The sequence below is a fragment of the Micromonospora kangleipakensis genome (assembly GCF_004217615.1).
GTDB classification, from domain to species: Bacteria; Actinomycetota; Actinomycetes; order Mycobacteriales; family Micromonosporaceae; genus Micromonospora; species Micromonospora kangleipakensis.
The window spans coordinates 4,015,024-4,072,114 of sequence record NZ_SHLD01000001.1 but is presented as its reverse complement, the minus strand read 5'-3'; the positions used below and the strand labels follow the sequence as shown (position 1 = coordinate 4,072,114).

General features: G+C 71.0%; 53 protein-coding genes and 3 pseudogenes (2 of these 56 running past the window's edge). 24 read left to right on the top strand and 32 right to left on the bottom strand.

Going from position 1 to position 57,091, the window contains the following annotated elements; genetic code table 11:
• Positions 1-18 carry the 5' portion of a pyridoxal kinase PdxY gene (gene pdxY / locus EV384_RS19555; protein ID WP_130335366.1) on the bottom strand. 837 nt of this gene lie to the left of the window's left edge, so the window shows 18 of its 855 coding nt (coding positions 1-18); the start codon lies at positions 16-18; its stop codon lies beyond the left edge, outside the window.
• Positions 19-213: 195 nt separating this feature from the next.
• Complete coding sequence (locus tag EV384_RS19550) at positions 214-618, bottom strand: DUF2267 domain-containing protein (RefSeq protein ID WP_130335364.1); 405 nt, start codon at positions 616-618, stop codon at positions 214-216.
• A gap of 263 nt (positions 619-881) precedes the next feature.
• Between EV384_RS19550 and EV384_RS19545 the strand changes: the two genes are divergently transcribed.
• The gene (locus EV384_RS19545; protein ID WP_130335363.1) at positions 882-1,472 is read left to right on the top strand and encodes an NADPH-dependent FMN reductase; all 591 of its coding nucleotides are present in this window, start codon (positions 882-884) and stop codon (positions 1,470-1,472) included.
• Between the two features lie 479 nt (positions 1,473-1,951).
• Here the strand turns inward: EV384_RS19545 and EV384_RS34920 are convergent, their stop codons facing one another.
• Entirely contained in the window at positions 1,952-2,095 is a 144-nt protein-coding gene (locus tag EV384_RS34920) for a hypothetical protein (RefSeq protein ID WP_165439989.1), read from the bottom strand.
• A 16-nt stretch (positions 2,096-2,111) separates the two neighbouring features.
• Here EV384_RS34920 and EV384_RS19535 point away from each other — a divergent pair, with 16 nt between their 5' ends.
• Together EV384_RS19535 and sthA are read left to right on the top strand one after the other, a co-directional pair.
• A complete protein-coding gene (locus EV384_RS19535) occupies positions 2,112-3,293 on the top strand; it encodes an MFS transporter (RefSeq protein WP_130335361.1) in 1,182 nt (393 codons plus the stop codon).
• A gap of 452 nt (positions 3,294-3,745) precedes the next feature.
• On the top strand, positions 3,746-5,149 hold the full coding sequence (gene sthA, locus EV384_RS19530; protein ID WP_130335359.1) for a Si-specific NAD(P)(+) transhydrogenase: 1,404 nt from the start codon (positions 3,746-3,748) through the stop codon (positions 5,147-5,149).
• A gap of 50 nt (positions 5,150-5,199) precedes the next feature.
• Here the strand turns inward: sthA and EV384_RS19525 are convergent, their stop codons facing one another.
• Entirely contained in the window at positions 5,200-6,150 is a 951-nt protein-coding gene (locus tag EV384_RS19525) for an alpha/beta fold hydrolase (RefSeq protein WP_130335357.1), read from the bottom strand.
• A gap of 1,013 nt (positions 6,151-7,163) precedes the next feature.
• On the opposite strand from EV384_RS19525, the gene EV384_RS35475 reads away from it, so the two are divergent.
• On the top strand, positions 7,164-9,473 hold the full coding sequence (locus tag EV384_RS35475; RefSeq protein ID WP_207232372.1) for a low temperature requirement protein A: 2,310 nt from the start codon (positions 7,164-7,166) through the stop codon (positions 9,471-9,473).
• Between the two features lie 412 nt (positions 9,474-9,885).
• Complete coding sequence (locus tag EV384_RS19510; protein ID WP_130335353.1) at positions 9,886-10,749, top strand: MBL fold metallo-hydrolase; 864 nt, start codon at positions 9,886-9,888, stop codon at positions 10,747-10,749.
• A 203-nt stretch (positions 10,750-10,952) separates the two neighbouring features.
• On the opposite strand, the gene EV384_RS19505 is transcribed toward EV384_RS19510, so the two are convergent.
• Entirely contained in the window at positions 10,953-11,429 is a 477-nt protein-coding gene (locus EV384_RS19505; protein WP_242624165.1) for a MarR family winged helix-turn-helix transcriptional regulator, read from the bottom strand.
• A gap of 98 nt (positions 11,430-11,527) precedes the next feature.
• Between EV384_RS19505 and EV384_RS19500 the strand changes: the two genes are divergently transcribed.
• The 6 genes from EV384_RS19500 to EV384_RS19480 all read left to right on the top strand — a co-directional run bounded on the left by EV384_RS19500 (position 11,528) and on the right by EV384_RS19480 (position 15,969).
• On the top strand, positions 11,528-12,088 hold the full coding sequence (locus EV384_RS19500) for an NADPH-dependent FMN reductase (protein ID WP_130335351.1): 561 nt from the start codon (positions 11,528-11,530) through the stop codon (positions 12,086-12,088).
• A gap of 52 nt (positions 12,089-12,140) precedes the next feature.
• The gene (locus EV384_RS36145; RefSeq protein WP_278045681.1) at positions 12,141-12,926 is read left to right on the top strand and encodes an oxidoreductase; all 786 of its coding nucleotides are present in this window, start codon (positions 12,141-12,143) and stop codon (positions 12,924-12,926) included.
• 35 nt (positions 12,927-12,961) lie between these two features.
• On the top strand, positions 12,962-13,186 hold the full coding sequence (locus EV384_RS36140; protein WP_242624164.1) for a hypothetical protein: 225 nt from the start codon (positions 12,962-12,964) through the stop codon (positions 13,184-13,186).
• A 26-nt stretch (positions 13,187-13,212) separates the two neighbouring features.
• Complete coding sequence (locus EV384_RS19490) at positions 13,213-13,983, top strand: SDR family NAD(P)-dependent oxidoreductase (RefSeq protein WP_130335349.1); 771 nt, start codon at positions 13,213-13,215, stop codon at positions 13,981-13,983.
• 127 nt (positions 13,984-14,110) lie between these two features.
• Positions 14,111-14,611 carry a nuclear transport factor 2 family protein gene (locus tag EV384_RS19485; RefSeq protein WP_341273637.1) on the top strand — a complete coding sequence of 167 codons (501 nt, stop codon included), beginning with the start codon at positions 14,111-14,113 and terminating at the stop codon, positions 14,609-14,611.
• A gap of 173 nt (positions 14,612-14,784) precedes the next feature.
• On the top strand, positions 14,785-15,969 hold the full coding sequence (locus EV384_RS19480; RefSeq protein WP_130335345.1) for a low temperature requirement protein A: 1,185 nt from the start codon (positions 14,785-14,787) through the stop codon (positions 15,967-15,969).
• Between the two features lie 3 nt (positions 15,970-15,972).
• Here the strand turns inward: EV384_RS19480 and EV384_RS19475 are convergent, their stop codons facing one another.
• Positions 15,973-17,160, bottom strand: coding sequence for a low temperature requirement protein A (locus tag EV384_RS19475; protein ID WP_130335343.1), 1,188 nt, complete (start codon positions 17,158-17,160; stop codon positions 15,973-15,975).
• 302 nt (positions 17,161-17,462) lie between these two features.
• On the opposite strand from EV384_RS19475, the gene EV384_RS19470 reads away from it, so the two are divergent.
• A complete protein-coding gene (locus EV384_RS19470; RefSeq protein WP_130335341.1) occupies positions 17,463-17,804 on the top strand; it encodes an MmcQ/YjbR family DNA-binding protein in 342 nt (113 codons plus the stop codon).
• Between the two features lie 134 nt (positions 17,805-17,938).
• Here EV384_RS19470 and EV384_RS19465 read toward each other — a convergent pair whose 3' ends face one another.
• From EV384_RS19465 to msrB, 4 genes are all read right to left on the bottom strand, one after another.
• Positions 17,939-19,015: an NYN domain-containing protein gene (locus EV384_RS19465; RefSeq protein WP_130335339.1), complete on the bottom strand. Its 1,077-nt coding sequence runs from the start codon at positions 19,013-19,015 to the stop codon at positions 17,939-17,941.
• 327 nt (positions 19,016-19,342) lie between these two features.
• Entirely contained in the window at positions 19,343-20,521 is a 1,179-nt protein-coding gene (locus EV384_RS19460) for a low temperature requirement protein A (RefSeq protein WP_165439986.1), read from the bottom strand.
• Positions 20,522-20,713: 192 nt separating this feature from the next.
• Entirely contained in the window at positions 20,714-21,232 is a 519-nt protein-coding gene (msrA, locus tag EV384_RS19455; protein ID WP_130335335.1) for a peptide-methionine (S)-S-oxide reductase MsrA, read from the bottom strand.
• The gene (msrB, locus tag EV384_RS19450) at positions 21,216-21,695 is read right to left on the bottom strand and encodes a peptide-methionine (R)-S-oxide reductase MsrB (protein ID WP_130335333.1); all 480 of its coding nucleotides are present in this window, start codon (positions 21,693-21,695) and stop codon (positions 21,216-21,218) included. Before msrB ends, msrA begins: the two co-directional genes overlap by 17 nt.
• 421 nt (positions 21,696-22,116) lie before the next feature.
• On the opposite strand from msrB, the gene EV384_RS19445 reads away from it, so the two are divergent.
• On the top strand, positions 22,117-23,343 hold the full coding sequence (locus tag EV384_RS19445) for an epoxide hydrolase family protein (protein WP_130335331.1): 1,227 nt from the start codon (positions 22,117-22,119) through the stop codon (positions 23,341-23,343).
• Positions 23,344-23,349: 6 nt separating this feature from the next.
• Positions 23,350-24,297 (top strand): redoxin domain-containing protein, encoded by a 948-nt coding sequence (locus EV384_RS19440; RefSeq protein WP_242624163.1) that lies wholly within the window; start codon positions 23,350-23,352, stop codon positions 24,295-24,297.
• A 150-nt stretch (positions 24,298-24,447) separates the two neighbouring features.
• On the opposite strand, the gene EV384_RS19435 is transcribed toward EV384_RS19440, so the two are convergent.
• From EV384_RS19435 to EV384_RS19410, 6 genes are all read right to left on the bottom strand, one after another.
• The gene (locus tag EV384_RS19435; protein ID WP_130335329.1) at positions 24,448-24,624 is read right to left on the bottom strand and encodes a 50S ribosomal protein L36; all 177 of its coding nucleotides are present in this window, start codon (positions 24,622-24,624) and stop codon (positions 24,448-24,450) included.
• A 123-nt stretch (positions 24,625-24,747) separates the two neighbouring features.
• Positions 24,748-25,839, bottom strand: coding sequence for an SRPBCC family protein (locus tag EV384_RS36770; protein WP_130335327.1), 1,092 nt, complete (start codon positions 25,837-25,839; stop codon positions 24,748-24,750).
• 209 nt (positions 25,840-26,048) lie between these two features.
• Positions 26,049-26,429, bottom strand: a complete 381-nt coding sequence (locus EV384_RS19425) for a carboxymuconolactone decarboxylase family protein (RefSeq protein ID WP_130335325.1) — start codon at positions 26,427-26,429, stop codon at positions 26,049-26,051.
• Positions 26,430-26,602: 173 nt separating this feature from the next.
• Positions 26,603-27,118, bottom strand: a complete 516-nt coding sequence (locus EV384_RS19420) for an ATP-binding protein (RefSeq protein WP_165439985.1) — start codon at positions 27,116-27,118, stop codon at positions 26,603-26,605.
• A 63-nt stretch (positions 27,119-27,181) separates the two neighbouring features.
• Entirely contained in the window at positions 27,182-27,688 is a 507-nt protein-coding gene (locus tag EV384_RS19415) for a molybdenum cofactor biosysynthesis protein (RefSeq protein ID WP_130335321.1), read from the bottom strand.
• Positions 27,689-27,733: 45 nt separating this feature from the next.
• Positions 27,734-28,114, bottom strand: a complete 381-nt coding sequence (locus tag EV384_RS19410; protein WP_130335319.1) for a DoxX family protein — start codon at positions 28,112-28,114, stop codon at positions 27,734-27,736.
• Between the two features lie 117 nt (positions 28,115-28,231).
• Here EV384_RS19410 and EV384_RS19405 point away from each other — a divergent pair, with 117 nt between their 5' ends.
• The gene (locus EV384_RS19405; RefSeq protein ID WP_130335317.1) at positions 28,232-28,726 is read left to right on the top strand and encodes a MarR family winged helix-turn-helix transcriptional regulator; all 495 of its coding nucleotides are present in this window, start codon (positions 28,232-28,234) and stop codon (positions 28,724-28,726) included.
• Between the two features lie 78 nt (positions 28,727-28,804).
• Here EV384_RS19405 and EV384_RS37085 read toward each other — a convergent pair.
• Positions 28,805-28,903: pseudogene (locus tag EV384_RS37085) on the bottom strand (DedA family protein); the annotation flags it as partial.
• Positions 28,904-29,264: 361 nt separating this feature from the next.
• Between EV384_RS37085 and EV384_RS19395 the strand changes: the two are divergent.
• On the top strand, positions 29,265-30,083 hold the full coding sequence (locus tag EV384_RS19395) for an SAM-dependent methyltransferase (RefSeq protein WP_242624504.1): 819 nt from the start codon (positions 29,265-29,267) through the stop codon (positions 30,081-30,083).
• Positions 30,084-30,141: 58 nt separating this feature from the next.
• On the opposite strand, the gene EV384_RS19390 is transcribed toward EV384_RS19395, so the two are convergent.
• The gene (locus tag EV384_RS19390) at positions 30,142-30,906 is read right to left on the bottom strand and encodes an SDR family NAD(P)-dependent oxidoreductase (protein WP_130335315.1); all 765 of its coding nucleotides are present in this window, start codon (positions 30,904-30,906) and stop codon (positions 30,142-30,144) included.
• A 93-nt stretch (positions 30,907-30,999) separates the two neighbouring features.
• On the opposite strand from EV384_RS19390, the gene EV384_RS19385 reads away from it, so the two are divergent.
• Complete coding sequence (locus EV384_RS19385) at positions 31,000-31,623, top strand: TetR/AcrR family transcriptional regulator (protein ID WP_130335313.1); 624 nt, start codon at positions 31,000-31,002, stop codon at positions 31,621-31,623.
• A gap of 29 nt (positions 31,624-31,652) precedes the next feature.
• Here EV384_RS19385 and EV384_RS19380 read toward each other — a convergent pair whose 3' ends face one another.
• The 4 genes from EV384_RS19380 to EV384_RS19365 form a co-directional block, all read right to left on the bottom strand.
• The gene (locus EV384_RS19380) at positions 31,653-36,161 is read right to left on the bottom strand and encodes a HAMP domain-containing protein (protein ID WP_479724757.1); all 4,509 of its coding nucleotides are present in this window, start codon (positions 36,159-36,161) and stop codon (positions 31,653-31,655) included.
• Between the two features lie 210 nt (positions 36,162-36,371).
• Entirely contained in the window at positions 36,372-37,133 is a 762-nt protein-coding gene (locus tag EV384_RS19375; RefSeq protein WP_423202908.1) for a class I SAM-dependent methyltransferase, read from the bottom strand.
• Positions 37,130-37,810 (bottom strand): TIGR04282 family arsenosugar biosynthesis glycosyltransferase, encoded by a 681-nt coding sequence (locus EV384_RS19370; protein WP_130335309.1) that lies wholly within the window; start codon positions 37,808-37,810, stop codon positions 37,130-37,132. Before EV384_RS19370 ends, EV384_RS19375 begins: the two co-directional genes overlap by 4 nt.
• On the bottom strand, positions 37,807-38,472 hold the full coding sequence (locus tag EV384_RS19365) for a glycosyltransferase family 2 protein (RefSeq protein WP_130335307.1): 666 nt from the start codon (positions 38,470-38,472) through the stop codon (positions 37,807-37,809). The genes EV384_RS19370 and EV384_RS19365 overlap by 4 nt, the downstream gene beginning before the upstream one ends.
• Before the next feature lie 135 nt (positions 38,473-38,607).
• Between EV384_RS19365 and EV384_RS19360 the strand changes: the two genes are divergently transcribed.
• Entirely contained in the window at positions 38,608-40,005 is a 1,398-nt protein-coding gene (locus EV384_RS19360) for a hypothetical protein (protein ID WP_130335305.1), read from the top strand.
• Between the two features lie 28 nt (positions 40,006-40,033).
• Here the strand turns inward: EV384_RS19360 and EV384_RS19355 are convergent, their stop codons facing one another.
• Positions 40,034-41,095, bottom strand: a complete 1,062-nt coding sequence (locus tag EV384_RS19355; RefSeq protein WP_130335303.1) for an NAD-dependent epimerase/dehydratase family protein — start codon at positions 41,093-41,095, stop codon at positions 40,034-40,036.
• Between the two features lie 336 nt (positions 41,096-41,431).
• Between EV384_RS19355 and EV384_RS19350 the strand changes: the two genes are divergently transcribed.
• Both EV384_RS19350 and EV384_RS19345 read left to right on the top strand, forming a co-directional pair.
• Positions 41,432-42,712: a molybdopterin-dependent oxidoreductase gene (locus tag EV384_RS19350; RefSeq protein WP_242624502.1), complete on the top strand. Its 1,281-nt coding sequence runs from the start codon at positions 41,432-41,434 to the stop codon at positions 42,710-42,712.
• Positions 42,705-43,175: a hypothetical protein gene (locus tag EV384_RS19345; RefSeq protein ID WP_130335299.1), complete on the top strand. Its 471-nt coding sequence runs from the start codon at positions 42,705-42,707 to the stop codon at positions 43,173-43,175. Before EV384_RS19350 ends, EV384_RS19345 begins: the two co-directional genes overlap by 8 nt.
• Before the next feature lie 142 nt (positions 43,176-43,317).
• Here EV384_RS19345 and EV384_RS19340 read toward each other — a convergent pair whose 3' ends face one another.
• The 5 genes from EV384_RS19340 to EV384_RS19320 form a co-directional block, all read right to left on the bottom strand.
• A complete protein-coding gene (locus tag EV384_RS19340; RefSeq protein WP_242624162.1) occupies positions 43,318-44,931 on the bottom strand; it encodes a glycoside hydrolase family 13 protein in 1,614 nt (537 codons plus the stop codon).
• Between the two features lie 132 nt (positions 44,932-45,063).
• Entirely contained in the window at positions 45,064-45,951 is an 888-nt protein-coding gene (locus tag EV384_RS19335) for a carbohydrate ABC transporter permease (RefSeq protein WP_130335295.1), read from the bottom strand.
• Positions 45,952-45,964: 13 nt separating this feature from the next.
• Positions 45,965-46,921, bottom strand: a complete 957-nt coding sequence (locus EV384_RS19330; protein ID WP_130335293.1) for a carbohydrate ABC transporter permease — start codon at positions 46,919-46,921, stop codon at positions 45,965-45,967.
• An 86-nt stretch (positions 46,922-47,007) separates the two neighbouring features.
• Positions 47,008-48,387, bottom strand: coding sequence for an ABC transporter substrate-binding protein (locus tag EV384_RS19325; RefSeq protein ID WP_130335291.1), 1,380 nt, complete (start codon positions 48,385-48,387; stop codon positions 47,008-47,010).
• A 305-nt stretch (positions 48,388-48,692) separates the two neighbouring features.
• Positions 48,693-49,721, bottom strand: a complete 1,029-nt coding sequence (locus tag EV384_RS19320; protein ID WP_130335289.1) for a substrate-binding domain-containing protein — start codon at positions 49,719-49,721, stop codon at positions 48,693-48,695.
• Positions 49,722-49,751: 30 nt separating this feature from the next.
• Here EV384_RS19320 and EV384_RS19315 point away from each other — a divergent pair, with 30 nt between their 5' ends.
• Positions 49,752-50,123, top strand: coding sequence for a phosphotransferase (locus EV384_RS19315; protein ID WP_165439984.1), 372 nt, complete (start codon positions 49,752-49,754; stop codon positions 50,121-50,123).
• A gap of 150 nt (positions 50,124-50,273) precedes the next feature.
• Complete coding sequence (locus EV384_RS19310; RefSeq protein ID WP_130335285.1) at positions 50,274-52,310, top strand: glycosyl hydrolase family 28-related protein; 2,037 nt, start codon at positions 50,274-50,276, stop codon at positions 52,308-52,310.
• A gap of 87 nt (positions 52,311-52,397) precedes the next feature.
• On the opposite strand, the gene EV384_RS19305 is transcribed toward EV384_RS19310, so the two are convergent.
• Complete coding sequence (locus EV384_RS19305; RefSeq protein ID WP_130335283.1) at positions 52,398-52,862, bottom strand: DUF5709 domain-containing protein; 465 nt, start codon at positions 52,860-52,862, stop codon at positions 52,398-52,400.
• A gap of 172 nt (positions 52,863-53,034) precedes the next feature.
• Here EV384_RS19305 and EV384_RS19300 point away from each other — a divergent pair, with 172 nt between their 5' ends.
• Together EV384_RS19300 and EV384_RS36765 are read left to right on the top strand one after the other, a co-directional pair.
• Positions 53,035-54,693 carry an NAD(P)/FAD-dependent oxidoreductase gene (locus EV384_RS19300; protein ID WP_130340682.1) on the top strand — a complete coding sequence of 553 codons (1,659 nt, stop codon included), beginning with the start codon at positions 53,035-53,037 and terminating at the stop codon, positions 54,691-54,693.
• Positions 54,690-56,141 (top strand): ATP-binding protein, encoded by a 1,452-nt coding sequence (locus tag EV384_RS36765; RefSeq protein ID WP_130335281.1) that lies wholly within the window; start codon positions 54,690-54,692, stop codon positions 56,139-56,141. The genes EV384_RS19300 and EV384_RS36765 overlap by 4 nt, the downstream gene beginning before the upstream one ends.
• Positions 56,142-56,157: 16 nt before the next feature.
• Here EV384_RS36765 and EV384_RS35470 read toward each other — a convergent pair whose 3' ends face one another.
• From EV384_RS35470 to EV384_RS19285, 3 genes and pseudogenes are all read right to left on the bottom strand, one after another.
• On the bottom strand, positions 56,158-56,535 hold the full coding sequence (locus EV384_RS35470) for a siderophore-interacting protein (RefSeq protein WP_207232371.1): 378 nt from the start codon (positions 56,533-56,535) through the stop codon (positions 56,158-56,160).
• Between the two features lie 109 nt (positions 56,536-56,644).
• A pseudogene (locus EV384_RS37320) lies at positions 56,645-56,989 on the bottom strand (siderophore-interacting protein); the annotation flags it as partial.
• 4 nt (positions 56,990-56,993) lie between these two features.
• A pseudogene (locus EV384_RS19285) lies at positions 56,994-57,091 on the bottom strand (ABC transporter substrate-binding protein); its annotated part runs 376 nt beyond the window's last position; the annotation flags it as partial.

Below are 57,091 nucleotides of genomic sequence, written 5' to 3'. Positions count from 1 at the left end.
GATGGACAAGATCTTCACCGGCTCATGGTGGCACCTCCCGCGCCCCGGTCTCCGCGAGCACCTGCCGGAACACCGCGGCAGACATCCGCACACGACGTCGGTCGCGTGCCAACCAAGATCAGGTACGTTCACCTGCCGCTGTCCGCGCGTCCCTGGCGCGCCCTGTCCATCGTGCGGTAGCAGGCGGCGGGTTTGTCACGCGTGTGACGACCACTAGCGGGCCCGTCGTTCACCGGGACGGAGGCCCACCGGTTCGACCACCCGCCAGAAGTCCTTCGAGAGTTGAGCCACCATGTCCTGGAACTCCTCAGCCGGGACAGCCTCACGCAGTGTGGTGAGCACCGCGCGGACGCCGGCACTGGCGAGCACACCGTCGACGCCGGCGCGTGCCGTCACCCGCTGAACGAACTCCCCGAGCCCGAACGACTCGGGGTGTTCCCGAGTCTTGCGCAGGGGATCGTCAAGCCCTTCGGGAAGCTGATCGGCGAGATCATTCGCCTCGCCTCCGCTGATCCGATCTGCCAACGTCTCCAACGTCGCCCGGGCTATCGTCTCCGCCTGCTCGGCCGACACCCCTGTCCGCCTGGCCACTGCCTCAACAAAATCCTCGTAGACCACCTGGATCCTCCTCTCGACCAGACCGCCGTCTACCCGTTGCCGACGCCTCGAACCGCTCCTCTACCGGTGGGACCGCCGCCCCACCCGCCGCCGATGATCACCAACCATTCCGCGCGACCTCCAACTGCCCTCGGGAGCACCTACGCCTCCACAGCACATGGCCCGGAACCGGAACACCGTATGCCCGTTCGAAACCACGCAGGTGGGGTAACCGCCGACGACTCCCGCTCCCACGCGTGGGGTCCCGGAAGAAAAGGGCGGCAATGACCAGAATCGGCATCATCATCGGCAGCACCCGTCCCGGCCGGAACGGGGAGACGGTGGCCCGCTGGGTGCACGACATCGCCAGCAAGCGCGGCGACGCCGAGTACGAACTAGTCGACCTCAAGGACTTCAACCTGCCGCATCTCGACGAGATGGCGCCACCGTCGCTCGGGCAGTACACCCAGCCACACACCCTGCGATGGGCCGAAAAGATCGCCTCGTACGACGGGTACGTCTTCGTGACGCCGGAGTACAACCACTCCACGTCCGGGGCGCTGAAGAACGCGATCGACTTCCTCTACGCCGAGTGGAACAACAAAGCGGCCGGGTTCGTCAGCTACGGCAGCGTCGGCGGCACCCGCGCCGTGGAGCACCTGCGCCTGGTGGTGGCCGAGTTGCAGATGGCGGACGTACGGGCGCAGGTGGCACTCTCGCTCTTCACCGACTTCGAGAACTTCAGCGTCTTCAAGCCCGGTGCTCACCAGGTGGATGCGGTGAACACGATGCTCGACCAGTTGGGGGCCTGGAGCGGCGCGTTGGCAACCCTGCGAGCTGGCACGACGATGGCGACTCCCCAGTCCGGTACGTAGCCGGGGGGCGGGGGGCGGGTGGGTCTGTCAAAACTGGTCGGGAACACGATGAAGCTCGCCGCAGACGATGTGCAGAGCGTGGTCATACCCGGCTGCGGCCACCACCCGCCGAGGAGACTCCCGAGGAGATGCTGGCGGGCGCTGACGCGTTCCTGGCCACGTGCCGCAACTGACCGGACCCGGCGCACAACCCCAGGCCGCATGCTGCCCCGGCGTTCCGATCGTTTCGGTAGATCTCCGTGTTCGAACGTCTGCACCTGCCGTCGCTCGGCGGGGCGGCCGAGTGGCTCAGTTCCGAGCCATTCGGCCCCGGCGAGCTGCGCGGCCACGTCGTCCTCGTGGACGCTGACCTTCGGTGCAGTGCGATTGGGCGCAGTCGCGGTCCGTTGAGCGCATGCCACTGCTCCCATTCCGCTCCCCCGACCTCCCTAGTGCTCTGACGACGAACGTTCGCGCCGGCAAAAGGGACGGGGCCGTGATCAGCGCGGATTACCGGACAAATCCTTCAGCCGGACGCCGGGCCGTCCATTTTGCGTGTCCTGGAGCACCTCGGGTACTCCGCTGCGGCTCAGCAGCAGGACGGCGTCCAGGTCGACCGCGCTGGGCAGCCGCCCGCAGCTCACCCGAGGAGCACCTGACATGAATAACGCCGAGAAGAGGCGCCTCTCGCCGAAAGTCTCCCTGTTTCTGCTCGCCTCGATCCTCGTGTCCTTCGTGGCCGCGTCGACAGCCCCGACCCCCCTCTACGGGATCTACCAGGCGCGCTGGCACTTCTCGCCGATCACCACCACGGTGGTGTTCGCCATCTACGCCGTCGCGGTGCTGGCGACCCTGCTCACTCTCGGCAAGCTGTCCGACCATGTCGGTCGGCGGCCGGTCCTGCTGGTCGCGATCGCGGTCCAGATGATCTCGCTGGTCATCTTCATCTTCGCCACCGGCGTACCCACGCTGCTGGCCGCCCGCGTCGTGCAGGGACTCGCGGCCGGCGCCGCCACCGGCGCCGTCGGCGCCGCCATGCTCGACATCAACCGCGCCCGCGGCACGCTCGCCAACTCGATCGCCCCCGGCATCGGAACCGGTACCGGCGTCCTGCTCTCGGCGCTGCTCATCCAGTTCCTGCCCGCGCCGACGCGACTGGTGTACATCGTCCTGCTCGTCATCCTGCTGATCCAAGGCGTCGGAATCGTGCTGATGCCGGAGACGGTCACGCCGATGAAGGGAGCGCTGCAAAGTCTGCGGCCGGAGATCAAGCTGCCCCGCGCCGTGCGCGGGCCGGTACTGATCGTCGCTCCGGTGCTCTTCGCCGTCTGGGCGCTGGCCGGCTTCTTCAGCGCGCTCGGCCCGGCGCTCGTGCGCGCCCTCATGTACACCTCGATCGTGGCCGGCGGTCTGGCCGTCTTCGTCTTCGCCCTCTTCGGGTCGATCACCATTCTCCTGCTGCGCAACGCCGCCGCGCGGACCGTGATGCTCACCGGAGTCGCCGCTCTCATCCTGGGCATGATCATCACGCTGGTCTCGGTCACCACCGACTCCATCGCCGGCTTCTTCGTCGGCCTGGCGTTCGGCGGCGTCGGCTTCGGTGGCGGTTTCCAGGGCAGCCTCAAGACGGTCATGCCGCTGGTCGAGGCGCACGAACGCGCCGGCGTGCTGTCCCTGCTCTACATCGTCTGCTACGTCGGCTTCGGCCTGCCCACCGTCATTGCCGGCTTCCTCGTGGTCCACGCCGGCGGCCTGCCCCGGACCGCCAACGAATACTCCGTCGCCGTCATCCTCCTCGCCCTGGTCGCCCTGCTCGGGCTGCGCAGGGCCAGCAAGACGTGACCCGGCTGACCCACCGCGGCGCGGAACTCGGCGGCAACCTGGTGGCCGGCCGAACCGGCGCCTACCGCCGTTCGGATACGCCAGGCCCGGCAGTTCGCCGACAACCCCGACTGACTGACCACTCGACGGGTTCGTAAGGGGCGAGCACCCGCTGCAGCAGGCGGCCGACAAGCTCGCCCAGATCGCGCGCCTGTGGGCGCCGGGCGAGGTCGGACCGTACCCGCCGGGGCCCCGCCGCCCGCCACGCTGGCGGAGGCATCCGGCCGGGGTCGCAGGTGGACCGGCGGCGGCCCGGTTCGCTGGGAGCGGAGTGGGGGGGCGCGGGAAGCATCTCGATGCCTCAGCAGCGGGCCGCCGAGCCGGGACGACTCCTGCGGGGCGCGGCGGACGAGGGTGCGCCGCACGAAAATGCGCCCTAGCGCGGGCCGGCACATCTTGCGACGCTGACAGTTGTGTATGACTACGACCTGTTGGTGCTGGGCTCCGGACCCAGTGGCCAGAAGGCCGCGATCGCCGCCGCCAAGCTGGGCAAGCGGGTCGGCATCGTGGACCGCCGCGACATGATCGGTGGGGTGTGCATCAACACCGGCACCGTCCCCTCCAAGACGCTACGCGAGGCCGTGCTCTACCTGACCGGCCTCACCCAGCGGGACCTGTACGGCAGCAGCTACCGGGTCAAGGAGGAGATCACGGTCAGCGACCTGGCCGCCCGGACCCAGCATGTGATCAGCCGGCAGACCGACGTCATCCGAAATCAGCTGGCGCGCAACCGCGTCGCGATGATCACCGGCACCGGACGGTTCGCGGACCCGCACGCGATCTGGGTGGATGGCGGCTCCGGGTACGAGTCCAAGGTCACCTTTGACAAGATCGTCATTGCCGCGGGTACGCGCCCGGCCCGCCCGGACAGCGTCGACTTCGACGACCGGACGATCGTGGACTCGGACGGCGTCATCAACCTCCAGGCCGTACCCCGCAGCATGGTCGTGGTCGGCGCCGGCGTGATCGGCATGGAGTACGCGTCGATGTTCGCCGCGCTCGGCACCAAGGTGACCGTGGTGGAACGCCGCGATCGGATGCTCGAGTTCTGCGACGAAGAGGTCGTCGAGTCGCTCAAGTACCACCTGCGGGACCTGTCCGTGACGTTCCGCTTCGGCGAGGAGGTCGCCGCGGTGGAGAAGCACCAGACCGCGGCGCTGTGCATCCTGAAGAGCGGCAAGAAGATCGTCGCGGACACGGTCATGTACTCGGCTGGCCGCCAGGGCCAGACCGACGACCTGGCGCTGGAAGCGGCCGGGCTGGAGGCGGACAAGCGCGGCCGGATCGACGTCGATGCGAACTACCGCACCGCGGTGGAGAACATCTACGCGGTCGGTGACGTGATCGGCTTCCCGGCGCTGGCGTCCACGTCAATGGAGCAGGGCCGGCTGGCCGCGCAGCACGCCTGCGGCGAGCCGGTCCGCGAGCTGCACGGGTTGCAGCCGATCGGCATCTACACGATTCCGGAGATCAGCTTCGTCGGGAAGACCGAGGAGGAGCTGACGGACGGGTCGACGCCGTTCGAGGTGGGCATCGCGCGCTACCGCGAGCTGGCCCGCGGCCAGATCGTGGGTGACTCGTACGGCATGCTGAAGCTGCTCGTCTCACCGGAGGACGGCCGACTGCTCGGCGTGCACGTGTTCGGCACCGGCGCTACCGAGATCGTCCATATCGGGCAGGCGGTCATGGGCTGCGGCGGCACCGTCGACTACCTGGTCGACACGGTGTTCAACTACCCGACGCTGGCTGAGGCGTACAAGGTGGCAGCCCTGGACGCGTCCAACAAGATGCGCAACATCATCCGGATCGACGGTTAGTGGACTGCCCTTGGCCGGTCAGCAGGTAGCAGAGATGTGACGGTGCAGTACTAGGGCCTGGAAGCGCCCACCGCCGCCACTTGGCGGTACGGGGCAAGGAACCCGGTCAGCGCCGCCAGCATCGCATCGGGAGCCTCCTCGGCGACGAAGTGGCCACTGTTGGGGATGACCGCGGTCTGCACGTCGTCCGCCAGGAGCTTCATCGCCTCCCCGACTTTGTCGCCGCTGCTTGCCGCTCCGCCGATCGCCAGGACGGGCATGGCGAGCCGCGTGTTCTTGCGCTTCTCGTTCTGCGTCATCATCGCGTCCCACGCCCGGTAGAACCCGAAGCTGCCGCGCAGGGAGTCGGGGTTGGAGAGCAAACCGACGTAGTAGTTGATCAGGTCGTCGGGCAGCTTCCCGCCCTGGATGGTGAACTCCCAGCTGAAGAAGAGCTTTTCCCGTCCCTGGACGAGCTGTTCGTTCAGCTTGTTGATCCGGTTGAAGGGGATGTGCCAGAACCGGTCGTTGAGCGGCCCGGGAGCGAACATGGGCGGTGAGGGAACCGCCCCCGGAGGCCCGGGAACCTCGGCGAGGGCCACGCGGTCGATCCGTTCCGGGTGGTCCGCGGCCAGCGCGTAGCCGATCGGGAGTCCGGTGTCGGTGCCGACCACGGCGAAGCGCTGGTGGCCGAGCGCGTCCATCAGCGCGATCATGTCGTTGGCCTGGGTGCCGGGGTCGTACCCGTCCTCGGGCTTGTCGGACAGCCCCATGCCACGCTGGTCGACCGCGATGACCTTGAAGTCCCGGGCCAGGCTGGGCATCAGCATGCGCCACGCGTACCAGTTCTGCGGCCAGCCGTGCACCAGCAGCAGCGGCGGTCCGTCACCGCCGACGACCGCATGCAGGCGCAGCTCACCGATGTCGACGTACCGGCTGGTGAACGTGTCGGTGAACCCTGCCGGAAGCCCCGGCGCCTGCGAGACGGAGCCAGGGCCCTCCGGGACGGAAGTCGAGCTCATGACGATCTCCTTTCACCACACCTTGGGGAGTCGGCACAGGATCGATGCCGGCCCGATCACCTCCGCGCTGCCCATCCCCGGCTCGACCCAGTGAGACTCCCTGGCCGCACACCTGGGCGGTGGCCATGCGGGCGTCACCACCTCACGATATGCAGGAACACCCGGAAACCAGGGCGGGACCAGGGAATTCCCTGGCGCGACGGACTGCTCCGAGCAGGAGCGTCTCCGATCGGGCACGTGGCCTGAAGCCACCCCCAGGCCTCGGAGAGGATCTGCACCACTTCCGGCTCGTGGGGGTAGCTCCGCAAATACGCGCTTATGCTCCAAGCTAGGTGTACGCCCATGTAACCGCCCGCCAGGAGCATCCGCTCCAGGCACACATCCCGCACGTCGCTGCTGGGCGCAGAAGCAAGCGGGCGGCCTGAATCAGTTGTTCGTCTCACTGGAGGTCGCTGTGGATCAGTCCTCGTTCCGCTGCCCCTCGCCACCGAGACTTACCTGGCCGCGCGTGAAGAGTGGCAGCACTCAAGCTGCTGCCGCGTACCGCCGACCGTGGCGTCCCGATGGCCTCCTGTGGGCTGCGGTGCCTGCTATGCCGGCCACGTCCGCCTCGGCAATGAACGATGCCGTTCGCGAGGAGCGAGACTCCGGCTCATCGCGTCACCCCTGCACGTCGGCTTCGTGGATACCGACATGGCCAGCGAGATCCCGTAGCGCGGAAGACCGGCCCCCGGCCTCGGAGGCGGCAGCCCCTCGCTCTCACCGGCCCTGCCTGAACCTGACCGAGGTCCTCGCCGAGGGCGTCGGCCGGTGGGTCAGGCAGGACCTCGCCACCGTGCCGGCGTCCGCCTGATCCTTCTCGCCCTTCGTCGCTGCGCTCCTGGTCGGCCAGCGCCCCGCCTGACGAGGTGGCCTACCGCAGCCGCCTGACCCTTGTCCCCAGTTCCGGCCGATCCACGGCCAGGCTCCGCTGTAGTCACCGGCTCAGCTACTCACCACAAGGAGATCAACGCATGGTCGACAGCGACCTAGTTCTCATCCCCGGCGCCGGTGGCGTGGGCCGCACCGTCATCGACCAACTGCGCGCGCAGGACGTGCCGGTGCGCGTGATGGTCCGCCGCGACGACGATCGCGCGGTGGAGTTGCGTGCACTCGGCGCGGACGTCGTCCTCGGCGATCTGACCCGACCCGAGACCGTCGCGACCGCGCTGAAGGGTGTCGGACGGATGTATTTCGCGATGCCCGTGTCGCCGGACCATCTGCTGGCGGCGACCGTGGTGGCCACCGTGGCGCGGGAGCACGGGGAGCTGGCGGGCCTGGTCGGCATGTCGCAGATGACGGTGTCGCAGATGACCGCCACCAGCACCGCTGAGTCACACCAGCAGCGGCTGCACTGGCTGGCCGAGCAGGTACTGAACTGGTCGGGCCTGCCGGTGGTACACATCCGGCCGACGTCGTTCCTGGACAATCCGCTGTTCACGACGCTGGCGGCGCGGTCGATCCGGGGGAACGGCACGATCGCGCTGCCTTTCGGCACTGGGCGCACCTCGCCGGTCACCGTGGACGACGTGGCTCGGGTGGTCGCCACCGTGCTCCGCGACCCGGCCCCACACATCGGGCACGTCTACGAGCTGACCGGACCGCACACCGTCGACATGACGCAGATGGCCGAGGAGTTCTCCCGGGCACTAGGGCACCCCGTGTCCTATCTGGACGGGCCGTTGGAACCAGTGGCGGTCCGAGGTGCTCGCGAAGGCTGGCCTGCCGCCGCACACCGAACAGCACATCGCCACTATGGCCCGACTGCACCGCGAGAACCGGTACGACCGCGTGTCCGACGACGTCGAGCGCCTGACGGGCGTACCCGCCCAGACGATCGAGGCGTTCGTGGCCGCTCGCCGGGACTTCTACCTGGGATGAGCCGCTCGCCGCAGTGCGGCGACGGCGTGATCAGGCATGGTCAGGGCCGTAACGGGAATCGGAGAGCCGCCAGCAGCACTGACGTTCGTGGCGGCCGTAGGCCAACGACGAGCTGGTGGTCTACCCCGGCTGGCGGCGATGGTTACCCGCGCGGACAGTCAGCAACCACCGGCGGGGAGCTTTGCCGGGAGATGCCGCAGAGGTGGTCACGGCGGTGGTGTGAAGTGCCGAGGGCGTCAGGGGGCGACGTGAGGGTGGCGGCTCCGCTGCTGCGACAGCGCGACGAACCGCTGAGTGCGTCCTTCCTGGAACTGTTCTTCGATCTGGCATTCGTGTTGGCGTTGATGCAGCTGTCCGGGGTCCTTTTGTCCAACATGACCGTCGCCGGGGCGCTGAACACCGTCCTTCTCCTGTTGCCTCTCTGGTGGGTCTGGGTGGTGACTACCTGGTTCTCCGACTGGTATGCACGCGCCAACCGCAGAGTGCGGGCTCTGCTGCTCGGCTCGACCGTGGGCGTGATCTTGATGAGCGCCGCTGTCCCGTACGTTGAGGAGGGACAGGCGGTTCTCTTCGCCGGCACCTACGTCGCCGTTCACGTCGGCCGGAGCGGTTTCGCGGCGCTGGCACTGCGGGGGCATCCGTTGCGTAGGCGCCCCTTGAGATTCTTCGTCTGGTTCAGCACGTCCGGGGTGCTGTGGCTGGTGGGGGCATTCTGGGCGGCGGCGCGAATACCGATGTGGGTGGCGGCCGTCGCACTCGACTATTCCGGGCCGCTACTGGGATGGCGGGCGCCACGGCTTGGCCGGGCACGGCCGGAGGAACTGCGACTGCGAGGGGCCCATCTCACCGAGCGGTACCAGCAGATTTTCATCATCGCTCTCGGCGAGCTCCTGTTCTCCGCCGGTCTGGTCTACTCCCGTACCGACAAGGATCTCCTCCACTCCGCTGCGTTTCTGATCGTCTTCGCTGCAACGGTGCTGATCGGGTTGTCGTACGTCACTCCGGCGGAAACGTATCTCGGCGCCGCCATCGAGAAGCGTGGTCTGTCCCGGTTCGGCACGCTGACTGGCGACCTGCATCTCGTCATGATCGCCGGCGTCCTGGCCTCCTCTGTCGCCGCTGAAGCTGTCATCGCGCATCCGACCGAACGCGGATCCGGCGCGGCCATCGCCGTCACGGTCGCCGGCCCCGCTCTGTTTCTCGCCGGTCGGGTCCTACTGTCCGCCACCATCTACCGCCGGCTGTCCTGGCCCCGCCTGATCGGCCTGCCCGCCATACTCGTCGCCGCCGTCGCCGCCCACTGGCTGCCGCTGATAGGCGTCAGCGTGACAACGACCGGAGTGCTTCTCATGGTGGCCGTCGTCGAGAACCGGCCCACCCAGCCGCAGCCGACCGGCAGCTAGCACCCGGTGCATTGAGCCCGGTCGTACTGCCGGGGACGATTGTGCCGGTGGATCCAGCTCCGGCTCCGCCCACCGGCCGGCCGCCTCCCTTCGGTGGGGGAACTCTCCGCGGACGAACGCACGGAACGGAACGGGAGCATCCCCAGGTGTCCCCCTTGCGGATGAGCGTCGGGCGATGCGGCTGCGAGCCTGAACGCCGGCGAGGACGATCGACGGTGCGCCGGGCGATCCGTCGCCCATTCGACCGCGGCGCGCACCGTAGCGGGCAGAGCCGGTCGGTGCGATTGGCGAGGCAGGGGGCCACGTGTCGAAAGTTCCGTATTCGGACGTTGCTGAGCGGGCGCGGAAGCTACCAACGGCCCCAGTGCCGCAGGCTGCCCTGGGTCCCGAGGTCCCCAAGGCCGGTTACGTCTTGGAGGAGATCGCCGACGGCGTGTTCTGGCTCAGTGAGGGCATGTACCAGATGATGTTCGTGGTCACGGACGAGGGTGTGATCGCCGTCGACGCGCCACCCACCCTCGGCCACAACATTCTCCGCGCAATCCGCAGCGTGACCAGCCGCCCCATCACCCAGGCCGTCTACAGCCACCAGCACTCCGACCACGTCGGAGCGATGTCGGTCTACCCCGAGGACGTACCACGCTATGCCCACCGCATCACGGCGGAACGACTCGCGCTGCTCGGCGACCCTAACCGCCCCCTGCCGACACGCGTGTTTGACGACACCCTGACGATCGAAGCGGGAGACCACAGCCTCCAGCTCGACTACAAGGGCCCCAACCACGCCGAGGGAAACATCTTCATCTACGCCCCGACACAAGGCGTGCTGATGCTCGTGGACGTGATCTTCCCCGGCTGGGTCCCGTTCTCCAACCTCGCCGTCTCCGCGAACATCCCCGGCTTCGTCAACGCCCAGGAACAGGCTCTCGAATACCCCTTCGAGAAGATCGTCGGCGGACACGTCACCCGGCCCGGCACCCCGGACGATGTCAGGACCCAAATCGAATACGTGCAAGACCTGCGTTCCACCACCGAGGCAGCGCTCTCGTCGGTTGACTTGGAGAAGATTCTGACCCCGGTTGACGCCACCAACGCCTGGGCCATCTTCAAGGCCTACCTCGACGCCGTGGCCGCCCAGGCCGCCGATGAACTCGTTCCGCGTTGGAGCCAGCGTTTGGGCGGTGCCGACATATTCACCCTGCCGAACGCGTGGGCAATGGCCGAAGCCCTACGGCTGGACTATGGCAGCATGGGCCCGTTTGGCATCGCGCCCTGAGTCGTTCACGAAGCCGCACTGGCCGCGCGGCGAACCTTCGCGGACGGTCACGCCGCCCTGCGCCGCGACGATCTTGAGCTGCTCAGGGCGCCGGCGGGCCCGCCGGGTCTGTCTTCGCCCCCGCGGCAGTATCCACCGCGGTGCCTACTCCTTGATCAGGAGCAGGCGGTTCGTTCAGACCTCAGGTGATTCCCGACAGGGAATCAGATGGCCACGTCCTGTAGGGCTTGGGAGAGCTTTCGGAGGTCGACGCCCGTGAGGTGGTCGAGGAACTGCCGGCGTACGGCGGCGAGACTGGTCGGCCAGGCCTCTTGGAGGCGGGTGAGGCCGGCGTCGGTGAGGACGGCGTTCCAGCCGCGGGCGTCCTGTTCGCACCTGATCCGCTGGATGAGCCCCTGGCTCTCCAACCGGTGTACGACGCGGCTCATGCCACTGAGCGACATTTCGCAGGCGGCGGCGAGTTCGCTCATCCGCAACCGCCGGTCGGCGGCCTCGGAGAGGTGCATCAGGGCCAGGTAGTCAATCAGGGGGAGCCGCTGCTCGCGGACCATGTCGGCGTCGATGGCGCGGGGCAGGGCGTACATGACGCGAGTGAGGGACCGGACGAGCGCCTCCTCGTCTGGGTTGAGTGGTTGCACCCCTTCTGGGGGCATTGTCGGCTGCGGTGTGACGGTGGACATGATCCCAGTGTACTTGCTTGGCGAAGCAACCAACAGCGTATAGTTGCTTCGTCAGGCAAGGGTGCCGCCTCCGGTACCCCACACGAGGAGGAACGCAGATGGCCAGGATCGGAATCATCATCGGCAGCACCCGGCCGGGACGCAACGGCGCGGCCGTGGGTCAGTGGGTGTACGACGTCGCCCGGCAGCGCACCGACGCCCAGTTCGAGCTCGTCGACCTGCTGGACTACAAGCTGCCGCACCTGGACGAGGTGTACCCGCCGTCGATGGGCCAGTACCAGCAGCCGCACACGCTGGAGTGGGCCAACAAGATCGCCTCGTTCGACGGCTTCGTGATGGTGACGCCGGAGTACAACCACTCGACCTCCGGCGCCCTGAAGAACGCGATCGACTTCCTTTACAGCGAATGGAACAACAAGGCCGTCGGTTTCGTCAGCTACGGCTCGGTGGGCGGCACCCGGGCGGTCGAGCACCTGCGGCTGATCGCTGGTGAACTGCAGATGGCGGACGTGCGGTCGCAGGTGGCGCTCTCTCTCTTCACCGATTTCGAGAACTTCAGCGTCTTCAAGCCCAACGACTTCCAGCGTGACGCGCTGAACGCCACCCTCGACCAGGTCGTGGCCTGGAGCCAGGCCCTCGCGCCGCTGCGTACCAAGTGATCAGTCGACCGGACCGTTCAACACCGCGGAGAGACAACGCCGTGCCTGACGCATTCGAGCCGATCGTTCTCGCCGCGACGAAGATCGCGAACCGGTTCGCGATGGCTCCGATGACCCGAAACCGGGTCGGGGCCAACGACACCGCCAGCCCGCAGAGTACTACCGGCAACGGTCCTCGGCCGGACTGATCGTCTCGGAGGCGATCTACCCCAGCCGGGTGGCGCAGTCGTTCCCGTTCACCCCCATGCTCGTCACCGACGAGCAGACGGATTCCTGGAAGCAGGTCACCGAGGCGGTGCACGCGGGCGGCTCGAAGATCTTCGCCCAGCTGCTGCACGGCGGCCGGGTGCACAGCCCGGACAGCGACCTCACCCCGAAGGCGCCATCCGCGGTCGCCGCCCCGGAGCAGATCTACACGCCGCAGGGGATGAAGGACATGCCCGTCCCCGAGGCCATGACCGAAGCCGACATTGAGCAGACGGTTGCAGACTTCGTGCACTCCGCGTGGAAGGCGATCGAGGCCGGCTTTGACGGCGTCGAGATCCACGGTGCGAACGACTTCCTCGTCCAGCAGTTCTTCTGCGCCAAGGCGAACCTCCGTACCGACCGTTGGGGCGGCTCGATCGAGAACCGAATCCGGTTCGCGGTCACCCTGGTCACGGCGGTCGCCGCCGCGATCGGGCCGGACCGCACCGCCATGCGCATCTCCCCGGCCTCGCCACTGTTGGGGATCGAGGAGGTCAACCCCGAGGAGCTCTACCCCGCGCTCTTCGACGCCCTGGCGCCGCTCGGCCTGACCTTCCTCGACATCCGGAGTGGCCCGGCCACCGTCCGCTGACCCAGAAACTCCGCCAGCTCTGGCCGGGCCAACTGGTGCTCAACCCGCACCGGTACGACACGCGACGCCCGCCGCACGAGGAGACCCGCGACGCGCTGGACGACGGCGTGGCCGACGTCGTCGCATTCGGCGAGGCGTTTCTCGCCAACCCCGACCTGCCCAGCCGGATCGCCCGCACGGGCCCCTACAACCAGCCGGACCCGACCACGTTCTACGGCGGCGACGCGGGCTACACCGACTACCCGTTCGTAGAGAACTGAACCTCGACAAGTAAAGGGATAGGACAATGCGTGGAATCAAGGACAAGGTTGCCCTCGTCGCCGGTGCGGCGCCGGGCAACATCGGCGGCGCGACGGCGATCCGCCTCGCCGAGGAAGGAATGCTGGTCGTTGCGGCGGATCTGAACGAGGCCGCCGCCCAGACCGTGGTCGACGGAATCACCGCGGCCGGCGGAACAGCCGTGGCGCGAGGCTTCGACATCACCGACGAGCAGTCCTACCGGGACCTGATCAGCTTCACCGTCGACCGGTTCGGCGGCCTGCACGGCCTGTTCAACGTGGCCGCGGATCTCTCGCCACGAACCCTGGGACGAGACACCGACGTCACCTCGGTGCCGGTCGACGTCTGGCAGCACACCATCGACGTCACCCTCACCGGCTACATGTACGGCATGCGGCACGCCCTCCCGATCATGATCGAGCAAGGCGGTGGCTCGATCGTCAACACCATGTCGAGCGCGGTATGGATGGGCGAGACCGAGCGCGTCGCCTACCAGGCGGCCAAGAGCGGGCTGGTCGGCCTCACCCGGCACACCGCGACCCTCGGGGGCAAGCACGGCGTTCGTACCAACCTCGTATCGCCGGGAGTGATCGTCACCGGCGCCGCGCTAAAGGCCACCACCGCCGAGTACCGCGAGCAGATTCTCGCGACGGTACGTTCGCCCAGGCTGGGAAAGCCGGAGGACCTCGCCGCGATGGTGGCGTTCCTCTTCTCCGACGACGGCGCCTACATCAACGGCCAGTCGCTGCTCGTCGACGGCGGCGCCAACTTCACCTGATCCCCACCGGGCGCGTGCTCCCTCCGGGCACGCGCCCCGGTGTCCCTGTGCCGGCCACCGGACCCTGCCGGAGTCACATCTGCAGTTTGAGTTCGCGAAGCAATGCGAAGATCTGGAGAACCGAAAAGTGGATGTGACAGCGGAAGAGGGGCGCCAGGTGATCGAGGTCCTGGCGCGTTACGTTCGCGGCAGCGACCGGCGCGACGGCAACGCGGTCGCCGCGCTGTACACCAAGGACGCGGTGACCGAACTCTACAGCAGGACCGGCCCGCAGACGTACGAGCCGATCCTGCCGCCCCTCGAGGGCCCTGGGCCGATCGAGGCGCTGGTGAGCCAAGCCGGCGTGCCCATGCCTGCCGGCGTCTTCACCCACCACGTCACCGCCGACCACACCGTGACGGTCGACGTGGACACCGCCCACCTCAGCGCACAGTTCGTCCTCTACGAGACCCGCGCCGGCCGCCGACCGGAGCACGGCTGGCGGCCCGGAACCAGCGGCACCCAGGGCACCGTACGCCCGATCGAGAGTGGCTACTACGAGACCGACCTGCGTCGCGTCGACGGGAGATGGAGAATCACCCGACACCGGGTCTACAACGACATGCCGGTCGTGATCCCCCCCGGGTGACCAGCCGCGACGTCAGGTCGGGGGCCGGTGGCGACGGCGGACCCGGAGCCCGGCCCGCGCCCTGCTCCTGTCGTTTCGACTCGCCGGTGACGCCGCTTTTGTAGGTTGGCGGGGAGCGCCAGGTTGCCAGCGCCTCCGCTCCCCGGTGCGGCGTGCCAGAGGAGGCAGACGCGGTGACGTCCAGTCCGCTACCCCGGATCCTTCGCCGGCGCGGCGAGCCCGACTATCCGACGTTCCTGGAGCTCTTCTTCGACCTGGTCTACATCTTCATGCTCTCCAGGCTCTCGGCGGGGCTGGCCGAGGACCTCACCGTCCGGGGCGCCGCCCGGACCGCCGTCCTGCTGCTGGCCGCCTGGTGGGTCTGGGTGCTGACCGCGTGGCTCACCGACCTGTTCAACCCGCGGCTGCCGATCATCCAGGCCACCGTTCTGGCGGTCATGTTCGGCACCCTGCTGATGGCGATCGCGGTGCCGTACGCGTTCGCCGACTACGGATGGCTCCTCGTCGCGGCGTACTTCGGCATCCACCTCGTCCGGGACGCCGTCCTCATCCCCGGTACCCGGGTGAACCGCCCGATCCAGGCCAGGAGCATCCGGGTCTTCTTCTGGTTCGGCGTCACCGCCGTGCCGTGGGTGGCCGGGGTGTTCGTGCACGGAACGGCCCGGCTGCTGCTCTGGGCGGTCGCGGTGGCCGTCGACCTCGGATCGGCCCGGATCGGCTGGCCCACGCCGAAGCTCGGCCGCACCGAACTCGCCAGTCAGATCTTCACCGGCACCCACCTGTCCGAGCGGCACCGGGAGATCTTCATCATCGCGTTGGGCGAGCTGGTCCTGAGCGCCGGCACGGGGCTGGCCGGCAGCGGCTTCCAGGCCGGCCGGGTGGCCGCGAGCGCCGTCGCGTTCGCCAGCGCCGTTCTGCTCTTCCAGCTCTACTTCCACCGGGTACGCCAGCTCCTGGCACCGCCCGCCGCCACGGTGGTGGAGCGGGTTCGCCCCGGCACCTCCACCTCGTACAGCCACCTGGTGATGGTGGCCGGGGTGCTGGTAGTCTCGACCAGCGTCTCGCTGGTCATCGACCGGCCGTTCGGTGCGACGCCGCCCTCCTGGGCTGCGGTCATCCTCGGCGGGCCGGCCCTGTTCCTGCTCGGGAGTTGCCTGTTCGACGCCGTGCTCACCGGGCGGGTCCTCTGGTCCCGGGCGCTGGGGGTGGTGCTGCTGGCCGCCATCGCGCCCGCGACGGCCCTGCTCCCACCGCTGGCCATCCTGGTCGCGGCGAATCTGGTCCTGCTGCTCACCCTGGTCTGGGAGGCGCTGCCCGCTCGCTCGCGGCTGGTCCGGGTCACCGTGCCTACCGGGTGAGGGTCACCCGAGCGCCGGCGGCATCGGCGTGCGGGCGTGCAAGCGGGTGCTCACCAGGTTCGCCGCGGCGATCAGGGCCAGGACGGCCATGGCGAGCAGCGCGACCATCACCGGCGGCAGCAGGGACGAGGCCGGCGCCACGCCGGCCAGCAGGACCAGCCCGGCCAGCCGGGACCGGGAGATCCGACCGAACACCGTGTAGTCGAGCACGCCGCGGCCGACCAGGAACAACGCCGGTCCGCCGAGGATGACCGCAGCCCAGGAGGGCGGCGTCTCCCCGAACGGACGCCCCACGACGAGGTGGCTGGTGACCGCCGTGCCGCCAATGCCGGCCACCATGATCAGGTGGGTCACCGCGGCGGACTGGGTGAGCAGCGACGGGTTCGTCGACCGCGCAATGGCATCGGTCAGCAGCTCGCCGGCCCGGTAGATGTAGATCCGCCAGGTCAGCACCACGATCGTGAACACCACCAGCAGGGCCCAGGCCCGGTGAATCGTGTATTCGTTCAGGCTGAAGGTCGTCCCGGTCACGAAGATGGACGCGCCGAGCGCGACGATGACGAACTGCCGGTACCGCTCGGCCACCCGCTCGCCGACCAGCCGCCACTCCTGCGGCTGGGACCGTCCCAGCCGCGGCACCGGCCAGCCGAGCGAGGCGGCGACGTACTCCACGCCGACAGCCGCCGCCCAGAGCACCAGGCGGGTCGGGCCGGTGGCCAGCCCGCCGCCGATCCAGCCGACCGCGGCGATGGTGTACCAGAACAGGACCCGGCCGCTGCGGCGCCGCTCGACCGCATCCGGCAGGAGCAGGAGGTAGTAGCAGCTCGAACCGAGGTGGATGGCCAGGTAGGTGACCGCGAAGAGCAGGCCACGCTCGCCGTACGCGTCCGGCGCCGCCGCCGCCAGCAGCAGGCTGGCGGCCGCCACCCCGATGAACTGCACCTGGACCGCGGGCCGGGCCAGGTCGACGATGCCTGCGCCCCACGTGGTCAGCGCCCAGACGAGGGTGAACGCGAGCAGCAGGACCAGCGTCTCCCCGACGCCGGTCCAGGTCAGGTCGGCGGCGAGCGTCTTGGCCAGAGAGATCAGCGCAAAGACGTAGACCAGGTCGAAGAAGAGCTCCATGAACGCCGGCCGCCCCGGATCCCGCTGGGCCGGGGCCGCCGCACCGGCGCCGCCTTCCGCTGCCATCGACCTCCTCCGGGACCGCCGCACCGGCCTCGCCAGACGACACTACGGGCACCGGTACGACGCCAGCCGCACATCCACTTCCTACCCCGCTGTAGCGGGACCTTTCAATCGCGAGGCCGCGTCGCCGGTTGGCGAATGCCGGGCCGCACACGGGGCAAGACCGAGAGAGTCGGGTGGGGGTCAGCGCGTTCACGCCGCGGCCGGCGGGGCACTGCCATGAGGAGCACCGGGTTCCCGGGCGTGTGAGGGCGCAGGGGCGCTCGGGCCGCGGATTGTCGGAGGGCACCCGTACGGTCCCTGGCGTGATAACCGTCGCCGATGTCCGGGCGCTGGCCCGGACGTTGCCACGCACCACCGAGCACCTCATCCACGACCGGGTGAAGTTCCGCGTCGGCTCCATCGTCTACGTCGCGTTCTCCCGGGACGAGCAGACGATGGGTTTCGGCTACCCGAAGGAGCAGCGGGACGGCCTCGTCGCCGCCGAGCCGGACCTGTTCTTCCTCCCCCGGGCCTCCGACCTGCGGTTCAACTGGGTGTGCTGCCACCTGGCCCGGCTCGACCACGCCCAGATGACCGAGCTGGTGACGGAGGCGTGGCGGATGGTGGTGCCGAAGTTCCTCGCCCGGCAGCGGCTGGGTGACTGAGCTCTCGAAGACTGCTGGTCGCTGCCAGGCCGCGCCTCCGCCGGGCGTCCCGGTCGAGACCACCGGTCAGCCACGGGGCTACCGCCGGGGCGCGCCGGGTCTCGGCGTGTCGGTTTCGGGCCGGGGCGGTGCGATCACGCCCCCGGCACGGTGAGCAGGTAGTCGTCGGCCTCCGGGCTCCACCGCAGGTCGACCACGCCGCTCGTGGCGGCGGCCTTGCAGAACTGCAGGAAGCTGCGGTAGCCGAGCTTCTTCTCGCTGAAGTCGGGTCGTGCCCGGCGGAGCTGGTTCTTCAGCCCGGACAATGCCACCGTGCCATCGCTGCCGGCCAGTTCCTGGACCACCGTACGCAGCAGCCCGAACGCCACCTCCCGGTCACCGTGTTCGGGCAGCGACACCTCCGGATCGCCCTTGGCCGGGCCCTCCGCCAACTCGACCACGTCCTGCCCGGCGAGGTGCCGCAGCAGCTCACCGAAGGTGCGGAACCCGTAGTCGGACTCGCTGAAGGTCGGATCCTTGCGCAGCAGGGTGCGCTTCAACGTCGAGGCTGTCACCGCGCCGCTGGAGCTGGCCTGCAGACCCGCCACCGTCTGGGCCACGAGGACCGCGAGCGTGTCGACGTCGCGCGGGGCCTCCTCCTCCACCGCCTGCGGCTCGGGCTCCCGCTCCACCGCCTGCGGCTCCGGGCTGGGCAGCCGGGCCGGACGACCGCGCCGAGCCCGGGTCTCGGGGATCTCGACGCCCTCGAGCCGGTCGTAGAAGAGGAACTCGTCGCACGCCGGCGGGAGCAGCGCCGAGGTGGACTTCTCCACGCCGACGCCGATGACCCGCTTGTTGAGCTCGCGGAGCTTGTGCACCAGCGGGGTGAAGTCGCTGTCGCCGGTGCAGATCACGAACGTCGAAATGTACTCGCGCTCGAAGGCCAGCTCCACCGCGTCCACGGCCATCTTGATGTCGGCGGCGTTCTTCCGTGAGGCGCCCATGCGCTGGGGTATCTCGATCAGTTCCACGTGCGACCGGGTAAGCATCCGGCGGTCCTCGTCGAAGTACGACCAGTCGGCGTACGCCCGGCGCACCACCACCCGGCCCCGCTCGGCCAGGGCGTCGGCGACCGGCCGGAAGTCGAAGGCCATCCCGCCGCGATGGTCGCGCACCCCCAACGCCAGGTTCTCGTAGTCGAGGAACAGCGCGATGCGATCTTCGTGGTCCACCCGAGCAGCCTACGCCCGGACCCGGTCGGTCGGCCGACGACTCGTGGGCGACCCGGTTGGCGGCAGTTTCGGTAATCTGCCGCCCGCCGCCCGGGTCTCCTCCTCGGAGCCTGGTGCGACGCACCGGGATGAGACACGACGGTGAGTGACATGCGGGGAACAAGCCGAGGACCGGACCCGGGCACGGTCGTCGCAGCTTGCGGCGGGGACCCGGAGGCGCTCGACGCGCTCGTGGCACAGGCCGAGCTGGGCGGCGTACCCCTCGCGGCCGCGCGAGCCCGCTGACGGCGTCGGGACCTCGCGTGGCCCGCGGGCCGGGATTGCGCCTCATCGCCCCGCCCGCGTCGTCGGCGGCACCGACTCGGTGCGCGCGATCCTGCGTTCCAGGACCGCCACGACGAGGAGGACCGCGACCGTCGTCGCGCTGACGCCGAGCAGCGGCAGCGCGTACCCCCCGCCGGCGGCGGTGCCGAGTATGCCGAGCAGGCCGAGCAGCCGGGGCCAGGAGAGCCGGCGGTAGATGCCGGCGGAGAGCGCGACCCGGCCGGTGAGGAAGAGCGCGGGGCCGGCGACGGTGAGGGCGACCGCCATGCCGGAGCCCCGGTCGGTCGGATGCTCGATCACCAGGTTCGCGGCCACGGACGTGGCCACGACGCCCGCGATCATCACCAGGTGCAGGTCGTTGGCGGCCACCCCGAACCGCGACGGGTCCCGCTCGTCGAGGGCGGCGCCCAGGTACCGGCCCGCCGGCGTGACGTACAGCAGGCCGATGAGCACCGCGGCGGCGAAGAAGAGCAGGAACGCCGCGGACTGCGCCGCCGCCATGTCGGTGTCCGAGTAGACCAGGCCCGTGGTGATCAACAGCTCGCCGAGCGCGATGATGACGATCTGCTGGTACCGCTCCATGAGGTGCCCACCCCGCAGCCGCATGTCACCAGGCGCGGCGCGGCCCAGCCCCGGGGTCGGCCAGCCCAGCCGGGGTCCGCCGTAGTCGACCGCCAGGGCCAGCAGCCAGGCCGGCACCCGGACGGCCGGCCAGGCCGCCCCGACCAACCACAGGATCCCCGTCGTACCGAACCAGACCAGGACCCTCAGGGTACGGCGGCGCAGCGGATGCCCCCGGAGCGCCAGCGCGGTGACGACGCCGCGGCCCACCTGGATCGCGACGTACGCGCCGGCGAAGAGCACGGCCCGACCGCCGGTCGCCTCCGGCACGGCGACGCTCATCAGGACCACCCCGAGCGTCGTGCCGACCAGCAGGGCCTGCACCCACCCGCTGGCGCGGGCGAACCAGTCGCTGAACCAGGCGGTCACCACCCAGACCCACCACAGCGGCAACAGCAGCAGCGCGGCGCGGGCCGCCCCGGCGACGCTCAGGTCGGCCAGCAGGACCTCGGAGACCTGCCCAATCGCGAGGACGAACGCCAGGTCGAAGAAGAGTTCCAGGAACGACGCGCGCAACGGCTCGCCGGGGCGTCGCAGCAACGCAGCTGGCGTGCTCGCCATCGCGGCTCCTCCCGGCGCCTCCCCCGACTTCATACCATCGCCGCCACTGCCCCGGGCCGGACTCGCGGTCCCGGCCCGACGGTCGGCGACCGGCCCGCAGCCGCCGACGGCAGGTTGAGCGTTCCCGCTCATCCAAAGCGCCGTGGCGCCGGAAACACCGTTCGCGAGATTGCCCCCTCCCGCGCTGGAGTACTAACTGGCGTTCTCCCCGCGACGGGGAAGTTTCCAGTTCGGCCGGACGTAGTGGCACGTGTAGCCTGCGGGATACCGCTCCAGGTAGTCCTGGTGTTCCGGCTCAGCCTCCCAGAAGGGCCCAGCTGGGCTGACCTCGGTGACCACCTTGCCTGGCCACAGGCCAGAGGCATCGACGTCGGCGATCGTTTCTTCTGCGACCTGCCGCTGCTGGTCGTTGCTGTAAAAGATGGCTGACCGGTAGCTGGTTCCTACGTCGTTGCCTTGACGATTCTTCGTCGTCGGGTCGTGGACTTGGAAGAAGAACTCGAGAAGCTCTCTGTAGGACAGTTTTTCGGGGTCGAAAACGATCTCGATCGCCTCGGCGTGGGAACCATGGTTCTGGTAGGTCGCGTTCGGCACGTCACCGCCGGTGTATCCGACCCTGGTGGCGAGCACGCCAGCGCGTTTGCGGATGAGGTCCTGCATTCCCCAGAAGCAGCCGCCAGCCAGGATCGCCTTCTCAGTCTTGTCGGTCATCGCTTCGCTCCCCGTCTGGGCGCTTGAACATCTTGCGGTACTCGCCGTAGCCTTCACGCTCGAGGTCGTCGCGCCGAATGAACCGAAGTGCGGCAGAGTTCATGCAGTAACGTAACCCGCCAGCTTCCGCGGGACCATCATCAAACACGTGGCCAAGGTGACTGTCCCCGTGCGCCGACCGGACCTCGGTGCGGACCACGCCGAGGCTCGAGTCTCGAACTTCGACCACGTTCTCCGGTTCGATCGGCATGGTGAAAGTGGGCCAGCCGGTACCGCTGTCGTACTTGTTGACGGAGGCGAACAGGGGTTCACCGGACACGATGTCGACGTATATGCCCGGCTCCTTGTTGTCCCAATAAGCGTTGTCGAAGGCCGGCTCTGTCCCAGCTTCCTGTGTGACTCGGTATTGCTCCTCCGACAGCCGAGAGATTGCCTCGGGATTCTTGCGATACTCCTGTAACACAGTTCTTCCTCTCGGATTAGACCGTCGGCCCGGTTCGACCGGCCTCCAGACGCCGGCCTCCACAGACGCGTCTCGCGTACCCCACCTCGGGCTGACTAACCACCATCTCAGCAGCCTCCACGCCTTAACGGGACTGCCTCCGGTCGGCTGACTCCTGACCGGACGCGGCTACGCGACCGCCGCGGGCGTTGGGGTCCTTGGAGGCCGTGCGGGATTGCTCGTACGGCCCGCGATCACGGAAAAGGCGTTCTAGGCTCGGACAAAAGGGCACGTGCCTCTGTCGAACTGACACAAGTCCGGGCAGCGCCTTCATCCAAGATGCCCTCGCAGGACAGGAGCCCGGGCATGCCGTTTGTCACGGTAGGAGGGCATAAAGCCCCGCTCCACCTCCAATGAGCTCAAAACGAGAAGGAGGCCTACCGTGGCTGTCAAGACCGAAGCGCGACCGAGCGTCGCAGAGATCCGGCCGTTGGCGATAGAGATCCCCGAGGCGGAACTCGCCGCGATGCGGGCCCGTATCGCGGCCACGCGCTGGCCCGAGAAGGAGACCGTCCCGGACCAGTCACAGGGCGTACCGCTCGAGACGAGCCAGGCACTCGCGCGCTATTGGGAGAAGGAGTACGACTGGCGCAAGGTCGAGGCGCGGCTGAACGCCCTACCGAATTTCATCACCGAGATCGACGGGCTGGACATCCACTTCATCCACGTCCGATCGAAGCACGAGGACGCGCTGCCGCTCATCGTCACGCACGGCTGGCCCGGCTCGATCATCGAACAGCTGAAGATCGTCGACCCGCTCACCAATCCCACGGCACATGGCGCGAGCGCGTCGGACGCTTTCCATCTAGTGATTCCGTCGCTGCCCGGCTTCGGTTTCTCGGGCAAGCCGACGACGCCCGGCTGGGGACCCGAGCGCATCGCGCGCGCCTGGATCGAACTGATGAAGCGCCTGGACTACACGCGATTCGTGGCCCAGGGCGGCGACTGGGGTGCGCTCATCACGGATGTCATGGGTCTGCAGGCGCCACCGGAACTGCTCGGCATTCACACCAACATGCCGGGCATCTTTCCGCCCGACATCGATACGCTGCTCCAGTCCGACATCACCGGAGCGGGCAACGCGCTGGCCTCGCTGCCGTCCAACCTCTCCGACGAGGAAAAGCGGGCGTGCGAGCAGCTGAACTTCTTCTGGAAGCACTCCGCCTACGCTCTCATGATGGGGACGCGCCCGGAGACACTGACCGGATTCGCGGACTCGCCCATCGCTCTGGCGAGCTACATGATCGACCATGACGCCGCCAGCCTGGAGCTGATCTGCCAGGCCTTCGCCGGACAACCCGTCGGCCTTACGCGAGACGATGTCCTCGACAACATCACGCTCTTCTGGCTGACGAACACGGGAGTTTCCGCGGCTCGGATCTATTGGGAGAACAAGCTCTCCTTCTTCTCCGCCAAGGGCGTCTCCGTCCCGGCTGCAGTGAGCGTCTTCCCCGACGAGATGTATCAGGCCCCGAAGAGTTGGGCAGAGCAGGCGTATCCCGATCTCATCCACTACAACAGGCTCGACAAGGGCGGGCACTTCGCGGCCTGGGAACAGCCGCAACTCCTTTCAGAAGAGGTTCGTGCCGGCTTCCGATCGCTTCGCTAGCTGACCGTGGTCGAACGTCAGCACATGCCCTCGCTCGGCGGGGCGACCGAGTGGCTCAGCTCCGAGCCACTCGGCCCCGCCGAGCTGCGCCGTCACGTCGTCCTCGTGAACTTCTGGACGCTGACGTGCATCAACTGGCTGCGCCAGGAGCCCTACGTCCGCGCGTGGTCGCAGGCCTACCGAAGCGACGGGTTGGTCGTCATCGGGGTCCACACGCCGGAGTTCTCGTTCGAGCACGAGATCGACCGTGTGCGACAGGCGATCATGGCGCGAGCGATCGACTACCCGGTTGCGGTCGACAACGACTACGAAATCTGGAGCGCCTTCGACAACCACTACTGGCCGGCGCTCTACTTCGTCGACGCGGACGGCATCATCCGCGACACCCACTTCGGCGAAGGACGCTACGAGCAATCGGAGCGCGTCATCCAGCGGCTGCTCGGCATCGAGCGCGAACTCGTCCCGGTCGAAGGGCTCGGTGTGGAGGCCGAGGCCGACTGGGACCACCTGCGTACGCCCGAGACTTATCTCGGCTACTCCCGTAGCGAGCACTTCGCGTCACCGGACGGCGCGGCGTTCGACGAACGCCGCGCCTACGAGTTCCCCGAGAGTCTGCGCGTCAACCACTGGGCCCTCGCCGGCGAGTGGACGATCGGGTCTGAGAATGTCGTGCTCGACCAGGCCGGCGGGAGCATCGCCTACCGATTCCACGCGCGCGACGCGCATCTCGTGCTGTCTCCCGGAGCGAGAGAGTCGATCCCTTTCCGCGTGCTCCTCGACGGCGAAGCCCCGGGCCTGTCACACGGCGTCGACGTCGACGAGGACGGCAACGGCCTGCTCCGGGACGGCCGCCTGTACCAGCTCGCACGCGAGCACGACGCGGTCCGCGAACGGACCCTGGAGATTACGTTCCTCGAGCCCGGCGCCGAGGCGTACGTATTTACTTTCGGGTAGCCAGAGATGGCGACATCCCTGATCAACCACCGCCGCATCCCCGGCAGCGTCCCGAGACCCTCCCGCAGACCCTCGGCTACGCCCTGCCGGACTCCCCCGCCGGTGGAGCCGGGCCTTGACGAGCGCGCGGCGGGGTGGCTGGCGGGTCTTTCATCCGGTCTCTGCCGGCGCGGGCACCTTGTACCCGGCCGGCGTCGGTGTCGCTCCACCCTGCCGGGCCTTCTGGCGCGGGTCCGCCTTGTTGATCACGAAGACCTTGCCCCGGCGGCGTACCACGATCGAGTTCACTTTCCGCTTCAACCCACGAAGGGAGCTTCTGACCTTCATCGCACGTCATCCTTCCCGCGTGTCATCGCCGTCGCGTACCCGCACGGGGGATCGGTCATTCGTGCGCCGGGCGGCGGCGGGCCTGAGTACCACGCGCCGCCCGGCGGGCACCGGTCCCGACACCTAGGGCGTCGGGGCGGCATCGGCGCACGGGGCGTCGTCCATCGTGCAGCCCTCGGGGGCCTTGGTGAGCGGGTCACGGACGTCGAAGGTGAACGTATGCGACCCGCCGGCCGGTACGGGCGGCCCGGTGAAGGTGACGGCCTGCCCGTCCTGCCGCCAGTCGGCCCCGCTGGCCTCGGCGACCGTGCCGCCCTTCGACAGCGTCACGACCACGGTCCAGTCCTTCGCCGGGGCGCCGCCCGGGTTGTCAATCAGCACCTCGCCCGTGTAGCCGAAGATCCGCGTCGACACGGTGGTGTAGCGGGCGGTCAGGCCGGGGGCCGGGGGCGGGGCCGCGGTGGGGACGCGCGACGGCTTCGCCGCGGACCGGGTCGGGCGGGCGACGGCGGTGCTGGTGGTCGGCCCGGTCGGGGCGGAGGCGGCCGCCCGGGATGTGCGGGTCGCGGCGGTCGCGGCGGTCGGCACCGGCAGCGGCGCCGGGTCCGATCCGGCGGCGGGCTGCCGCTCGGTCGGCAGCACGGCCCACACCGCCAGCCCGGTGGCCAGGGCGGCGCCGGCCAGCGCCGCGATCAGCACCGGGCGGCGGCTCCGGCCGGCCGGTTCCGGCGCGTCGCCGACCGTCCCGATGGCGGGCAGCTGGGCGGTCTCCCCCGGCTCGCCGCGTCGCAGGTCGACCTGCTGAAAGGCCAACCAGTCGAGGATCGCCGGCAACCGCCCGGTCAGGACCTGCTGGTAAGTCGCCTCGCGGCGGACCCGCTGCTCGGCCGGCCACGTGCCGTGCTCCGGGGCCTCGCGCACCGACAGCCGACAGCCCTCGGCGGTGGGGGTGATGGCGCAGGTCAGCCGGGTGCGTCGACCAGCCTCGTCGCACCGCAGCTCCAGCAGCTCCGGCTCCCGCCGCTCGGTCACCTCGGCATCCACGGCGGCGTCGAAACCGGGCAGCCCGGCCGTGCACAGCAGCAGGTGTCCCCCTGCTCCGGCCATCACCTCCACCTCGGTGAACCACCGGGCGAGCAGCTCCCGGTCCGTCAGCGCGCGCCAGACCCGGTCAGCGGGGTGGGACAGGCCGACTTCGTTGTCGATCTCGATCATGGCGAGACTCTACGGTGCCGCACCCGATCCCGCGGTAACGGTTCGCCGGTGCTGATCAGGCCCGGACGTTCGCCGATGCCACGCAGCTGGCCGTCCTCGTCGGGACAGCCTTCGCCACGAGCCGTCGTGCTAGTCGTGGGTCCCGCGCGATGGCGGCCCCGCACCGCGCCCCGCGGCCGGCCGGCCCGGCCACGCCGGCGCAGTCTGGCTCAGGCGGTCTCGCCGAAGACGGCGACCGCGGTCTGGTAGCTGTCGAACGCCCGGGCCGCCCCCGCGTAGGCCTCAAGGTGGATGAAGAGCTCGACGATCTCCCCCTTGGTGACGCCCGCCGTCAGCGCGATCCGCAACTGCCCCCGCAGTGGTTCGTGGGTGCCCAGGGTCGCCGCGATGGCGACCGAGATCAGACTCCGGGTACGGGTGTCCAGCCCGGGACGGGACCAGGAGTCGCCGAAGGTGTGCATGGTCGCCAGCCGTCGGAAGTCCGCCCCGGCGGCCGGCTCACCGCCGCCGAGCGGGACCGACAGCGGCGCGCCGAGAAGCTGCTCCGCGGTCTCCAGGGCCTGCTGGTAGCCGTCGCTGCGGTCGGCCATGTCTCCTCCTGCGAACACCTGATGATGCTCGTCGAGCGCACCGGTGGGACGCCGCCTTCCCACCGCCGCCGGGTCCAATCCCGTAGCCCGGTCCGAAGGCCGGATCGCCGTCGACGTCGATCTCCCCGTCCGGCGCCACCCGGATCCGGTGCCGCCAGCTGAGCTGAGCGTCGTCACTGCTCGTCGTCCGCCACGGACCCGTCGGGCTCGTCATGCCGACGTGCGGTGGCGGGTATGCCGGCCGAGGTTTCAGCCGGGGACAAGCAGGCGGTGACGGTGGCGGTGAGGCCGTGCAGCCCCCGGGCGAGGATGAGCCCCTCGGCCAGCTGGTGCGCCAGCCAGAGCCCGCGTCCGCCGGCGACATCGGCGGCGGGCAGCCGTACGGGCAGGCTGCCCGCGGCGGCGCCCCGGTCGGTGACCTCACAGATCAGCACGTCGTCCTGGCGTCGCAGGTCGAGGTGGCCGTGGCCGCCGCCGTGGCGTACGGCGTTGGTGACCAGCTCGTGCACCGCGAGGACGAAGTCGTAGCCGGCGTCGCCGGCGAGGCCCGCATCGGTCACCGCGGCCGTCAGGCGGTGACGCAGGGCGGTGACGGTGGCGGCGCTGAAGTCCTGCGACATCAGCGCCACGCCGACGACGGGACCGGGAGTCGGGGGGCTCGACTCGGATGCCACGGGGTCCTCGGTCACGGGGAGAAGGCTACACATCGTTGTAAACTTCGCGACCGTTGCCAAAAGGCAACCATCCGCAGCTCAGAGCGGGTGCGAACGCCGCTCCCCGGTGACCTCGCGGCTGATCCTGACCTCGACCGGGCCGACGCGCAGGACGCCGTCGGTGAGCGGGACGCAGCGGACCCCGCCCCGGCCCCGCAACGCCCGCCACGCGCCGGGACCGATGGTGGCGTCCATCCAGGCGCACGGGTTCGCCGGTCTGCGGACGCGCAGGCTGACCGGACCGTGCCCCGAGTCCAGGATCAGCACGGACCCGACCAGCCCGTCGACGGCGATGCCGGTGGTGAGGATGTTGCGCCGGACCTGCGACAGATCGACGCCGGGCGGCAGCGACTCCTGCGCGATCACGGTGACGCTCGCGTCGCGGTGCGCCGGCTTGGCGAAGTACCGATCGCCGACGATGCCGAGGCCGGCGCGGACGTGGATCTCCGACACCAGCTCACCGGGGGGCGCCGGCGCTGGTCCGTCCGCGGGCCGGCCCACGTAGCGGTGCACGGGCGAGGCCAGCAACTGCACGATCCGCGGCATGGCAGCGATTCTAGGAAGCGCCGGCCGCGGCCGGGCCCGCGTCGGTCAGGAGGTGAAGGAGTACGGACCGAACCGGCCCCACACCACGACGACCGCCAGGATCAGCAGGACGACGTTGATGACGATCGCCTGGGACTCCTTGCGGCGGGCGTGGGTGACCGCGGCGCCGATCATGACGAGCACGAGGCCGAGGGCGGCCAGCGGCACCAGCACCGGCACGACGTCCAGCAGCGCCGGCAGGATCAGCCCGACGGCGGCGAGGACCTCCAGCGCACCGATGAGCTTGACCGTCCCGGCGCCGAAGCTCTCGGCCCATCCCATCCCGGAGGCGGCCAGTTTCTCCTTCGGCTGGCTGAGCTTGAGCAGCCCGGCGCCGAGGAAGGCGGCGGCCAGCACGCCGGCGATGATCCACAAAACGATGTTCATGACGGCTCCCACCGCGAGATGACTTCAAACGTTGAGCGAACCGTACGCTTCCATCACTTCAAGCTTCAAGTCAACCGTGTCCTGCATTACTTCAGGCGTGAAGTTATGCTCGGAGGCATGGAGACACCGCAGGAGCCGCGCTGGCTGGACGCCGAGGAGCATCGGACCTGGCTGGCCCTGATCAGCCTGCTGGTCCGGCTGCCGGCGGCGCTCGACGCGCAGCTGCGGCGTGACGCGGGGCTCAGCCACTTCGAGTACCAGGTGCTGGCCGGCCTCTCCATGTCCCCCGAACGCGCGATGCGGATGAGCGAGCTGGCGGTCTTCGCCGAAGGCTCCCTGTCCCGACTCTCCCAGGTCGTCGGGCGGCTGGAGACGCGCGGCTGGGTCCGGCGCACCCCGGATCCCACGGACGGCCGGTACACCCTGGCCATCCTCACCGAGCCGGGCTGGGCCAAGGTCGTCGAGGCCGCGCCCGGGCACGTGGCCGAGGTCCGCCGCCTCGTCTTCGACCCGCTGACCAGGGCGCAGCAGCGGCAACTGCGCGAGGTGGGCAGCCGCATCATGCGCGCCGTCGACCCCGAAGACTCCTGCCCCACCGGCGGGCCACGCTGATCGCGGCGGCGGCCCGCGCACAGGAGCGTGGCACCGGGCTTCCCGGCGCCGCGGGTGGTCAGCTCCTCGACCCCGCCGGACGTTCTCCTGCTTGAACAGCCCCGAGTTGGGCCGGCGGAACAGGCTCGGCCCGACCCGCTTGCCGAACAGGTAGCCCACCTGGTTCCCGACGATCGCGGCGACGGCCACCAGGGGCCTCCGAACAGGAGCGGCGGTCCGGGGGCGGGCCGACGAGGGGCGGACGGTGACCGCCGAGAGCGGCGCCCGGACAATGCGCAGCTGTCCACGCCCGGGCGGATCCGACCACGGTGCCCGGCACCCACACCGCTACCCGCCAGCACGCGGACGGAGACCGGTGATCGGGGGCGCGCGCCGCGTCGCGTACTCCCCGGGCCACCCGCCGGCATCCACCATCACGGATACGGTGGGGCCGCCGGGCGGCCGTCGGGTCGGTACGATCGCCGTGCCGTTCCCACAGCCCCTGGAGGTCGCGGTGGCCGAGACCACGTCGGAGTCGCTCGGATCGGGCGGGCGACCCCTGCCGGCGGACGTCCCGCCGTCGGCGCGGATCGACCCGACGGTGCCGCACGCCGCCCGCCGCTACGACTACTGGCTCGGCGGCAAGGACAACTTCGCCGCGGACCGGGAGTCGGGTGACGCGGTGGCCGCCGCGTACCCGGCGATCCGCACCACGGTGATCGAGAATCGGCGGTTCATGCAGCGAGCCACCCGCCACCTCGCCGAGCAGGCCGGCATCCGGCAGTTCCTCGACATCGGCACCGGCATCCCGACCAGCCCGAACATGCACGAGGTCGCCCAGCTCGTCGCGCCGGAGTCGCGGGTCGTCTACGTCGACAACGACCCCATCGTGCTGGCGCACGCCCGCGCCCTGTTGACCAGCGCGCCCGACGGCGCCACCGCCTACGTCGACGCCGACCTGCGCGACCCGGAGCGGATCCTGGGGCATCCCGACCTGCGGGCAACGCTCGACCTCACCAGCCCGGTCGCGCTGATGCTGGTCGCCATTCTGCACTTCCTCCCCGACGGCGACGACCCGTACGGGGTGACCCGCCGGCTCGTCGAGGCCCTCCCCTCCGGCAGCTACCTGGTGATCTCCCACGCCACCACGGATCTGGTGCCCCGGCACATCGCGGCCACCGCCGCGCCGTCCGCCGCCACCAGCATGATCGACATGGCGTTCCGCGCCCGGGACGAGTTCGCGTCGTTCTTCGACGGGCTCGACCTGATCCCGCCGGGCATCAGCCCGGTCACCGAGTGGCGGCCGGACGACCCGCCGGAGCAGCGGACACCTGCTGCGCAGGCCTCGATGTACGCCGCGGTGGCCCGCAAACCCTGACCCCGGCGGAGTGGCCAGGATGGGCGGCGCCTCCACCCCGGACACCCCAACCGTTGCGTCAGATGAAACCACGGACCGCGGTCATCCCGCCATCGACCGGGATCGTGACGCCGTGCAGGTGCGAGGCGTCGCCGCTGGCGAGGAACACGGCCACGGCGGCGACCTCGGCCGCGCCGGACAACCGCCCGCTGGGCGAGGTGTCCACCAGGCGCTTCAACTGGTCGCGCAGCCCCTCGTTCCACTCCGTCTCGGTCGGACCGGGCGCCACGGTGTTGACCCGGACACCACGCCGGCCCCACTCGGCCGACCATGACTTCGTCAGCGAGTGCAACGCGGCCTTCGACGCGCCGTACAGAGCAGCCCCGTTCATCCCGATCATGCCGTTGATCGAGCCGACGTTGACGATGACACCCTCGCCGCGGTCGAGCATCGGGGGCACGAGCGCGGACGCCAGCAACAGCGGCGCCTTGACATTCGTGGCCAGCACCCTGTCGATCATGCGCTCGTCCGTCTCCGTCGACGCCCGGCCACCGACCAGCGCGGCGGCGTTGTTGACCAGGATGTCGATCCGGCCGTCGGTGGCAGCCAGGGCCGTCCGGGCCAGTGCCGCCACTCCCTCGCCGTCTCGCAGGTCCGCCGGGACAAACGTCGCCCGGCCGCCCGCCTCGGCGATCTCGGCGACCCGCTTCCCACCCTCGTCGACCCGGCGCCCGGTCACGATCACGTAGGCGCCCTCGGCCGCATACGCGGTGGCGATCACGCGTCCGATGCCGCTGGTCGACCCGGTCACCAGCGCCGTACGCCCGTCCAGTCTTCCTGCCACGACACACCCCTTCACCGTTTATGGACCGTACGGTCCAAAGAATGCCTCGGGCATTTTTGGACCGTCAAGTCCAGAAGGGGTACGCTGGGTCACATGACGCGCCCCCTGACGCCCAAGGGCGCGGCCACCCGGGACCGGATCGTGGCGGGGGCCGCGGCGCTCATCCGCGCCCGAGGGGTGGAGCACACCGGGCTGGACGACATCCGCTCGGTGACGGCGACCAGCAAGAGCCAGCTCTTCCACTACTTCCCAGGGGGCCGGGGCGACCTGCTCTACGCGGTCGCGGCGCACGAGGCGGCCCAGGTCATCGCCGATCAGCAGCCGGCCCTGGACCAGCTCGGGCCACCGCCCACCTGGGTCGTCTGGCGTTCGGTCGTCGTCCGGAAGTATCGCGAACAGGGGCGGGAGTGTCCGCTACGCTCGCTGACCAGCCAACTGGCCGACTCCGATCCGCGGATCGGACCGCTGGTGGCGTCGCTGCTCGAGGACTGGCACGCCCGTCTCGAGGCCGGTGCCGTTCGAGCCGGCATGTCGTCACCGGGTGCACTGGCGACATCGATCCTGGCGGCGGTGCAGGGCGGCGTCGGGCTGTTGATGGCGACCGGAAACGTCAGCTACCTGGAGACGGCGCTGGACATCGCCATCGCCCCGCTGATCGACGGGCCCGGCCGAAAACGGTCGTCGGCCGGGCCACGACGAGCAGCTGCTGGTGGGTGACGTCGGGTCGGCGAAGCGGTCGTCCCGGGTCAGCTCGTCAGCCAGCGGTGGATGCAGTGCAGCAGGTCGTCGGCGTCGACCGGCTTGGTGACGTAGTCGCTGGCGCCGGAGGAGATGCTCTTCTCCCGGTCGCCGTGCATGGCCTTCGCGGTGACGGCGATGATCGGCAGGTCGGCGTAGCGGGGCATCGCGCGGATCGCGGCGGTGGCCGCGTACCCGTCCATCTCCGGCATCATCACGTCCATCAGGACGAGGTCGATGTCGTCGTGGCGCATCAGCGTCTCGATGCCCTTGCGGCCGTTCTCGGCGTAGACGACGTCGATGCCGTGCAGCTCCAGGATGTTGGTCAGGGCGAAGACGTTGCGGGCGTCGTCGTCGACGACGAGGACCTTGCGGCCGGTCAGCGCCGTGGCGAGCGGGTCGCTGACGGGCATCGGGTCGACGGCCGGCGACGGGAACGGCACGACGCGTTCCGGGGTGTCCACCGTCAGGTGCAGGGCGATCCGCGCGCGCAGGTCGTCGAGGCCGCGCAGGATCTCCATCGGCCGGTCCTGGGACAGCGCCAGCAGCAGCGTCTCCTGGCCCGGAGTCAGCGGATGCCCGTGGTACGCCAACACGGGCACGCCGCGCAGGTCCGGGTTGTCGGTCAGCGCCTTGAGCAGGGCGGTGCCACTGTCGTCGGACGGGTCGAGGCGGAGCACCAGCAGGCGGTGGCGGTGAGCGGTGAGCGCCTCCACCGCCGAGGCGGCGTCCACCGCCGTGGACACCTCGACCGGGCTGCCGGTCTCCGCGGCGACACCCTGGGCCAGCACGGTGAGCAGCCCCTTCTCGTGGGGCTCCAGCACCAGCAGCCGCCGGGACTCCGCCCGCCGGTGGGTGTCCGGCTCCGGCGAGGCCGCCGGGTGGCCGGCGACCGCGCCGGAGGCGGTGTCGGACGTGAGCGGACCGGAGACGGTCACCGGCAGGTAGAGGGTGAAGGTGCTGCCCTGACCGAGGACGCTCTGCGCGGTGATCTGGCCGCCGAGCAGCTGGGCGATCTCCCGGCTGATGGACAGGCCGAGGCCGGTGCCGCCGTACCGTCGGCTGGTGGTGCCGTCGGCCTGCTGGAAGGCGTCGAAGATGGCGGTCAGGTGCTGCTCGGCGATGCCGATGCCGGTGTCGATGACCCGGAATGCGACGATCGGCTCCTCCCCCAGCTCGATGCCGCCGGGCAGCTCGTCCGGCCGGGCCCGCTCGATGCGCAGCTGCACCCGGCCCCGCTCGGTGAACTTGACCGCGTTGGAGACCAGGTTGCGCAGCACCTGCCGCAGCCGCTGCTCGTCGGTGTGCAGCCGGGTGGGGACGTCCGGGCCGGTGACGATGTCCAGCTCCAGGCCCCGCGGGGTGGTCAACGGGCGGAACGTGGCGTCGACGTAGTCGCGCAGCACCGACAGGTCGAACGTCTCCGGGTTGATGTCCATCTTGCCGGCCTCGACCTTGGACAGGTCGAGGATGTCGTTGATGAGCTGCAGCAGGTCGGTGCCGGCGGAGTGGATGACGGTGGCGTACTCCACCTGCTTGCCGGTCAGGTTCCGGTTCGGGTTCTGCGCGAGCAACTGGGCGAGGATCAGCAGCGAGTTCAGCGGTGTACGCAGCTCGTGGCTCATGTTCGCCAGGAACTCCGACTTGTACTTCGAGGCGAGCGCGAGCTGCTGGGCGCGGGCCTCGAGCTCCTGGCGGGCCTGCTCGATCTCGGAGTTCTTCGTCTCGATGTCGTGGTTCTGCCGTGCCAGCAGGGCCGCCTTGTCCTCGAGCTCGGCGTTGGACCGCTGCAGCTCCTCGGAGCGGGCCTGCAGCTCCTCCGAGCGGGCCCGCAGCTCGGCGGCGAGCCGCTGGGACTCGGTGAGCAGGACGTCGGTCCGGGCGTTGGCGACGATGGTGTTGACGTTGACGCCGATGGTCTCGGTGAGCTGGTCGAGGAAGTCGCGCTGGATCTCGGTGAAGCGGCTCATGCTGGCCAGCTCGATGACCCCGAGGACCTGGTCCTCGAAGAGCACGGGCAGCACCACCAGGTGCAGCGGCGCGGCAGCGCCGAGGCTGGAGGAGACGGTGACGTAGTCGGCGGGTACGGCGTCCACCACGATCGCCCGCTTGCTCAGCGCCGCCTGGCCGACCAGGGAGTCGCCGAGGGCGTACCGGCGGCGGGTGGCGTCGTGCCCGTAGCCGCCGACCACCCGCAGGGCGATCCCGTCGGCGGTCTCCTCGACCAGCAGGAACGTGCCGAGCTGCGCGGCGACCAGCGGGGCCAGCTCGTTCATCACCAGGCCGGCGACGACGTCGAGGTCGCGGTGGCCCTGCATGAGTCCGGAGATGCGGGCCAGGTTGGTCTTGAGCCAGTCCTGTTCCTGGTTGGTGCGGGTGGTCTCGCGCAACGACTCCACCATGGAGTTGATGTTGTCCTTCAGCTCGCCGACCTCGCCGGGGGCGTCGACGGTGATGGACCGGGTGAGGTCGCCGGTCGCCACGGCGCTGGTCACCTCGGCGATGGCGCGGACCTGCCGGGTGAGGTTGCCGGCCAGCTCGTTGACGTTCTCGGTGAGGCGCTTCCACGTACCGGAGACGCCCTCGACCTCGGCCTGGCCGCCGAGGCGGCCTTCGCTGCCCACCTCCCGGGCCACCCGGGTGACCTCGGCGGCGAAGCTGGAGAGCTGATCCACCATGGTGTTGATGGTGGTCTTCAGCTCGAGGATCTCCCCACGCGCGTCAACGTCGATCTTCCTGGTCAGGTCGCCCTGGGCCACGGCCGTGGTGACCTGGGCGATGTTGCGGACCTGACCGGTCAGGTTGTTCGCCATCGAGTTGACGTTGTCGGTGAGGTCCTTCCAGGTGCCCGCCACGTTCGGCACCCGGGCCTGGCCGCCGAGCCGGCCCTCGGTGCCCACCTCGCGTGCCACCCGGGTCACCTCGTCGGCGAAGGCGCCGAGCGTGCCGACCATCGTGTTGATCGTCTGGGCGAGAACGGCGACCTCACCCTTGGCCTCGACGGTGATCTGGCGACTCAGGTCGCCCTGGGCGACGGCGGTGGCCACCAGCGCGATGGAGCGCACCTGGTTGGTGAGGTTGTTGGCCATCTCGTTGACGTTGTCGGTCAGGTCCTTCCAGGTGCCGCCGACGTTGGAGACCCGGGCCTGACCGCCGAGCCGCCCCTCGGTGCCGACCTCGCGGGCCACCCGGGTCACCTCGTCGGCGAACGCGGAGAGCTGGTCGACCATCGTGTTGATGGTCTCCTTGAGCGCCAGGATCTCGCCGCGGGCGTCCACCCGGATCTTCTGGGTCAGGTCGCCCTTGGCCACCGCGGTGGTGACCTCGGCGATGCTGCGCACCTGGGCGGTGAGGTTGTCGGCCATGACGTTCACCGACTCGGTGAGGTCCTTCCAGGTGCCGGAGACGCCCTTGACGTCGGCCTGACCGCCGAGGCGACCCTCGGTGCCGACCTCGCGGGCCACCCGGGTCACCTCGTCGGCGAACGACGACAGCTGGTCCACCATCGTGTTGATGGTGCTCTTCAGCTCCAGGATCTCCCCGTGCGCGGTGACGGTGATCTTCTGCGACAGGTCGCCGCGGGCCACGGCCGTGGCCACCTGGGCGATGCTGCGCACCTGGTCGGTGAGGTTGCCGGCCATCGAGTTGACCGAGTCGGTGAGGTCACGCCAGGTGCCGGCCACCCCGCTGACCTGTGCCTGACCGCCGAGCCGCCCGTCGGTGCCGACCTCCCGGGCCACCCGGGTCACCTCGTCGGCGAACGACGACAGCTGGTCCACCATCGTGTTGATGGTGCTCTTCAGCTCCAGGATCTCGCCGCGGGCGTCGACGGTGATCTTCTGCGACAGGTCGCCGCGGGCCACGGCCGTGGTGACCTGGGCGATGTTGCGGACCTGGCTGGTCAGGTTGCCGGCCATGAAGTTCACCGAGTCGGTGAGGTCACGCCAGGTGCCGGCGACCCCGGGCACCTCGGCCTGACCGCCGAGGCGGCCCTCGCTGCCCACCTCCCGGGCCACCCGGGTCACCTCGTCGGCGAACGACGACAGCTGGTCCACCATCGTGTTGATGGTGATCTTCAGCTCGAGGATCTCGCCCCGCACGTCGACGGTGATCTTCTGCGACAGGTCGCCCCGGGCGACCGCCGTGGCCACCTCGGCGATGTCGCGGACCTGGTCGGTGAGGTTGCCGGCCATGGCGTTCACCGAGTCGGTGAGGTCCTTCCAGGTGCCCGACACGCCGGGCACCTCGGCCTGACCGCCGAGCTGCCCTTCCGTACCGACCTCCCGGGCGACCCGGGTGACCTCGGAGGTGAACAGGGACAGCTGGTCGACCATGCCGTTGAAGACGGTGGCGATCTCGCCGAGCAGCCCGTCGCCGTCCTCCGGCAACCGGGTGCCGAAGTCACCGTCGCGGACCGCCGTCAGGCCCGCCAGCAACTGCCGCAGGCCCGGGTCCGCCATCGGCGCGGCCGCGCCGCTCCCCGAAGGTCGTCGCTTCGCCGTCGTCGTCTCGGCCACCACAAACCACCCATGTCCAGCGGCCGGCGGGGAGCCGCCGGATCAACATCAACCGCGCAAGTATGCACAGGTGGCCGTCCGGCCGCAGGGCGAGCGGGCGAGGACACGCCGATCGGCGGATCGACGGAGGTGAACCGAATACCGGCGCGGTCGGCCCGGTAGGAGGTCGCTGGGCCACCGCGCCCCGGCGAGCGGGGCCGCCGTCCCGGGCTACCCCGACCGCGCCGACCCGCCGCGGCGGCACGCCCGGGGCACGGCGCCCTCCGGCGGGACGGGAACGGCGAGTTCGCCGAACCAGCGCCGGCCGGCCCGGAACACCTCCGGCACGACCATGCCCGCGGCGGCGGCCACGTCGTGCACCGCGACCGCGTCCAGTCGGGCCCAGCTGAACGTCCCGCTCCGGCGTAGCTCCCCGTCCGCGGAGAGGCTGGCCAGCCTGCTCCGCCCGCGCCAGAGACCGGCCCCGGGCGGCTCCAGCTCCACGATGACGGTCCCCTCCGGACGGATCAGTTCACGGCACCGGCCGAGCAGGGCGACCGGGTCCCCGCCGATGCCGATGTTGCCGTCCATCAGCAGGACGTGGGCCCAGTGGCCCTCACCGGGCAGCCGGGCGAAGACGTCCCGGTGGATGGCGACCGCCCCACGGCGGCGGGTGAGGCGTACGGCCTGGGCGGAGACGTCGACGCCGACGGCGGTGTGTCCCGCCCGGGTGAGCGCGAGGGTGAGCCGGCCCGGGCCGCACCCGACGTCGAGGGTGGGGCCGGCGCACCGGGCGACGACGACCGCGCTCGCCGGCTCGGGCGGGCCGTGCCAGCGCCCCACCGGCAGCGAGCTGCGCCGCCCGTCGCTGTGCAGCAGCCAGTGCCGACCGCGTGCGCGGTCGAGCGCGGCGGCGAAGCCGTCCGGCCGGGTCGCGACGCCACCCGCGACGGGTGCCGGCAGCTCCCCCGCGGCGCGGGCGCCGAGGGTCACGGCCGGCCGCCGCGCCGCAGGGCGTGGTGCAGCGGCGCCACCGCCCGGGCGAACCGGCTCTCCGGCACCTCGGCGGCGACGGCCAGCGCGTCGGGCCATTCGTCGACGTCGCGCAGCACGGCCAGCGGGGCGGTGCGCAGTCCCCGGTCCGCGAGCGCCGCCACGGTGCGCCGCCCGGTCTGCGCGGTGGACATCGGCACCTCGCGCAGCGCGGCCGCGTGCCGGGCGTCCCGCAGCCCCAGGGCCCACCAGCCGCCGTCGACGGCCCGGCCGAGCACCGCGTCGACCGTGAGCAGCCGCCGGACCGCGACGCCCAGACGCGCCGGGGTCACCTGCGGGGTGTCCATGCCGATCTGCAGGACCGGGCGGCCCGGCCAGGCCGCCGCCACGTCGGCGTGGGCGTGGGCCAGCCGGTCGCCGAGCCCGTCGCCGCGCTGCGGCAGGACGGTCCAGCCGGCGAGGGCCGCGGTCAGCGCCGCGCCCTCCTCCGCGTCGGCGAGCCGTCCCCGCAGGGCGAGCACGGGTATCACCCCCGGCGTGGCGCGGACGGCGTCGAGGGTGTCCCGCAGCGCCGCGGCGGCGATCCGGGCCGCCCCGACCGGGGTGGCCGGCGGGCACAGCCGGGTCTTCACGGTGCCCGCCACGGGCGCCTTGGCCATCACGAGCAGGACGGTCATCGGACGCTGCGCAGCACGCCGGCGAAGTCGCGGGTGGCGCGCAGGGTGCCGCGGACCGAGCCGGACACCTTGGACCGGGTGCCGGCGGCCCGGGGGGCGTAGCGGACGTCCAGCTCGCGGATCCGCCAGCCGGCGGCGGCGGCACGGATCAGCAGTTCGAGCGGGTAACCGAAGGCCCGGTCGGCGACGCCCAGGGCGAGCAGGGCGTCGCGGCGGGCCACCCGGATCGGGCTGAGGTCGCGCAGCGGTACGCCCCGGTGCCGCAGCAGCGCCGCGACGAGAGCGGTGCCGGCGCGGGCGTGCCACGGCCAGACCCCGGCCCGGACGGGGCGCCGCCGCCCCACGGTCAGGTCGGCGGCGCCCCCGGCCACCGGGGCGACCAGGGCGGGCAGCTCGGTCGGGTCGAAGGAGCCGTCGGCGTCGAGGACCGCGACCAGCTCGGCGTCGGCGGCCTCGAGCCCGGTGTGGACGGCCGCGCCGTAGCCCCGGCGGGGCTCGTGCACCACCAGGGCGCCGTGCCGGGCGGCGACCTCGGGCGAGCCGTCCCGGGAGCCGTTGTCCACCACGATCGCCCGGTATCCGGGCGGCATCGCGGCGAGCACCCCGGGCAGCGCGGCGGCCTCGTCCAGGCAGGGCAGCACCACGTCGATCTGGGTCGGCATATCGCCGACGCTAGGACCGGATCCGCCCGAACGGGGATGGATCGACCCTTACCCGCTCGCCCCTTCCCACGGAACGGTGACGTTTGCACCGTTCGGCCGCCGCCGGCGCGGCGTGGACCGTACCGTCCGGTCGACATGAGAGCGACCACGCTGCCCGCGGCCGCCGTCCGGGCGCCGGCGGGCCGGTCCCGAGCCGACCTGCTCGTGCTGGGGGTCGAGGCGGCGCTGGTCGCGCTCGCCGCGGTGGTCGGCGCGCTGCTCAACGCCCGCGGGGTCGGCCTGTACGCCGACGCCGCCCCGCTCTACGCGACCTGGCGGCCACACCTGGGCTGGGGCACCCCGGCTGCGGTGCTGGTCGCGGGCGCGGTGCTCGGCGCCGGTACGCGCTGGGCCCGCACCGCCGGCTGGGCCGCCCTGCTCGGCGCGGCCTACCTGGCGTCCGTGGCCTGGACGCTGGCGCTGGCCCTGGTCGACGGCTGGTCGGCCGGGTTCGCCGAGCGGCTCACCCCGCAGGCGGAGTACCTGCACGAGGTGCCCGGGGTCACCGACGTTCCGGCGATGCTGGCCGGCTTCACCGGTCGGATCCTGGACTTCGGGCCGGACTCGTGGTCCACCCACACCGCCGGCCACCCGCCGGGGGCGCTGCTGGTCTTCGTGGGGTTGGACCGGGTGGGGCTGGGCGGCGGGGTGGCCGCCGCGCTGGTGTGCGTCCTGGTCGGGGCGAGCGTCACGATCTCCGTACCGGTGGCGTTGCGGGCGCTCGGCGCGGCCGACGCCGCCCGCGCCGTCCTGCCGTTCCTGGTGCTGCTGCCGGGGGCGGTCTGGGTGGGCGCCTCCGCCGACGGGCTCTTCACCGGCGTGGTCGCGGCGGGCCTGGCCCTGCTCGCGGTACGCGGGCGGGTGGCGCCCGCCGCCGGTGGGCTGCTGCTGGGCTTCGCGCTGTATCTGTCGTACGGCTTCGTCCTGGTCGGCCTGCTCGCGCTGGCGGTGCTGGCGCTGCGGCCCGCCGGCCGGGTCGCCGCGCTGCTCGCCGGGACGGCCGGCCTCGCGGTGGTGGGAGTCGCCTTCACCGCGGCCGGCTTCCGCTGGTGGGACGGCTACCGGCTGGTCGTGGAGCGCTACTACCAGGGCTGGGCGGCCGACCGCCCGTACGGCTACTGGGTGTGGGCGAACGTGGCGGCGCTGCTGCTCGCCGCCGGCCCGGTGCTCGGCCCGGCGCTGCGCCGGGCGGTGGCGGCCGGCGCCGGGGCGATCGGGTCCGGGATCCGGCCCGGCGCGGGCTGGCGCGACCGGGCCGGGCGGACGCTCACCGCCGGGCCGACGGTGCTGCTACCGGTGGCCGCGGCGGTGGCGGTGCTCGCCGCTGACCTGTCGGGGCTGAGCAAGGCCGAGGTGGAGCGGATCTGGCTGCCGTTCGCCGTCTGGCTGCTGGTCGCCACCGCCCACCTGCCGGCGTCGACGCGGCGCTGGTGGCTCCTCGGGCAGGCCGGCACCGCCCTCGCCGTCAACCACCTGCTGTGGACGGTCTCCTGACGCGGCCAGCGGGAGGGCTCGCCGGCGGTCAGACCGTCAGGGCCGCCGGTTCGCGCAGCGGGTCGGTGGCGAAGGCGGTGACCCCGTCGGTGAACCCGACCCGGGCGGTGTACCCGAGCAGGTCGGTCGCCCGGCGGGGGTCGGCGACGACGTGCCGCACGTCGGCGGAGCGGGCGCCGCCGACGACCAGCGGCGCCGGCCCGGCCATGGCGGTGGCCAGGGTGGCGGCCAGCTCGCCCACGGTGCGCGGCTCGCCGGAGCAGACGTTGACCGGCGTCAGGGGCTGCGGCGGCGGCGTGGCCAGCGCCAGCAGGTTCGCCCGCGCCACGTCGCTGACGTGCACGAAGTCCCGCCGCTGCCGGCCGTCCTCCAGCACCTGCGGCGGCCGGCCGGCGGCCAGCGCAGACCGGAAGATGGAGGCCACCCCGGCGTACGGGGTGTCGCGGGGCATCCGGGGGCCGTAGACGTTGTGGTATCGCAGCGCCCAGACCCCGCCGCCGGTCTGCCGCGCCCAGGCGGCGGCCAGGTGCTCCTGGGCCAGCTTGCTGGCGGCGTACGTGCTGCGCGGCTCCAGCGGGGCGTCCTCGGGCACCAGGGCGGGGGTGAGCGTCGACGGGCAGTGCGGGCAGGTCGGGTCGTAGCGGCCGGCCGCCAGATCGGTTGACCGGCGCGGGGCGGGGCGGACCGTGCCGTGCCGGGCGCACTCGTAGCGCCCCTCGCCGTAGACGACCATCGAGCTGGCCAGCACCAGCCGGGTCACGCCGGCGCGGTGCATCGCGGCGAGCAGCACCGCGGTGCCGTAGTCGTTGTGGCTGGCGTACGCCGGCGCGTCCGACGGGTCGAGTCCGTGCCCGACCATCGCGGCCTGGTGGCACACCGCGTCGACCCCGGCCAGGAGCCGGTCGAGCAGCTCGGGGTCGCGGACGTCGCCGACCACCGGGTCGTGCCGCCGCGACCACTCCGGCAGCTCCCCGCCGTGCGCCTGGGGCAGCAGCGCGTCCATCGCCACCAGCTCGTGCCCCTCGGCGACGAGCAGGTCGGCGACCTGCGATCCGATGAACCCGGCCGCGCCGGTGACCAGTACCCGCATGCCCGCCAGCGTAGGTCGGCACGCCGGCACGGCGGGCCGCGTTGCGACAGCCGTAGTCATTCCACAACATCTGTCGTCCACCGGCGCCGGTAAGCCTTCCGTAATCGGGCAAGTCCCGCCGGGCCTCCGGCACCGCCCGTAGCCTGCCGAAGAAGAAGCCCGCGCCGGCCGCCGGACGCGCGGCTCCCGTCACCGCCGGTGGACCGGCACGTCGAGCAGCCAGGAGGAGGGCCGGTGAGCGCCGACCGTACGTCCCCCGCGGACCACCCGGGCCCCGGCTCGCGGACCGACCCGCCCGGCCGCCCGGCGTACGGCTTCCCCCGGCGGGGATGGGCGTTGCTGGCGGAGCATCCGCCGCCCGGCGCGCGCGGCGTCGACGGACGGTGGCGCAGCCCGCTGCGCGGACCGTGGCTCACCTCGGTGTACGGCCTCGTGCTGCTCGTCGGCCTGCCGCTGGTCTTCCTCACCGGCCTGCTCGACTACCTGGCCTACGGCCCGCAGTTCGGTCAGGCCTTCCCGCGCGACGTCGGCTGGCTGCGGTTGCCGCCGTTCGACTGGCCCACCCGCCCGTCCTGGCTGTTCCGGGTCACCCAGGGCCTGCACGTGACGGTCGGGATCACGCTGATCCCGGTCGTGCTGGGCAAGCTCTGGTCGGTCATCCCGAAGCTCTTCGACTGGCCGCCGGCCCGATCGGTGGCACAGCTGCTGGAACGGCTCTCCCTGCTGCTGCTGGTCGGCGGGATCCTCTTCGAGATCGCCACCGGCCTGCTGGACATCCAGTACGCGTACCTGTTCGGGTTCGACTTCTACACCGCGCACTACTTCGGCGCGTGGGTCTTCGTCGCCGCGCTCGTCACGCACGTGGCACTCAAGCTGCGGCGGATGCTCACCGCGCTGCGGTCCCGGCCGGTGCGCGCCGAGCTGACCGTCCCGCGCGACGCCACCCGACCCGAGCCGCCGGACCCCGACGGGCTGGTCGCCGCCCGGCCGGGTCCGGCCACCGTGAGCCGGCGCGGCGCCCTCGCCCTGGTCGGCGGCCTGTCGCTGCTGCTGGCCGGCCTGACCGTCGGGCAGACCCTCGACGGCCGGTGGCGCCGCACCGCGCTGCTGCTGCCCCGGGGCCGGCAGCCCGGCACGGGCCCGACCGGGTTCCCGGTGAACCGCACGGCTGCGGCCGCCGGCATCGGGGCCGCCGACACCGGGGCCGGCTGGCGGCTGACGCTGCGGGCCGACGGGCGACAGGCCACCCTGGACCGCGCCGCCCTGCTCGCCATGCCCCAGCACACCGCCCGGCTGCCGATCGCCTGCGTGGAGGGGTGGTCGACGCTGCAGACCTGGACCGGGGTACGGCTGCGCGACCTCGCCGCGCTGGTCGGGGCGGGTGCGCTCGGCTCCGCCCACGTCCGATCGCTGGAGAAGGCGGGGCTGTTCGCCCAGGCGACCCTGCAGGCCAACCAGGTCCTCGACCCCGACTCGCTGCTCGCGCTGCGGGTCAACGGGGTGGACCTCACCCCGGACCACGGCTTTCCCGCCCGGGTGATCGTCCCGGCGCTGCCCGGGGTGCACTGCACCAAATGGGTGTCGGAGATCGAGTTCCGGGGGCGTACCGATGCGTGACGTCGCGGCGCGTTTCCGGGCCGCGTACGGGGCGCCCGGAGGGCACCTGCTGCTGCTCGTCGGCTGCTTCGCCGTGGCCGGCTGGGTGGCCCTGCGGCTGGCCGGTGAGGCGACCGCCGGGCGGATGCTGCTCTGGTTCGTCGGCGCGGCGATCGCCCACGATTTCGTCCTGTTCCCGATCTACGCGTCGGCCGACCGGGCGCTGCGGGCGGCGGTGGGCGAGCGACGGGCCCGGCCGGCGCCCGGGCCGTCGCTGCTGAACCACCTCCGCGTGCCGGCGCTGGCCGCGGCGCTGCTGTTCCTTGTCTACCTGCCCGGGATCCTCCGCCAGGGCCCGGCGACCTACCGGGCCGCGACCGGGCAGGACCAGCAGCCGTTCCTGGCCCGCTGGCTGCTCGTCAGCGTCGCCCTCTTCCTGGCCAGCGGCGTCCTGTACGTGGTCCGTCGCTGGCGAGCACGCTGATGCTGCGCACGTGGATCCTCCGCGACGGCACCGGCGCCGGACCTCTCGCTGCACCGTTCCAGCGACCGCCGCCGTTCCCTCTGGCGACCCACACCCTGGTGGCCGGGTCGGGGGACGGACCGCCGGCGCCGCGGCGCCCGGGTCAGGCCGGGACGGCCGGCGCGGCGGGCTCCCCGGTGGTCCGCAGCCAGACGGCGGTGTCCGGCGGCAGCAGGTCGTCGTCGAGCGGCCCGCTGGCCAGCAGCAGCCGCTCGTGCGGCGGCAGCGGCACCGCCGCGTCGGCGAGGTTGACCAGGCAGCGGAATCCGCCGCTCCGGCTGAACGCCAGCACCCCGTCGGGGGACGGCAGCCAGGTCAGCTCGCCGTCGCCCAGCGCCGGGTCGGCCCGGCGGAGGGCGATGGCGGCCCGGTACAGCTCGAGCATGGAGTGCGGGTCGCCGGTCTGCGCGCGGACCGTGCGGTCCTTCCAGTCGGTCGGTTGCGGCAGCCAGGGCGCCGCCGAGCCGTCCGGGCTGAAGCCGAACGGCGGCGTGTCGCCGGTCCAGGGCAGCGGCACCCGGCAGCCGTCCCGACCGGGGTCGACCCGGCCGGACCGCTGGAACATCGGGTCCTGGCGCAGCTCGTACGGGATGTCCTCGACCTCCCAGAGGCCCAGCTCCTCGCCCTGGTAGACGTAGGCCGCGCCGGGCAACGAGAGGGAGAGCAGCGCGGCGGCCCGGGCCCGCCGGGTGCCCAGCTCCAGGTCGGTGGGGACCCCCTCGCGCTTGGCCGCGAAGCTGAAGGTGGTGTCCGCCCGGCCGTACCGGGTGACGTGCCGGGTGACGTCGTGGTTGGACAGCACCCAGGTGGCCGGGGCGCCGACCGGGGCGTGCGCGGCCAGGGTCGCGTCGATGCAGGCCCGCAGCGCGGCAGGCTCCCAGGCACAGCCGAGGAAGTCGAAGTTGAAGGCCGCGTGCAGCTCGTCGGGGCGGAGGTAGTTGGCGAACCGCTCATGGTCGGGCAGCCACACCTCGCCGATCAGCGCCCGCTCGCCGGGGTAGCTGTCGGCGATCCGCCGCCAGCTGCGGTAGATCTCGTGCACCGCGTCCACGTCGATGAACGGGTTCGGGCCGTCCGGGGTGGCTTCGGGCAGCGTCGGGTCCTTGGCCAGCATCGCCGCCGAGTCGATCCGGATGCCGTCCACGCCCCGGTCGAGCCAGAACCGCAGGATGTCCTCGAACTCGGCGCGCACCCGGGGGTGGTCCCAGTTCAAGTCGGGCTGCTGCGGGGCGAAGAGGTGCAGGTACCAGTCGCCCGGCGTGCCGTCCGGGTTGGTGGTCCTGGTCCAGGTGTCGCCGGCGAACGGCGAGACCCAGTCGGTGGGCTTCTGCGAGCCGTCCGGGCCGCGACCCGGGCGGAACCAGAACAGCTCGCGCTCGGGCGCCTCGGGGCCGCCGGCGAGTGCCGCCTGGAACCAGGGATGCACGTCGGAGCAGTGGTTCGGCACCACGTCGACGATGGTCCGGATGCCGAGCGCGTGTGCCTCCGCGATCAGCGCCTCCGCCTCGGCCAGGGTGCCGAAAACCGGGTCGATGTCGCGGTAGTCGGCCACGTCGTAGCCGGCGTCGGCCATCGGGGAGGGGTACCAGGGGCTGTACCAGATCGCGTCGACGCCAAGCGCGGACAGGTGATTCAGCCGGGACCGGATGCCGGCGATGTCGCCGATGCCGTCGCCATTGCCGTCGGCGAAGCTACGTGGGTACACCTGGTAGATCACCGCTCCACGCCACCACGGACTATTGCCTGGTGTGGACACGAGCACCTGCCTTCTGCGTCAGTACGTCGGCGGGTTCGCCGGACCTGAATGTGGATCAGGCGAACGGTCGTTGTTCGCCGCGCATCTTCGGGGCTATCCTTTGAGGCTGCCTGTGGTCAGACCGGACATGATGTTCCGCTGGAAGATCAGAAAGACGATGACGGTCGGGATCGCGGCGATGACCGACGCGGCGATCACCACGTTCATGGGCGTACCACCCGAGAAGGCGTAGATGCCGACGCTGACCGTCCGGGTCTCGGGCGACGGCATGACCAGCTTCGGCCAGAGAAAGTCCTTCCAGACCGCCGTCACGGCGAAGATCGAGACGACGCCGAGGATGGGGCGCGACATCGGCAGGATGATCGACCACAGCGTGCGTAGCGGCGTCGCCCCGTCCATGAGGGCCGCCGCCATCAACTCCTCCGGGATCGAGTCGAAGAACCGTTTCAGCAGAAAGATGTTGAACGCGTTCGCGACCGCGGGCAGCCAGATCGCAAACGGCGAGTCGAGCAGGTTGAGGTGCAGGATCGGCAGGTCGATCACGGTCACGTACTGCGGAACGATGAGGACCATCGCCGGGATCATCAGCGTTGCCAGCATCAGGCCGAGGATCACGTTGCCGAACACCGGTCGAAGCTTCGACAAGGCGTACGCCGCGGCGGTGTCGAGGACGAGCTGGAACACCAGCGCGCCAGCCGCGTAGTAGAACGTGTTGAACAGCAGCTTGGCGAGGTTCAGGTTGTTCCACGCATCAGCGTAGTTCTGCGACTGGGGATCCTTCGGGAACAGCGATGGCGGGGTCTGCGCGATCTCCTGGCCGGACTTGAGCGCGCCGGTGACCATCCAGTAGAGCGGCCCGAGGAAGACGAGCGTGAAGCCCACGACGACGACGGCGAGCAGCGTCCAGTAGATGACCTTGCCGCGCCCCCGCCGAAGCTGAGCGTGGGAGATGAGGGTCCGGGTCCCGGAGTCCGGTGCCATGGGTCGTCCCGTCCTAGTCCTGTTTCGAGCTGAGCCGCACGTAGACGGCGGAGAAGCCGGCCAGCACCACGAGCATGATCACGCCGAGCGCCGCGGCGCCGTTGAGGTCGTTCTGGAAGAACCCGTGCTGGTAGATGAGGTACGCCACCGAGGTCGCGGAGTCCTCCGCGCCCGTACCGTTCGCGAGGATCAGCGGTTCGATGAAGAACTGCATCGTGGCGACGATCTGCAGCATCGCCAGGAGCGCGAGGATCAGCCGGGTCTGCGGGATTGTGACGTGGCGGATCCGCCGCCAGATCCCGGCGCCGTCGAGCTCGGCCGCTTCGTAGAGTTCGCCGGGGATGTTCTGCAGTGCCGCCAGGTAGATCAGTACCGCGCCGCCCATGTTCATCCAGGTCGACGCGATCACCATCGCCGGCATCGTCATCTCGGGGGACTGCATCCACTGCGATGTCGGCAGGTGCAGCGCCTTGAGGATCGAGTTGAAGAGTCCCGCGTCGCCGGGGTCGTACGCGTAGAACTTGAAGAGAAAGAGCGCCGAGGCCGGCGGCAGCATCACCGGCAGGTAGACCAGGATCCGCAGGTACCCCTTCGCGTGGCGAAACTCGTTGAGCAGGATCGCCACGAAGAACGGCACCGCGTACCCGAGTACCAGCGCGAGAATCGTGAAGTAGAACGTGTTCTTCCAGGCCGTCCAGAAGCTGGGATCGGCGATGATGCGGTCGTAGTTGTCCCAGCCGACCCAGGTCGTGACGCCGCGCCGGGTGCGCTGGAAGCTCATGACGACGCCGCGGATCATCGGATACCAGGAGAAGAACGCGAAGCAGATCACCGCGCCGATCAGGAACGCGTGCCCGGTGAGATTGTCGCGTACCTTGCGGCCGAGGCTCGTACGCTGCGGCCCTGGCGGGTACGGCGACGCGGGTCGACCCGGTTCTCTCTTGGTCCCCGGGACGGTGGTGATCGCCAAGGCAACTCCTGTGTGAGTCAGTGACGTCGACGGTGCCGCGCGGACGGTGTGAGGGCCGGCGGCCGGCCAGCCCCCACACCTTCGGATCATTTTTCGGCGGCCAGGAGCTGGTTGACCTTGTCTTCGGCCGTCTTGAGCAGCGCGTCGATGTTCGCGTTCGGGTTCGTCAGCACACCGGACATCGCGGCGTCGAGCACCGCGTAGATCGCCTGCGCGTTGCGTGGCTCACCATTGATCGGGACCGGGTTCGCCTCGAAGATCGCGAAGTTCGCGGTGTCGACGTTCGCGTTCGCCTTGCGCAGCTCGAGTTCCTGCTTCTGCGCGTCGCTGCCTGTGGCGAAGAGCAGCGGCTGGGGCAGGCCCACCGGGTAGTTCTGCGGCTTGGCCCGGACGTAGTCGAACTGGCCCTTGCCCGGCGTCAGCTTCTGGTACGCGATCCACTTCAGACCGGCCTTGACCTGCTCGGGGGTGAGGCCCTTCTTGAAGAAGTAACCCTCGCCACCACCGAGCGTCCCCTTCGCCGCGCCGTCCTGGCCGGGCAGCGGGGCCATCGCCCAGTCCTGGAACTTGCCCTGGAACTGGCTGACGATCGCCTGGGTGGCGTCCGGCGCGCCGACGAACATGCCGACCTTGCCCGCGCCGGCGTTGGTCAGCAGGTCAGCCCACTGCAGCAGTTGGCGGTCGCCCATGCTGTTGTCGCCGTACCGCATGTCCTTGAGGTTCTGCAGGACCTGCTTGCCCATCGCGTTGTTGAAGTCGGCCTTCTTGCCGTCGGCGGTCAGCACCTGGCCGCCCTGGGAGTAGAGCAAGGAGGTGAAGTGCCAACCTCCGGTGTTGCCGGCGCTGTACTCCGAGTATCCGGCGATGCCGTTGCCGAGCGCGGAGATCTTCTCGGCGGCGGCCCGGACCTCGCCCCACGTCTTGGGCGGGTTGTTCACGTCGAGCCCCGCCCGCTGGAACAGGACCTTGTTGTAGACCAGGCCCATCGAGTAGTTCTTCACCGGGACGGCATAGAGCTTGCCGCCGTCGGTGAAGACCTCCTTGAGCGCCGGGTCGACGCTGTCCCAGGTCGGGACCGTGTCCTTGTTGGCGAACTCGGTGATGTCCATCGCCTGACCGGAGTCGAGCACCTGCTGGAGATCGGTCATGTACCCGTAGAACAGGTCGGTGACGGTGCCGCCGGCGAGGCGAGCCGTGAAGTCCGGCGGGTTGTTGCACTGCTCGCCGACGCTGACGCTCTTGACGACGATGTTGGGGTTCTGCCGCTGGAACTCGACGACGTCGTCGTTCCAGTTCTTCAGCAGCTCTTTCTGGGCGCCGACCGGCTGGCAGTCGACGGTGATGGTGACCTTGCCGCTCGCCTTGGTCGCTGCGTCGTCACTCTTCGTGGAGCAAGCCACCAGGCTGAGCCCCAGGCCGGCCACGAGCGCTGACGCCGCAGCCTTCCGGTACTTCGGTACGGACATCTGTCCATCCCTTCGGGAACGGGAGTCGCTATGACCTTCGCTGATCTGCGGTGATCGTCACCGCGGCCAAACCCCTGCTACTGATCTGTCTCCGCCATGTGACCTGCCGCCTGAATCTGCGCCGGGCCAGCGCGGGATGGTGATCCAGCTCTGTTGCACGGAATGTTTCGTGGCGATGACGATACAAAGCCGGACCATGCCGCGCAAGAACTGAACCGAAATATGAAAGACAAGGACTGACACCGTTCCGAACGCAAAAAAGGACGGACCTAGTAGGGTCCGTCCTTTTTGTGCTCCGTCCCGCGCTACCCGGTCGCGGCCCGCGCCGGCCCGGTCGAACCGCGCACCACCAGCTCCGGTTCGAAGAGCAGCTCGTCGCCGAGCACGCCGGCGCCCTCGATCTGGGTCACCAGCAGGTCGACGGCCGCCTGACCCATCGTCTCGATCGGCTGTCGCACGGTGGTCAGCGGCGGATCGGTGCAGGTCATGAACGCCGAGTCGTCGAACCCGACCACCGAGACGTCCTCCGGCACCGCGCGGCCCAGCCGGCGGACCGCGCGGATCGCGCCCAGCGCCAGCACGTCGCTCGCGCAGACGATGCCGGTGATCCCCCGGTTCACCAGCTTGGTGGCGGCCACCCGGGCACCCTCCATGGAGAAGCTCGACCGCTCCACGCACTCCCCCGGGTCGGTCCAGCCGGCGATCCGGTGCATCGCCGCGAGCTTGCGCCGCGACGGGACGTGGTCCTCGGGGCCGAGCACCATGCCGATCCGCTCGTGCCCGAGCGAACGCAGGTGCCCGTACGCCTGCTCCACGGCCACCGCGTCGTCGGTCGAGACCCGGGGGAACCCCAGCTCGTCCACGCCCGCGTTGACCAGCACCACCGGCAGCCCCCGGTCGATCAGCCGCCGGTAGTGCTCGTGGGTGGCGTCGGCGAGGGCGTACGAGCCACCGGCGAAGATGACGCCGGAGACCTGGTGGTCCAGCAGCATCTCCACGTAGTCCGCCTCGGACACCCCACCGATGGTGCGGGCGCAGAGCGCGGGCGTGAAACCCCGTTGGGCGAGGGAGCCGGTCACCACCTCGGCCAGCGCCGGGAAGATCGGGTTCTGCAGCTCGGGCAGGACCAGCCCGACCAGCCGGGCGCGCTCGCCGCGCAGCTTGGTCGGCCGCTCGTAACCGAGCACGTCGAGGGCGGTCAGCACCGCGGTCCTGGTGGCCTCGGAGACGCCGCCGCGGCCGTTGAGCACCCGGCTCACGGTGGCCTCGCTGACGCCCGCCTTGCGGGCCACCTCAGTCAACCGTTTCGTCACGGCCGCAATCCTACGTCGAATTCTTGCAAGAAATGAACCATGTGCTGCCCGGTGATTTCAGTGGTGTTCGCCGCCGACCTGGCCGCGTTCGTCGCGGCCGTGCACGACATGGAGACCGGCGGGCGTACCTGGGACGGACGCGGCCGAGGCGGTCCGCTGCACACCAGGGACGCGTACGTGCGGTGGGACCTGGGCGAGAGCACTCACCTGACCGACACCGCGCGGCTGGCCCGGACCTGGGCGAAGTGCCGAGACGCGGCCCCCCCCCACGACGGGCCCGACGTGTGGCTGCACGGCGACCTGATGCCGGGAACCTGCTGGTGCGCGACGGCCGGCTGGCCGCGGTCATCGACCTCGGCGCTGTCGGAGCCGGCGGCCGCCCTGCCGGCTCCGGCTCGACCACCACCTCATCGCAAGATATGAACAAAGCGATGCTTGAATATCCACAACCTGCAGCAATAACATGAGCGCGTCACGCCCACGGCTGCCCCAGCAGGCCGTCCCGCGAGCGACGCCATCGGGACGTCGGGGCGGCGGCATCCGTCAGACCAACCCGAGAGAGTGGGTCATCCGATGTACGGAAGCTTCGACGAGGACGCCGCGCCGGGACGCCGGCGCCGCCGCGCCGCCCGGACCGCCGCGGTCACCGCGGCGGTGGCGCTGAGCGTGCTAACCGGGGGCGCCGCCGCGGCCGGTCCCCGGCCCGCCGGTCCGGCGCCCGCGGTCACCCGGGCCGCGCTCGACCCGTCGCTCGTCGCCGGCCGCGGCGCCGCCGTCGGCTTTCTCGAGCAGGAGGCCGAACACGCCCGGACCACCGGCACGGTGATCGGTCCCGACCGGTCCGCGTACACGCTGGCGAGCGAGGCCTCCGGCCGCCGGGCGGTCCGGCTGACCCCCGGGCAGTACGTCGAGTTCACCCTGCCGGCGGCGGCAAACGCGATCACCATCCGGTACAGCATTCCGGACTCGCCCGACGGCGGCGGCATCACCGCGCCCCTCGACGTCGCCGTGGGCGGTCGGCCCCGCACGATGACCCTGACCTCGCAGTACGCCTGGCTCTACAACCAGTACCCGTTCAGCAACGACCCCGACGCCGGGCTGCTGCACCCCGACTGGTGGATCACCGAGTGCGCCTGCGTCCCGGCGGCCACCACGCCCGCGCCGACAATCAGCAAGCCCTTCCGGCCGCACCACTTCTACGAGGAGCAGCGCCTGCTGCTGGGCCGCACCCACCGCGCCGGCGAGATCGTCCGGCTGACCGCGCCGGCCGGCAGCGCCGCCGCCTGGACGGTCATCGACCTGCTGGACTCCGAGCTCGTCGGACCGCCGCACGTGGCGCCGCACGCGGTGAACGCCGTCGCCCTCGGCGCCGACCCGTCCGGCCGGCGCGACTCGGCCGACGCGCTGGACCGGGCCATCTCGGTGGCCCGCCGCACCCACCGGACGGTCTACCTCCCGCCGGGCACGTACCAGGTCAACCGGCACATCATCGTCGACGACGTGACGATCGAGGGCGCCGGCAGCTGGTACACCGTCGTGCGGGGCCGGGAGGTCATGCTGGACACCCCCGCCCCCGACGGCTCGGTGCACACCGGGGTCGGCTTCTACGGCCGGGACGCGGCGGTCGGCGGCAGCAGCAACGTCCACCTCTCCCGCTTCGCCATCGAGGGCGACGTCCGGGAGCGGATCGACCTCGACCAGGTCAACGCGATCGGCGGGGCGCTCAACCACTCCACCATCGACGGCCTGTACCTGCACCACACCAAAGTGGGCATGTGGTTCGACGGGCCGATGACCGACCTGCGGGTCACCGACACCGTCATCGCCGACCAGATCGCCGACGGCCTCAACTTCCACACCGGCGTCACCCACTCGTCGGTCTCGAACAGCTTCATCCGCAACACGGGCGACGACGGCCTGGCCATGTGGTCGGAGCGGACCGGCAACGCCCACAACACCTTCGACCACAACACCGTCCAGTCCCCGGTCCTGGCCAACGGCATCGCCCTCTACGGCGGCACGGACAACACTGTGTCGCACAACCTCATCGCCGATCCGGTCCGCGAGGGCAGCGCCATCCAGGTCGGCTCCCGGTTCGGCGCCGAGCCGTTCACCGGGCACCTCTGGATCACCGACAACACCACCGTGCGCGCCGGCACCTACGAGCTGAACTGGAACATCGGCCTCGGCGCGATCTGGTTCTTCGCGCTGGACCGCAGCATCGACGCGGACATCCAGGTCGTCGGGGACGCCTTCCTGGACAACACCTACAACGCGATCATGCTGGTCAGCGACTGGCCGGTGAAGGACCAGGTCGCGATCACCAACGTCCACTTCCGGGACGTCCGGGTCGACGGCACCGGCACCTCGGTGGTCAGCGCCCGCACGGCCGGCTCCGCCTCCTTCGCCAACGTCGACGCCCGCAACGTCGGGGCGGTCGGGGTCAACAACTGCGGATCGTTCCACTTCACCCCGGCCGGCTCCGAGTTCAGCCTGACCGACCTCGGCGGCAACGACGATGGCTGGCTGGCGCCGTGGCTGCTGCCGAACACCATCACCTGCAACGACCGCCCGACGGTCGTACCGCCGCCGGCGCCCGCGCCCTGGTGAGTCGGCGTCCGGTGGGTCACCCTGTCCGGGCCCTCAGCCCTGGACGGGGTGACCTAGCGGAAGCCGCGACCGGCGGCTACCGGCCGTTCACCACAGCGGCGTCTCCGACTCGGCATAGGGCTGATCGATGACGTGCACCGCGGCCTCCTCGGCGCTGGCGCCACCGCCGTCGATGCCGACCTCCCGGGCGACGGAGCCCGCCTCGACATCCTCGCCGAACCCGTCGTTGCTGTCGACGAGCCGCCCGGCGCGCAGGTCGCGGTCGAATCCCCGCCGGGTCAGTTCGTCCTCGTCGGCGTAGGGCGCGGGATCGTTGTCGGAGGTGATGTCGGGCTCCTCCTCGGCGAGCCGCTGGGCGAGCGACTCGCCCGCGTGCTCCTCTGCGGCGGTCGTGCCGAAGCGGTTGGCGCCCGACCAGCGATCGGTCGCGACGATCCCGACGTCGAGCGGGTCCCCGACACCGTCCTCGAGGGTGTCGGAGCCGTCGAGAACGCCCTCGTCCTCGATGTCGTCGTACTGCTGCACCTCGTCGCTACCGGCATCGGCGCTCATGGGGGACCTCCCAAGGGGTGGCGCGGTGTTACTCCGCTGCCGATGTTAGTCACTTTCCCGGCTGGGCACCGCACGGCCGACCCAGGTCACGGCTCGTGCCCGAAGGGCCAAAGCTGGGACTCCCGTCGCAACCCCGTTCACCCGCCGCGGGCGAGGTGGTTTCATGGGCGCCATGGCGAACCCGGCGATCCTGACCGTTGACGACGATCCGGTGGTGTCCCGGGCGGTCGCCCGGGACGTCCGCCGGCGGTACGGTGACCGCTACCGCGTGGTCCGCGCGAACTCCGGGCCGGAGGCGCTGGACGCGCTGCGCGAGATCAAGCTACGCGGCGAGCAGGTGGCGCTGCTGCTGGCCGACCACCGCATGCCCGAGATGACCGGTATCGAGTTCCTCGAGGCGGCCATGGACATCTTCCCGGCCGCCCGCCGGGTGCTGCTCACCGCGTATGCGGACACCGACGCCGCCATCGATGCGATCAACGTGGTCGACCTCGACCACTACCTGCTCAAGCCGTGGCATCCGCCGGAGGAGAAGCTCTACCCGGTGCTGGACAACCTGCTCGACGCGTGGGCAGCCAGCCCCGACGCTGTCCTCGCCGAGCTGCGGGTGGTCGGGCACCGGTGGTCCGCGCCGTCGTTCAAGGTCCGCGACTTCCTCGCGCGCAACCTGGTGCCGTACCGCTGGCTGCTGGTGGACGAGCCGGAGGGCGCCCGGCTGCTCGACGCGGCCGGGGCGACCGAGGCGGACCTGCCGCTGGTGGTGACCGCCGAGGGCAAGGCCATGGTGGCACCGTCCCAGACGGAGCTGGCCGCGCTGGCCGGGCTCACCGTGGTGCCGGCGGCCGACTTCTACGACCTGGTCGTGGTCGGCGGCGGCCCCGCCGGACTCGGCTCCGCCGTGTACGGGGCGTCGGAAGGGCTGCGGACGGTGCTGGTGGAGCGCCGCGCCACCGGCGGGCAGGCCGGGCAGAGCAGCCGGATCGAGAACTACCTCGGCTTCCCCGACGGAGTCTCCGGCGCCCAGCTCACCGACCGGGCCCGGCGGCAGGCGACGAAGTTCGGCGCCGAGCTGCTGAGCACCCGCGAGGTGGTCGGGCTGAGCGCCGCCGGGTCGGCCCGGCTGCTGCGCTTCGACGACGGCAGCGAGATCGCCGCCCACACGGTGGTGCTCGCCACCGGGGTGTCGTACCGGGTGCTCGACGCGCCCGGGTTGTCCGACTTCACCGGACGGGGCGTCTTCTACGGCAGCACCGCCACCGAGGCGCCGAGCTGCGTCGACCAGGACGTCTACATCGTCGGCGGGGCCAACTCGGCCGGCCAGGCCGCGGTGCACTTCTCCCGGTACGCCTCCCGGGTGCACCTGCTGATCCGGGGCGCCGACCTCACCGCCTCGATGTCCCGCTACCTGATCGACCAGCTGGAGCGGATCGACCGGATCACCGTGCACCCGCACACCACCGTGGTCGGCGGCGCCGGCGCGGACCACCTGCGGGAGCTGACCCTCTGCGACGCCCGTACCGGGCGGACCCGGACCGTGCCGACGTCCTGGCTGTTCATCTTCATCGGCGCGGAGCCCCGCACCGACTGGCTGGACGGGCTGGTGGTCCGCGACCCGCGGGGCTTCATCGTCACCGGCCCCGACCTCCTCGTCGACGGCCGACGCCCCGCCGGCTGGCCGCTCTCCCGCGACCCGTACCACCTGGAGAGCAGCCTGCCCGGGGTGTTCGCCGCGGGCGACGTTCGGGCCCAGTCGGTCAAACGGGTCGCCTCGGCTGTCGGCGAGGGCGCGATGGCCGTCTCCCTCGTGCACCGTTACCTGGAGGCGCAGTGACCACCGCGGCCGACCGGCTCACCCCCGACGAGCTCCGCACGCTGTTCCTCTTCGCGGCCCTCGACGACGGCCAGCTCGCCTGGCTGGCCGAGCACGGACGGGTGGAGCAGCGCGCCGGTGGGACCGTCGTCTACGGCGAGGGCGAGGCCGCGACGTGCTTCTTCGTCCTGCTGCGCGGGGCGGTCTCCCTGCACCGGCAGGTCGGCGGCGACGAAGTGGAGGTCAGCCGGACCGACCAGCGCGGCGTGTACGGCGGCGCGACCCAGGCGTACCTGGACGACCAGGTCGAGCAGGTCTACCGCAACTCCATGCGGGCGGTGACCGACGCCGAGTTCTTCGTCCTGCCCGCGGAGGACTTCGCGCACGCCCTGCGCTCCTGGTTCCCGATGGCGATGCACCTGCTGGAGGGGCTGTTCTTCGGCATGCGGGACACCCAGAAGATCGTGGGTGAGCGCGAGCGGCTGCTCGCCCTCGGCTCGCTCTCCGCGGGCCTGACCCACGAGCTGAACAACCCGGCCGGCGCGGCCGTCCGGGCGACCGCGGTGCTGCGCGACCGGGTCGCCGGGATGCGGCACAAGCTCGCGCTCATCGCCGACGGCCGGCTGGACGGCAGCGCGCTGCACCGGCTGGTGGAGTTGCAGGAGGAGGCGGTGGCCCGGGTGGCGACGGCCCCGAAGCTCTCCCCGATGGCCGCCGCCGACGCGGAGGACGCGGTGGCCGACTGGCTGGACGAGCACGAGGTACGCGCCGGGTGGGACCTCGCGCCGACCCTGGTCGCCGGCGGACTGGACGCCGCCTGGCTGGACCGGGTGCAGCCGGCGGTGGGCCGGGCGGACCTGGAGTCGGCGGTGCGCTGGCTGACCTACACGGTGGACACCGAGCTGCTGATCCGCGAGATCGGGGACGCCGTCACCCGGATCTCCGGCCTGGTCGGCGCCGCCAAGCAGTACTCCCAGCTCGACCGCGCGCCGTTCCAGGTCGTCGACGTGCACGACCTGCTGGACGCCACCCTGGTGATGTTCAAGGCGAAGATCCCCGCCGACGTCCGGGTGGTCCGGGAGTACGACCGCGGACTGCCGCCGGTCCCGGCGTACGCGGCCGAGCTGAACCAGGTCTGGACCAATCTGATCGACAACGCGCTGGGCGCGATGGGTGACCGGGGCGTGCTGACGCTGCGTACCGCAGGTGCGGGCGACCAGCTGATGGTGGAGGTCGCGGACACCGGCCCGGGCATCCCGCCCGAGATCCGCCCGCGCATCTTCGAGCCGTTCTTCACCACCAAGCCGGTCGGCTCCGGGACCGGACTCGGGCTGGACATCTCGTACCGGATCGTGGTGCGCAAGCACCGCGGCGACATCCGGGTCGAGTCCGCGCCGGGGATGACGATCTTCCGGGTCCTGCTGCCCCTGGCCGCCGAGCGTCCCCCGAACGGCCGGGCGGGCGGGTGACGGCCGGGACGACCTCCTAGCCGCCGGCGGCCGCCCGCAGCTCCTCTTCGGACAGGCCCCGGCGCCAGTAGCCGGCGAAGGTCACGTGCCGGCGGTCCAGCCCGCGCTCGCCGACCAGGTGCCGCCGGACCGCCCGCACCATCCCCGCCTCGCCGGCGACCCAGGCGTACGGGGTCGCGGTCGGCAGCGGGACGGCGCGCAGGCCCGGCAGCAACGCGGCCCGCCCCTGGGCGCGGAACACCCACGTCACCTCGGCGTCGGCCGACGTGGGCAACGGCCGCAGGTCGGCCGGGTCCGGCGCCTCGACGAGGACCCGGGCGCGGGTGCCCACCGGCAGCCAGGCCAGGATCCCCTCGACGGCGGGCAGCGCGGTCTCCTCGGCGACCAGCAGCACCACGTCGGTGTCGGCGGGCGGGGCGGAAGCGGACGGTGCGCTCGTCGTGCGCCGCCGGACCGAGCAGGACCACCCGGTCGCCGGGCCGGGCCCGCCCGGCCCAGCGGGTCGCCGGGCCGGTGTCGCCGTGGCGGACGAAGTCGATGTCCACCTCGGCCCGCTCCGGGCGGTGCTCCCGGATGGTGTACGAGCGCATCACCGCGCGGACGGCGGGATCCATGGCGCGCCAGGCGGCGAACCAGTCCTTGCCCGTCTCCGGTGGCAGCACCGGCTCGGGCTGACCGGCGTGCGGCAGGAAGAGCGGGACGCTCTGGTCCCGTCCGCCACCGGCGAAGCCGGCCAGCCCGTCGCCGCCGAGGGTGACCCGGACCAGCGAGGCGCCGACGCGCCGCGTGCCGACGACGACCGCGGAGCAGCGGTACCGCGGCGGGGCGGGCGCGAGGGCGGTGCTCATCCGCCGACCGTCTTCGCGCCCCGATGGCGTTGGCGAGGTTCTCCAGCAGCGGGGCGGCGCCGGCGTAGGAGAAGCGGGGCACCGCGTCCCAGGGGGTGACCT

Coding starts and splice junctions, on each gene's coding strand:
- EV384_RS19545 (WP_130335363.1), top strand. CDS start 882: ATGACCAGAATCGGCATCATCATCGGCAGCACCCGTCCCGGCCGGAAC.
- EV384_RS19535 (WP_130335361.1), top strand. CDS start 2,112: ATGAATAACGCCGAGAAGAGGCGCCTCTCGCCGAAAGTCTCCCTGTTT.
- EV384_RS19525 (WP_130335357.1), bottom strand. CDS start 6,150: ATGAGCTCGACTTCCGTCCCGGAGGGCCCTGGCTCCGTCTCGCAGGCG.
- EV384_RS35475 (WP_207232372.1), top strand. CDS start 7,164: ATGGTCGACAGCGACCTAGTTCTCATCCCCGGCGCCGGTGGCGTGGGC.
- EV384_RS19505 (WP_242624165.1), bottom strand. CDS start 11,429: ATGTCCACCGTCACACCGCAGCCGACAATGCCCCCAGAAGGGGTGCAA.
- EV384_RS19500 (WP_130335351.1), top strand. CDS start 11,528: ATGGCCAGGATCGGAATCATCATCGGCAGCACCCGGCCGGGACGCAAC.
- EV384_RS19490 (WP_130335349.1), top strand. CDS start 13,213: ATGCGTGGAATCAAGGACAAGGTTGCCCTCGTCGCCGGTGCGGCGCCG.
- EV384_RS19475 (WP_130335343.1), bottom strand. CDS start 17,160: ATGGCAGCGGAAGGCGGCGCCGGTGCGGCGGCCCCGGCCCAGCGGGAT.
- EV384_RS19460 (WP_165439986.1), bottom strand. CDS start 20,521: ATGGCGAGCACGCCAGCTGCGTTGCTGCGACGCCCCGGCGAGCCGTTG.
- msrA (WP_130335335.1), bottom strand. CDS start 21,232: ATGACCGACAAGACTGAGAAGGCGATCCTGGCTGGCGGCTGCTTCTGG.
- EV384_RS19435 (WP_130335329.1), bottom strand. CDS start 24,624: ATGAAGGTCAGAAGCTCCCTTCGTGGGTTGAAGCGGAAAGTGAACTCG.
- EV384_RS36770 (WP_130335327.1), bottom strand. CDS start 25,839: ATGATCGAGATCGACAACGAAGTCGGCCTGTCCCACCCCGCTGACCGG.
- EV384_RS19425 (WP_130335325.1), bottom strand. CDS start 26,429: ATGGCCGACCGCAGCGACGGCTACCAGCAGGCCCTGGAGACCGCGGAG.
- EV384_RS19415 (WP_130335321.1), bottom strand. CDS start 27,688: ATGCCGCGGATCGTGCAGTTGCTGGCCTCGCCCGTGCACCGCTACGTG.
- EV384_RS19410 (WP_130335319.1), bottom strand. CDS start 28,114: ATGAACATCGTTTTGTGGATCATCGCCGGCGTGCTGGCCGCCGCCTTC.
- EV384_RS19405 (WP_130335317.1), top strand. CDS start 28,232: ATGGAGACACCGCAGGAGCCGCGCTGGCTGGACGCCGAGGAGCATCGG.
- EV384_RS19385 (WP_130335313.1), top strand. CDS start 31,000: ATGACGCGCCCCCTGACGCCCAAGGGCGCGGCCACCCGGGACCGGATC.
- EV384_RS19370 (WP_130335309.1), bottom strand. CDS start 37,810: ATGACCGTCCTGCTCGTGATGGCCAAGGCGCCCGTGGCGGGCACCGTG.
- EV384_RS19365 (WP_130335307.1), bottom strand. CDS start 38,472: ATGCCGACCCAGATCGACGTGGTGCTGCCCTGCCTGGACGAGGCCGCC.
- EV384_RS19360 (WP_130335305.1), top strand. CDS start 38,608: ATGAGAGCGACCACGCTGCCCGCGGCCGCCGTCCGGGCGCCGGCGGGC.
- EV384_RS19355 (WP_130335303.1), bottom strand. CDS start 41,095: ATGCGGGTACTGGTCACCGGCGCGGCCGGGTTCATCGGATCGCAGGTC.
- EV384_RS19345 (WP_130335299.1), top strand. CDS start 42,705: ATGCGTGACGTCGCGGCGCGTTTCCGGGCCGCGTACGGGGCGCCCGGA.
- EV384_RS19335 (WP_130335295.1), bottom strand. CDS start 45,951: ATGGCACCGGACTCCGGGACCCGGACCCTCATCTCCCACGCTCAGCTT.
- EV384_RS19325 (WP_130335291.1), bottom strand. CDS start 48,387: ATGTCCGTACCGAAGTACCGGAAGGCTGCGGCGTCAGCGCTCGTGGCC.
- EV384_RS19310 (WP_130335285.1), top strand. CDS start 50,274: ATGTACGGAAGCTTCGACGAGGACGCCGCGCCGGGACGCCGGCGCCGC.
- EV384_RS19305 (WP_130335283.1), bottom strand. CDS start 52,862: ATGAGCGCCGATGCCGGTAGCGACGAGGTGCAGCAGTACGACGACATC.
- EV384_RS19300 (WP_130340682.1), top strand. CDS start 53,035: ATGGCGAACCCGGCGATCCTGACCGTTGACGACGATCCGGTGGTGTCC.